This is a genomic window from Spirosoma spitsbergense DSM 19989 (genome assembly GCF_000374085.1).
Lineage (GTDB): Bacteria > Bacteroidota > Bacteroidia > Cytophagales > Spirosomataceae > Spirosoma > Spirosoma spitsbergense.
Map to the genome: position 1 here is coordinate 85,167 of NZ_KB893548.1, position 57,671 is coordinate 142,837.

Consider the following 57,671-nt stretch of genomic DNA (forward strand, 5'->3'; position numbering starts at 1 on the left):
TTTCCGTGGGTAGTGTACTAACGGGAGGCTGACGAATCACTGCCGCTGGCTCCGGCGTGTTAGGTGCCAACGGCAGTGTATTCGTTTTAACATATACTTTGGCCTGTACCTCCTCATTCAGGGGATAGCCGTTGGCCATGGCATCCCAGACAATACGCCGGTCGGGCCCTGCTGTAAGGTGAGTGCCTATATCACCCCGAACAAACTGGGGGGCTATCAATAGTGCCCCCCGCAGTCGGCTACGAATGTCAAAGTAAACGGAATCGCCCGGTAAGACATTGACCAGGTCGTATCGGATTTCAAGTTGTGCTGAATCAACAGCTCGTATCCGGACGTTGCGTATACGCTCCTGCGCCTGACTCGGCAACGTCAGTAGCAGACCAATAGAAAACAGGAGTAGAAGCCGCATAAGTAATTAATTGCTAACAGTAATGGGTCGGGTGGTGATAAACTTATCATCACACGCATTGGCGATGGTCATCGTAATGGTATAAGTTCCAGGTTTGTCGTAGGTATAGGTTACGCGCGTTCCTACCCGACCCACGCCCTTATTATCGCCGGGGTCCCAGCCTACAACCCCAATATCTCCCTGCGGATTATCCAGGAAAAACGTTACATCCAGCCGGCCGATGGAATAGCCAATGCCAGCGGCTGGTTTGGCACAAACGGGAAAATCTTTCTTTTTGAGATCGAATGGTTCGCAGGCCACCATAGCCAGTACGATCAGGAAATATAGGCAACGTTTTACCATAATAATCAGGCGATAGAAAGCAAAGTAAACAATACTTATGCAATCAAACGCAGTCGACGAATGAAAACCATTTTCCAATTCTACCCCCTTATGGTTAGCGGAAACCAGGATTTTTGTAAATTTAGACAACTCACTGCTATACGCCATGCGCTTGTCTGCCAAAACTAAACCTGAATTAGTAGCCGAAATTCAGCGATTACACCACGAACGCGACGATCAGTCTTCTGCCGAAACCCGCCCCTTGTTCGACGTTCGCCAAACGGTCGACCAGCTTAATCTGGTTGGCCTCACCATCGAGCACGATGGAACGCTTAGTTATGCCAATCCGTATACGTACCGGGTTACAGCCTGGCAAGCCGATGACATTATCGGGCATAATTTTTTCGATGTACTCATTCCCCCCGTCGACCGTGCCCGGCTCGAGCTGGAGTTTGATGAAGCTTTGGTGAAAGGGGGCTTTCCGGAGCAGAAGGAGATTTCGTTGCTGGCTCGTAGTGGTGCCCTCCGAAATGTACAACTCAACTCCGTTATCATCAACGGCACCGACGGGCACGTGGCTTCATTCACCGTTATTGGGGAGGATGTAACGAACAAACGGCGGGTAGCATCGGCGCTCTCGAACACCAATGCTCAATTGCAGGATTTGGTGGATAACACCTCCGACCTGATCCAGTTGCTAACGCTGGATGGCAAATTCATTTTCGTAAACCGCGCCTGGCGGGAGGCACTGGGCTACAGTTCGGAAGAGATTTCGGCGCTTAACCTGCGCAATGTACTCCATCCCGATTACGCCAGTAGCACGCTCGATTTGCTCAAACGCATTCAGAATGGGGACCAACTCCCGTACATCGAAACCGTTTTTCGGAGCAAGGCGGGTAAAACACTCTTCCTGTCGGGGAGTATCAACTGTCGGTTCGATAATGGTCGCCCCACCGCTTTTCGCTGTATCCTGCACGATACTACCGGTAAAATCAGGGCCGAAAAATCGCAGAAGTTATATTACAGCATTGCGAACTGGACCATTAATTCGCCTAATCTCGGCGAGTTATACCGTAAAATTCATGAAGAGCTGGGCAATATTATCGATGCCCGCAATTTTTTCATTGCATTGTACGATTCTACCAAAACTTACCTGTCATTCCCCTATTACGTTGATGAGTATTTTGGCAGTAATATGCGGTTCACCAAGAGAAAACTGGGCAATGGCATCATCGAATATACCATTCTGGCCAACAAACCTTTGTTCCTGTATGAAAAAGACATTCGTTACCTGGCCGACCAGCACAATATAGACCTGTATGGTCAGCGTCAGCCGCAAGTGATGCTGACCGCTCCGCTCCGTATTGGTGACGAAATTACAGGGATTATTGGCGTAAAGTCATACGATGATTCCCGAACGTACGGCCCGCGCGACCTGGAATTGCTGGAGTTTATTTCGGGACAGGTAGCCCTGGCCATTGCCCGCAAACAATCGGAGGCACGACTGGATAAGCAAAATGCCCGACTGAACGCCATTTTCGATAGTAGTACGTACCTGATTTGGTCGGTAAATAAAGCCCTGCAATTAACGTCCTTCAATAAAAACTACGCCCGGCTGATTGGGCATCAGGCACCCGACGGTCCGGTCGTTCAGGCTAGCACCGCTGAACCCGGCTGGCGGATGATTGGTGATGAAAACCGGGAGACACTGGAGGAACGATACCGGCAGGCTTTCCGGGGGTATGCTCAGAATTTCGAACTGCATTTTACGATGCCCAGTGGTGAAACCTTTTATGAGTTTCATCTCAACCCTATTTTGCTGGCCGGAGGGGTTATTGACGAGGTCTCGGGTATTGCCCGAAACATCACTAACCGCCGGCGGGCTGAAATTGCCACGTTGCAGAGTGAAGAAAAATTCCGGGGTATCTTCGAGAATCTACAGGACATTTATGCCCGCGTAGACCGCAAAGGGCGGGTTACAATGATTAGTCCATCCATCTTCAAGCGGCTGGGCTACACGCCCGACGAAGTGCTGGGGCAGGATATAACGCAGTACTTTTTTGATAAAAGCAGCATCCATCGGGCCATGATTAAACTAGGCCGCAACCGAAGCCTTCGCAACTTCGAAGCCAGCCTGCGCCGGAAAGATGGCAGCGAACGTCAGTACATGTTTAACATGTTGATGCTGAACGATGAAGATTCGCAGGAGTTTGCATCGGGTAAAAACTCGGTGGTAGCCGTACTGGCTCGTGACATTACCGAACTCCGCCGACAATCGGCGGAGCTGGTGAAAGCGAAAGACGAAGCCGAACGGTCATTGAAGGTGAAGGAGCAATTTCTGGCCAATATGAGCCACGAAATTCGTACCCCGATGAACGGTGTAATTGGCATGATTGATTTGCTGAATGATACGCCACTGGATGAGGAACAGCGCGATTACGTAAAAATCGTTAAACGCTCATCGGAAACGCTGTTAAACATTCTGAACGATATTCTGGACCTGTCCAAGATTGAGGCCGGAAAGATGATGCTGCACGAATCACCGATAGCATTCAAAGAGATTTTTGAGAAACTGATTGCTCTATTCGGTCAGCAGGCCAACTCGAAAAATAATGATCTTACGTACTATCTTGACCCCGCCCTGCCCACGTTCGTTATTGCCGACCAAACCCGACTCCTGCAAGTGCTGTCGAACCTGACCAGTAATGCCATCAAGTTTACGGAGCAGGGATCGATACGGGTTGAGGCAACCCTACTAAGCAAGCGGGGGAAGTTCAACCGGATTCGGGTAGCGGTAAAAGACTCCGGCATTGGTATTTCGCCCGAGAATATCAGCCTGCTCTTTAACTCCTTCAGCCAGGTAGATACGTCATCGCGAAAATCATTTGGTGGTACAGGCTTAGGGCTGGCCATCTCAAAAGAACTGGCAAGTCTGATGAAGGGGGAAGTAGGCGTGGAATCGACTGTTGGCCAGGGCAGTACGTTCTGGTTTACCATAGAGTTGAAGGAAACGGCTATCAGTCCAACCCAACAAGCCACGGAGGTAGCTGAAATTGCGCTGGCCAATTTCTTTAGTACGTATCATCCATTTGTATTGCTGGTGGACGATAATGCCGTGAACCGGAAGGTGGCCAGCGAAATTCTGCGTAAGGCAGGCTGTGTCATCACCACCGCCGACAGTGGTCCGGCCGCAATACAGGAGGTAACAATCGCCGAAGCGCGCAGAGAAAAAGGTGAGTTTGAGGGATTCGATGTCATTTTTATGGATATCCAGATGCCGGATATGGATGGCGTGGAAACTACCCGGCACCTGCGCGAACAGTTTGGCGATACGTTGCCTACTATTGTGGCTATGACCGCGTACTCCATGAAAGAAGACCGCGAACGCTTCATTAGTCAGGGTCTCGATGATTATATTGCCAAACCCATTCGTGCCCAGAGTCTGGTAGCTAAAGTAAAAGAACTAACGGATGCCAACCGGGCCAAACGTCAGCCACAGCCAGTCACGACGTTATTGCCAACGCCTAAAACGCAGCCGAAAACTCCCGAAACACGGCTACCTATTATCGACGCCGAAATTGTTGGGCAACTCCGCGACATTGGCGGTCAGGAACTGGTAGATAGTATTATGGAAGAATTTGTGACGGAAGCAGATTCTTTAGTTAGCGGAGCACTATCGGCCTATGCCCTGGGCGATATTCCAACCGTAAAAAGTAACCTGCATACCCTAAAAGGCAGTGCTGGTACGATTGGTGTAACCCGCATGGCCGATATTGCCCGGACGGCAGAGGGTAAATTAAAAGTAAATGATACGAGTGGGCTGACAGACGCTTTAGAGGCATTGAAGCACGCTTTTGCCGAATTTACGATTGAATTGAAAAGATGAACTTTCGTATGGGCTGAAAGTCTGCTCGCTTCCATATAACGCAGACAAAGCAACGTCTTCACCAAACCTTCGAAAGGTTAGTGAAGACGTTGCTTTATGATTTTATACGTTCAGTTGGGATTCAGCCCGGCTGGAAATGCAGCCGTACGGTATAGAGTTCCAGTCCAATACCACCATAACCTGGTAGTTTTTTGCCCGTTAGCTGGCGGAGTAATGTATGATTGAGCTTGTCATTCTGACTGAAAACTTCCAGTTGACAAAGTTCGCTTGCACTATTTACCCGGAACTGAATTACAACGATACCGGCCTGTTGTTTTGATTTGAGCACATCGGGGTAAGAAACGTACTTTGCCAACTGCTGCTCAAGCGTCAGTGTGGCCTTTGGCGTTTTAGGTTCGTTCGTTGTAATGGGCGCAGCGTAGGCTTGCGTTGCCAGGAAGCCTACCAGCATGATAAGAAGAATGGTCTTTTTCATGACTTCAATGTGTTTGTGAAAAGTAAAAAACACATCCGTGCCCGGCTTTCACCGTCATTAACAGCATCGAATGTTATCCTAATATTACGTCAATATTATCTAAATGTTATCAAATTGTTATTGTTAGGTATAAAATTCTTTTCGCTAATTATTATACTTATTCAGTTAAACCTTATATTATGCATGTTTTTTCTGAAAAATATGCATAATAATCTGTATAGCTTTGTTGAAATGTATTATTCTTATTAAATATTCTGTGTGGTAATATTATGCTAATGTTAAGGACTAGTCAAATTTTTTCATCCGCTGCCTAATTGGCCCTATACTAACGGGAGGTACTGTTGAAGAACAGATAAAACACTGCCGTTTTGAGTGGGGCAGGGGTAGGGTAGCTACATACATATATAGCCGGGAAATGATTTGGGCACTTCCTATAGTTGGTAGGGGAATATACAATGACAGGATTGCTGGCTGAGGGGCTACTGATACTCACTGTTTACACACGACTATTGCAGGAGTTCACAATCCGTATACGCTCGTTGCATCTGGTGAAAGAGGCACTTCATCCCTCCTTTTTTTCAGATCATTCCCGGTGAATTCCATTTAATTGCCGAATGGGCAACGTAGCTTTTTTGATTTTCTTCTGAGCCTGATATGGAATTCACGGGCTTTTTTCATCTACGTAGAAATAAATAGTGAGGCTCCGCTTAATGGCTCACTTCACATTCTTAACAATTATTTTATGCGCTACACACCCCCCTAATTACCCCGAAAAAAGCCTCTGAATGACGGAAAAGTTTGTGTGTTACAGTTGAGGAACAATGATTTAGCTTACTGAACAAACGGGTCAATGTTTTAAGTAAGAGTGATTTAAGTCCAAGTATTTATTGTTGGACTACAATAAGAGTGAAATATTTGATAAATAGATTTGTGTGGTTTTTGTCGGAAAACACATATTTTTGTGGAGGTTTGACAGTATTTCTATTAAATATTCAGCTGATCAAACCGAAAGAGTCTAAATTTTTCACTTTTTTTACCGGGTAAACCAACTTTTAATTTTAACCCTACAGTCCAGTTCCAATGAAAACACAAACTCCTTCTCCAGCACCCGCCAAAGCACCGGCACCAAAAAAGAAGTCAGGCGGTCTTAACCCCGCGCTTGTAATACCGATTTTGTTAGTTATCGGTATCCTGACGTACATGTTCGTTTTCGGTGATGGCAGCCACTTCCAAGAAGGCGACAACTCGAAAGAACCTCTCCCCGGCGATTACTTCGGTACCGTTTATAAAGGAGGATTCATCGTACCAATTCTGTTTACCTGTTTTCTGACGGTACTGGTCTTCTCTATTGAGCGGTTCATCACCATTGGTCGCGCAAACGGTTCGGGATCTATTGACGATTTCGTTCGGAAAGTCAAAAGCCAGCTTGATCGTAATGAGGTTGCCGAAGCAATCAAAGAGTGCGATCGTCAGAAAGGTTCGATTGGTAATGTTGTCAAGATGGCTCTTGTGAAGTACCAGCAGCTAGCTACCGACACCCAGTTAGACAAAGAGCAGAAGTTAGTAGCGCTGCAAAAAGAAGTAGAAGAAGCTACTACGCTTGAACTGCCAATGTTGGAAAAAAACCTGACAATCATTGCAACGCTGGCTTCAGTATCTACCCTGATTGCCCTGCTTGGTACAGTACTTGGTATGATTCGTGCCTTCGCAGCTATGGGTGCAACGGGTCAGCCAGATACAGGTGCTCTGTCGACGGGTATATCTGAGGCTCTTGTAAACACAGCCCTTGGAATCGGTACTGCCGCTATTGCAACGATCATGTATAGCTACTTCACCAGCCGGATTGATACCCTAACGTACAACATCGACGAGATTGGCCTGAGCATTCAGCAAAACTTTGCTGCTCACTATTAGTCGAGACAGCACCGTTGATGTAATTTAACCTACCCGCCTTCGGGCAGGATGAACCAAGAAAACTTATGCCAGCAGTTAAAATTAAACGCGCCAGTTCCTCCGTGGACATGACAGCGATGACTGATGTGGCGTTTCTATTGCTGACGTTCTTTATCCTGACGGCCCAGTTCCGGTCGCAGGATGCCGCATCGATTGAAACGCCCTCGTCTATCTCTGGAATTAAAGTTCCGGACAACGATATCATGACTATTGGTCTTGGTCGAGATGGCAAAGTCTATTTTGGCACCGATAACCAGAATACGCGTATTGCTACACTGGAGAACGTTGCGGCCGAAAAAGGCATTTCGTTCACGCCCGCCGAGAAAAAAGAGTTTGCCTTGATGTCGAACTTTGGGCTACCTATCAATCAGTTAAAGTCGTACCTGAGTCTGTCCAAAGAACAACAGGCTAAAGTGAAACAGCCTGGTATTCCAACGGACTCGACTGGTGCGGGGGCCAACAATGAACTAAAGTCCTGGGTGTACAACGCCCGTAAGGCTAACAACAATCTCCGAATTGCGTTGAAAGGCGATAACCTCGCCAAATTTCCCGAATTCAAGAATGTGTTAACTACACTACAAGCGCAGAATATCAACAAATTCAATCTGATTACGGGGACAGAAGCGCCCCCTGCCGGTTGGACAGCGGATAAATAGTGCTTAGTGACTAAACTAAATTTGATTTTCACCTCGTGAATCTGTTAAGAAACTATGGCAGAAATTAACACTGGCGGTGGGGGTGGTAAACATGATGGTGGTAAGGTAAGATCGAAGAAAGCGTCGACTCGGGTGGATATGACACCCATGGTTGACTTAGGATTCCTCTTGATTACCTTCTTCATTCTGGCCACTACCCTGAGCAAGCCATCTTCGATGACGCTCAACGTGCCGGATAAAACCAAGCAGGAAGAAACGGAGCCTATTAAGGCATCCAACGTAATGACAGTCTTTCTGGGTAAAGACAACAAGGCCTACTACATTTTTGGCAAGGCGGCCAATGAAGACCCAGAAGTGAAAACTGTAGGCTACGGCTATGAATTTCGTCAGGCACTTATGGAAAATGTCAAGAAAGTGGGTAGCGATAAGTTCGTAGTGGTTATCAAGCCAACAAAGGAGTCGACTTACAAAAACATGGTTGATGTGCTGGATGAAATGGCAATTACAAAGCTGAAGCGCTATGCACTCGTTGATGAATTGACCGACTCGGAGAAGACACTGCTCAAAGACAAAGTAAAATTAAACATCTAACACCATGGCAGAAGTAGACTCCCAGGCAACACTCGATGATATCGTGTTTGCCCACCGGAACAAAGCGTATGGTGCGTATGATCTGCGAAAATCGTATCCCAAAGCGGTGACTCGTGCCTTAATTATTGGAGGCATACTGTTTACGCTTGGTGTACTGACGCCGACCATTTTAACTGCTTTGGCTCCCGAAGAAAAGCAGGTGTCGATGGTAGAAGTGGATTTGATGAAGATTCCACCACCACCCATTGATCCGAACGAACCACCGCCACCGCCACCGCCACCAGTAGAGGTGCCTAAGGTGAACACGGTAAAGTTCCTGCCACCGGAAGTGAAACCGGATGAGGAAGTGCCGGAAGAAACACCTCCACCAGCTGTGGAAGAACTGAAGGAAGCTGTTGCCGCCGAAAAAACGGTGATTGGCGACCCAAACGCGGATGAAGTGATTGCCGCTCCTGAAGCCACTGCCGCTCCAACCAAAGTGGAAAAGGCAGTAGAAGCCGCTCCGAAAGAAGACCAGATTTTTACGGTCGTTGAACAGCAACCCGAATTTAGTGGTGGTATGGCCGCGCTTGGTCAGTATCTGCAAAAGAACCTTCGCTATCCGGCAGCAGCTCAGCGGGCCAACATTTCCGGACGCGTATTCGTAAGCTTTGTGGTAAATACCGATGGTAGTATTCAGGACGTACAAGTACTGAAAGGGCTTGGTTTTGGTACCGACGAAGAAGCAAAACGCGTTGTACAGGCTATGCCAAGGTGGCGGCCGGGTAAACAGTCGGGCCGTCCGGTTCGGGTGAAGTTTAACCTGCCTATCAATTTCACGCTGGAATAATTCGTATGCGCGGACAAAATGATGGTTCAACGCGGCTAACGTTGATTATTGCAACGTTAGCCGCGTTGGCATACCTGGGAGGAGGCATCGCACTGATTGCCTCCTCTCAGTCTTTTGGGATGTTACCTGCAACAGGCCCTTTTCGCTATGGATTGGGAGTACTACTAATCGTATACGGAGCTTTCCGGGCGTATAGAGCTTATCAACGTTTTCAGCAAAATGACTAATCGTATCTGGTTTCTTATTGGATTGGCCGCTTTGGTAATGGGATGTTCGGGTAAACCATCGCTTGATAATCCATCGCAGGGTTCTATTACTATTGCGGCTGATGAATCTTTTCAACCATTGGTCATGCAGCTTACATCTGCCTACGAGGGCATTTATCCTAACACTCATTTCAATGTCGTTTATAAACCGGAGCAGCAGGCAATTAATATGATGCTTAGGGATAGCGCACGAATGGTAATCGTAACCCGCACCTTAAATCCGAATGAGCGCGCTATCCTGAATCAGAAAAAAATAAAAGGGGCAACGGAAAAAATTGCGACAGACGGAGTAGCCCTTATTATAAACAAAGCGAATACCGATAGCCTGATCACAATGAATGAACTGCGCAGTGTTTTCAGTGGTAAGACGAAAACATGGGATCAACTAAAAGGAGGGAATCAAACAGTACCTATAACGCTGGTATTTGACAACAACAATTCCAGTAATCTGGAGTTTATGCTGAAAACTTTAGCGGTGAAAGATATTAGCAAACTGCGCATTTTTACAACGCGGTCGAATAAAGAAGTGATTGATTACGTGCGCGAAAACCCCTCGGCTCTTGGCTTTATTGGGGTCAACTGGATTAGCGATAGCGATGAACCCCTTTCTGTCGAACTAGCGCGTGATTTACGCGTAATGGGGGTATCGGACAAAGAAAAGCCAACCAAACGGGACGATTACTTTCAGCCGTTTCAGGAAGACCTGGGTATGCAACGTTACCCATTACGACGACCCGTATACATATTGAGCCGGGAAACGCATCCAGGCTTGGGTGGTGGGCTTATAAACTATATCACCAGAGATGCAGGCTCCCTAATTATTCGTAAATTGGGACTTTGGCCCAGAATGCCATACGATAGGATCATAAACTTAACAAAATGAGTAAGTTTTTTTGGTTTAACTACAATTTTTTAGTTTTGTCAACTGTTTAATCAGCACTAACCTTATTTTAATTTCCAACTTGAAGTACATGAAGAACAACCGGAAGCAAACGCTATTGACCATTCTGTTCGTCGGGGCAACCATGACGGCTCCTTTGGTAGCGCAGGACCTTTCAACGGCCCTGAAAGATGTGGAGGCTGAACGATATACAAAGGCAGAGCAAACACTGACGCAATTAGCCACTAGTTCACCATCCGCAGAAAACCAGTTTTATCTCGGCTATTACTACTTGAAAAGCGGTCAGCCAGATAAAGCAAAGGCAGCTTTTGATAAAGGAGCGGCAGCCGATCCTAAAGACCAACTTAACAACGTTGGCCTAGCAGGAGTGGCCTTGATGAAAAAAGACCGTAGTACAGCCAAAACACTTATTGATGAAGCTGTTGCCAAAACGAAAGGTAAAAATCAGGACGTACTAATTCGGGCGGCTGAAATGTACACGCTGTCAGAACAGACAAATGACCCGGCAGAAGCGCTCCGACTATTGACGATAGCCGACGAAAAGGATAAGAAAAACGAAAACCCAGAAATCGAGATGACTATGGGAGATGCCTATTTTCTGAAAAACGATGGCGGTAATGCGATCACTAAGTACGAAAACGCCATGGCTATCAAACCCAATCTGGCGGAAGCAAATTACAAGATTGGCCGGTTGTACCTACGCGGTAAAAACTACACGGAAGCGCAGAAGTACTTCAATAAGGCTATTGAAACCGACCCGCAGTTTTCACCCACTTACCTGGCTTTAGCCGATGCGCTGGCTAACTCGCGCGCTTACAAAGGAGCTTCTACGAACTACGAAAAGTACGTGCAAACGAGCGGTACAACAGACCCAGAGCAATTGCTGGATATTGCCCGGTACAAATTTCTGGCCCAGGATTATGAAGGAGCTATCAGCTATCTGGATCAATTGAAAGGAAAAATAAACAATCCGATTATTGATCGTATGTATGGCTGGGCCAATACCGCTCTAGGGAAAACTCAGGAAGCGATCCAGTCGCTGAATAAGTTTATTGCTGAGGCACCCCAGAAGGTTATTTACGACGATTATAAATATCTGGGTCGTGCTTACGGAAAGTTAGGCACACCTGAAGGGGATTCCCTGAGCATCGTAAACCTGGAAAAGGCGGCTCCTCTGGATACGACTGATAATCTGTATCGTGAAATTGCCAAAACATACTACGATAGCAAAAAGTATGACAAGGCGGCTGATTACTACGCCAAGACAATCAAAAACGATAAAAAACCCCTGAACAATGATTACCTTTTCAAGGGTCTTTCTAATTATCAGTACGGTTTCCGGGTTGGTCGCGATACTACGGCAGCTCCAATGGACACGGCCCAGATTCGTAAGGGACGGGAATTATATTTCCTGCGGGCTGATTCGGCTTTTGCCGAGATGGCTCAGCAGGTCGAGAAAACGGCTGGCGAAACGTATCCATTGGCTTACTATTACCGGGCTCAGTCAAATTATTATGCTTATCCATCGACCATATCGCTGGCGTATGGAACAGCCGTTCCACTATATGAAAAATTCATAGACATGGCTAATGCCGAAACTGACGCGGCTAAAAAACAGAGTTATTTAAAGAATCTGATAACATCGTATAAATTCTTAGCTTCGTATAACCTGGCCAAGAAAGATGATGAAAAGGCGAAGGAATATTTCAACAAAATTTTGGAATTAGATCCAAATGACGTGGATGTTAAAAAGGCTCTGGAAGGACCGGCACCCACCTCTTCGAAGCCAGCGGCTAAAGCCCCGGTGAAAAAGAAAACCACCGGTAAATAACAGAAATTTTTGACTGTCAACATAGAAGCGTAGGTTTGATACCTACGCTTTTATGTTGTTGAGGTTGGTAAGACATAGGACGATCTTCTTTAGTAGCTATTATTTTCCTGAGGGTATCGTACCTTTGCAGGCGCAATTTTTGAATAAAACGACCTCTCTTCTGAAAGCCGTATGCTGAATCTTGTACTGTTTGGCCCGCCGGGTGCGGGAAAAGGCACCCAAAGTGAAAAACTAATTCAACAATATAAGCTGGTTCATTTGTCGACCGGCGACTTATTACGATCACAAATTGCAGCGGGTACCGAACTGGGTTTGAGAGCGAAACAGTTAATGGATCATGGCTTACTGGTACCGGATGAGGTAGTGATTGGCATGATTGAGAGTAAATTAGAGGAGAATCAGGCAGCTAATAAAACGGCATCAACCGATAACTCGACGGTGGGAGGCTTTATTTTTGACGGTTTCCCTCGTACTGTGCCTCAGGCAGAAGCACTTGATAACTTGTTAAAACAGCATCAAACAAAAATAAAGGTAATGATCGCGCTTGTGGTGGATAGTGAAGAACTAACCCGGCGATTATTGATACGCGGACAAACATCGGGTCGGCCCGATGATCAAAATGAAAACCTTATCCGTCGACGGGTTAAGGAATACAATGACAAAACAGCCCCTGTTGCCGATTATTATAACCAGCAGGGTAAGTACGTCGCCATTGATGGTATTGGAAGTATTGAAACTATTTTTCAGCTAATATGCCAGAAAATTGACGAGTCGGAAGGGAGATAGAAAAACATATGGCTTCATCGAATTTTATTGATTACGTAAAAATAAATTGTCGGTCGGGAGCAGGAGGGGCTGGCTCGGTTCACTTTCGTCGGGAAAAACACACCCCCAAAGGTGGTCCCGATGGGGGCGACGGTGGTCGCGGAGGTCATATTATTCTTCGTGGTAACGCTCAACTCTGGACTCTTCTACACTTAAAATACCGCAAGCATGTGAAGGCGGGTAATGGAGTAGCAGGGGAAGGAGGACGACGAAGTGGGGCGCAGGGAGAGGATGTTGTGCTGGAAGTACCACTTGGTACCCTTGCCCGGGATCCGGAATCGAGTGAGCAACTAGCGGAAATTACAGAAGACGGTCAGGAGATCATACTGTTTGCTGGCGGACGGGGCGGAATGGGTAATGACCATTTTAAATCGGCAACCCAGCAGGCACCCTATCATGCACAACCCGGAGAAGCGGGAAAAGAAGAGTGGGTAGTTCTGGAGCTTAAATTACTGGCCGATGTTGGTTTGGTTGGTTTTCCAAATGCGGGAAAATCCACGCTGCTGTCGGTCTTATCGGCGGCACGACCTGAAATTGCCGATTACCCTTTTACAACCCTTGTCCCTAATTTGGGGGTCGTAGCATACAGAGACTATAAGTCATTCGTTATAGCAGATATTCCGGGTATAATTGAAGGGGCTTCTCAGGGCAAGGGTTTAGGGATACGGTTCTTACGCCACATAGAACGAAATTCGATACTCCTCTTTCTCATTCCGGCTACATCGGAGGATATACGACAGGAGTACAATACATTACTGAACGAATTACGCGAATTCAACCCAGAACTGATGGATAAAACCCGCCTGTTGGGAATAACCAAAATGGATCTGATTGATGCCGCCAGAATGAAGGAAATCAAAGCAGTTATACCAAACAAAGTGCCTGTCGTTTTCCTCTCGGCGGTTAGTCAACAGGGTTTAAGTGAGTTAAAAGATGTTATCTGGCAAAATTTGACGGCAATTGAGTCAGTAGAATAATACGTTATGTTGGTCTATCGGCAGTTCCGCTGGTTGAGTATTGAATTATTATGAACTATTATTTACGGGTTTATAGTACGGCTTTCCTTGTACTTATCTCTTTCTGGGCAAAAGCACAAATCCAGGTCACTTTCCCAACTAGCAGAGCCGTTATTCAACGAAATAATGCTAATCAGGCTACGCTTCGAATTACCGGCTACTACACCACTGCGATTACCCGTGTAGAAGCTCGTTTGGTGGTTCGCGACGGCATCGGGACCGCTACGGATTGGCTACCTGTTCAGACTAATCCGACAGGTGGGGTGTATGCGGGTGATTTAACAGGCACGGGAGGATGGTATAATCTCGAAGTCAGAGCTATGAATGGAAGCCAGCAGGTTGGTAGTACAACTACCGTTGAGCGTGTTGGTATCGGCGAAGTTTTCGTTATTGCCGGGCAATCAAATGCCCAGGGAGTTCATCAGAATGCCCCCAATCCTCTCAATGATCTGGTTAACTGCGTAAATAGTAGTTATGGTAATAGTTTTCCCACTGACCCAACAAAGCCTGTTTTTACTCAACTGGATAACTCCGATGGATTTACGATTGCGCCACGGGGAGTAGGAAGCTGGTGCTGGGGGCAGCTGGGTGATATCCTGGTTAAACGACTAAGGGTACCTATCATGTTTTTCAATGCTGGTTTTGCCGGCACAGCTGTCAGGAACTGGCGTGAAAGTGCCCCGGAAGGTGGCACCGCTTATAGCGTGTATATCGGAGAACCGTATGGCCCACGGCAACCGTACATTAATTTGAAGTTGTCGCTCCAGTTCTATGCTAATATGCTGGGAGTTAGGGCTGTACTCTGGCATCAGGGAGAAGCTGATAATTTGATAAATACGCCAACGCAGGATTATGTAAACGATCTGAATTTTGTCATCAACCAGGCCCGGCAGGATTATAATCAAACACTGTCATGGGTGGTATCAAGGGCCAGTTATGGCGATAATATTGGCGGCACTGATGCCGCAGTAATCGCTGCACAAAACCAGGTTATCAACTCTACTCCTAATGTCTTTGCTGGCCCAAATACGGATGTAATTCAAGTGCCCCGAAAGCGTCCTCCTCTCAACGAATTAGAAGCCTTACACTTTGACTTTAATGGATTAATCGATGTTGCTAATGCCTGGAATGCCAGCATGACGGATACGTTCTTTCAGAATTCAACACCTGTTGCCCCGGCACCAACGCCGACAGTTTCCATTGAATGTGCTGGCAGTAACAATATAAAAGTGAGCGTAGCCGGTAATTACTCCACTGTGCTGTGGGACTCGGGAGAATCTGGCAATTCGATTACGAAAGGAACCGGAATTTATCAGGCAAAGATTAAGGACGCACGGGGCAATACGTTCTATTCCAGTAAAATCAGCGTTAATGCGCTACCAACAATTACTGTAGTTAATAATCGTCCGGCATCAATCTGCGTAGGAAGTAGTTTGGCACTTACAACAAACTATGATAATAACGTAACCTGGGTAAATCAGCAGGCTAATGCCAACGTAGCCAACACCCAACAGCTGGCCGCTACCACAGCAGGAACTTACTTTGTCCGTTACAGGGATGTGAGTGGGTGTGATTTTACCTCAAACTCAATCACACTCGCCGTTAATCCACTCCCTCAAACGCCGGTTGTTACGAACACTAAGCCAACTACATTCTGCCAGGGTGATAATACAACATTGCAGGTTAGTAATGATAACGTACAGTATAACTGGACTGGTGGTCAGGCAGGCAAAGTGATAACTGCCACAACGTCGGGCGCTTACTTCCTTACCGTTACGGACCAGAATGGCTGTACATCGGCTCAGTCGAATACCGTGATAGTAACGGCTAATCCAGTGCCGGTAAAACCTGTTATTGCAACCAGTGGATCTACCGTGTTTTGTGCTGATCGTACCATAACATTAACGGCTCCACAAAATGTAGCTTATCAGTGGACCAGTGGTCAGACCAGTCAAGCCATTACGCTGAATCAATCGGGCAATTTTTCCGTGCGTACCACCAATCAATTTGGATGCACATCGGTTCAGTCAGATGCGGTTACCGTGCAGGTAAATCCATTACCACAAATACCCACCGTATCGGCCACGGGAGCAACTACTTTTTGCGAAGGAAATAGTGTCACGTTGAATGCCAATAGCCCTGTGGGGGTAGTTTGGTCCAGCGGTCAGACCGAGAAGTCGATCAGCGTTAACAGGTCAGGTAACTACAGTGTACAGGCCCGCGACCAAAACGGCTGTATATCGACCTATTCACCCGTTGTTGCGGTTAAAGTCAATGAGCTGCCGGCAACACCCACCATCCTAGCCAACCCCTCAACAGTTATCTGTGACGGTGATAAGGTGACGCTGCGGGTAGAAGGACCTTACTCTGTATCCTGGAGCACGGGTGAATCAACCCCGCAAATCACGACAGATAAAGCAGGAACGTATTCTGCCAGGGTGCAGGATGCAAATGGCTGTATATCGGCACAGGCTGGGTCTGCATCAGTGGAGCTAAAGCCGCTGCCACCACCACCAACGATAAATGTTGTTGGTACTTATACGTTGCAGGCTGTTGCGTCAACGAATGGCACTCAGTTCCGGTGGTCTATTGACAATGCGTTGTTAGGGTTTGATACAAGTACTATTAAAGCCAACAAGACGGGGTCTTATACATCTCGCTCTTCCATTGTTTACTCCCCTACGCTGACCTGCTTTTCACTGCCATCTACACCCCTGTTGTTCACCGTAGATCCCAATAACAAAGGATTGAGCGTATATCCTAACCCAAATCCGGACAAGATTTTAACGCTGGAGACGGAACAAAACCTGACAAATGCATCCATAACGATATACAGCTTAACTGGTCAAGTGCTGCTGACTACAACTGTCCCCTTATTTAACGACCGCAAGGTTCTCTCACTAACGGGTATGCCACCGGGGCAATACATAATACGGGTACAGGCGACTAATTTTGACGTTGCCAAACGAATTAGTCTCGGTTTGTAATATTAACCGTAGATAGACCGTTTAATCATATATATCAGCTCAAAATTTGCATTTTACCGGGACACTTGATCGTATTGAAATACTTCGATTACAGATCGATAGCGGCTCGGTTTTTGCAATTACTATCATTTGACGGTAACCAGGCGGTATATAGATATTGATAAATAAAAAATGCGCAACCGCTATATTTTATTACACCTGTGCCTGCTAAGTCCAATCCTCTTTAAAAAGAGTGGATTTGCTCAGAGTAACGAACCTGTAATTAAAATTACTTATCCTGAAAGCCGGGCTATCTTTCAGCGTGAAAATGATAATACAAGTACAATTTATTTGTCAGGAAGTGTTTATCAGCCGGTAGATAGTGTTCAGGCACGCGTACAGGCTGAAGAAACGGGCCAGGGATTGAATACAAACTGGGTTACCGTTCAACGGAATCCACAGGGAGGAATATTTCAGGGATCAATACGCGCAAAAGGAGGCTGGTACCGACTGGAGGTACAGGCATTTGCCGGTGGAAAAGTCGTTAGTGCCGATGTGGTTCGAAAGGTTGGAATCGGCGAAGTCTTTATCATAACGGGGCAGTCCAATGCGCAGGGCTTCCAAAATTACGGGGCCGTAGGGGCAGTTGATGACCGGGTTAACTGTGTGTCGTATGATAATAGTACGGCCAACTCACTCGCCGACCCGCCTGCACCAACATTTCAGCAACTCACCGCTACATCGCTCATTGGCCCCCGTGGACAGAGTGCCTGGTGTTGGGGAGCATTGGGTGATTTGCTCGTAAAACAGTATGGAGTTCCTGTATTGTTTATCAATACGGCCTGGGCAGGAACTACCATCAAGAACTGGCATGATAGTGCTGACGGAATCGTAGCAAAGAACATTTTTGCCATAGGGACTCCCTACGAAAATTTTCCGACCGGAATGCCTTATGCTAATCTGGTCATTGCCCTTCGATACTATTGCTCATTGCAGGGACTGAGGGCCGTACTCTGGCAGCAGGGGGAAACGGATAACATTCCGCTGCATTCTACCCGGCAGGCCTATGCGAATGACATGCAGTATATCGTCAACAAAACGCGATCTGATACGGAGCGTTACCCAGCCTGGGTATTGGCAAGATCTTCTTATAACCTTGGGGAAGTAAGTCAGGACATTATTCAGGCACAAAATGACGTAATCAATACGTATAACAACAACGTTTTTGCCGGCCCTTTTACAGATAATATTCAAATTCCGCGTTTTGATGAGGTTCATTTTGGCAACAGAGCGACAAATAATCCGGGAGACAAGGGACTAAATGATCTGGCTCAGGCCTGGCTGACAAGTTTAAATGCTGTGTTCTTTGCCAGTTCACGCCCATTGCCGCCCCTTCCGCAGCCAGTTGTTACCGTAGCTTGTGGTACTGCCAATAACAGTTTAACACTCAGTCTGCCTAATTTGTACAATTCGTATAGCTGGAACTCCGGTCAGGCAACCAGAAGTATTGTTGTTAACAAACCTGGCGTGTACAGGGCCGTTCTGAAGGATAGAATAGGAAATACCTATCTCTCACCCGCACTTGATGTGCAGGGCCCAATTCAGCCCGTAACCCCAACTATTTCGCTGGCCAGTAATCCCGGCAAAGTAGTCGATAATCAGCAGCAAGTTTGTGCCGACTCCAGCCTGTCGATCATTGCCAATACATCCATGAATAGTACCGGGGTTTGGAGCGTAAGTGCAGCAAACGTCATCAGCAAGACAATTACGTTAAATAAGACCGGTACTTATTCCCTACAGGCAGTTAATGTATATGGGTGTAAGTCTCCCCAGCCAGCCAGCATAAGCCTTACGGTTCGTCCTAAAATAGCTACTCCGAGTATTGCCCAGATTGGTGCTTATACCCTACAGGCTGTCTTACCTACGCCAACCGGTGGCCAACCCGATTTATTCGATTGGCAACGGGCAGGGGGGGAGGTTATTCCAAATAATAGTGCAGTAATAAAAGTAGTTGTTTCGGCCAATTATTCGGTACGGGCAAAAACTACGTTTTCGTTTGCGAACAGTAACAATCTGACTTGTTATTCAGATTATAGCACCCCTCAGGCATTCATATTTGATCGCTCTAACGGGGGATTGAGTATCTACCCTAATCCGTCAGTAGATGGAGTCGTTACAATAGAAACACTAGAGGATTTGGCGAATGCAGATGTGGAAGTATTCTCGCTGAGTGGACAGCCTTTGTTCTCAAGCATCGTCCCGCTAATGAATGAACGCAAATCAATTGATTTATCTGGATTGGCGCAGGGCGTTTATCTGGTTCGCGTACGTTCGGCAGGATTTGATGTCTCGAAACGCATTATTATCAATCGGTAGAATTTTATCGCTGTTTTGTTGTCAGAAGCCTTTTCGGAGAAAAGGCTTCTGACTTTTTAGACTGTCTAAACTAGCACGGATCAGTTGATAAAACGCGGTGCTTATCGTACTTTTGACCTGTTTTATACGCTGTATAAGCAGATTGCCTTCCCTGCGTATAAAACCTACTTTGTGCGTACCTTTGCGCTTTATTGTCAGCTAAACTATGAACGCGACTTATCTCCCGGCAGATTATATTCCTGTATTGATTCAACTTGGTCTGGCACTTGGTTTTATCATTACGACTATGGTCGTTACCCATTCTATCGGCCCTAAGCGGCATAGCCAGAAAAAAGACGATCCATTCGAATGCGGTATTCCGGTTCAGGGCGATGCCCGAACCCCTATCTCCATCAAGTACTTTCTGATTGCTATCCTGTTCGTACTATTCGACGTCGAGGTGATCTTCCTATACCCTTGGGCTGTTAATTTCAAAGGGTTGGGTATGACCGGTTTTATCGAGATGGTCCTGTTTATGGGACTTCTTCTGGCAGGATTTTATTACATCATTCGTAAGGGGGTTTTGAACTGGGAATAAGCCGGTCTAATGAATTTTAGGCCCTGTTTATTCGTTAAAGTTATAGTAACCCATTACAACGTTTCTTATGCAAACAGATATCAAGCTGGCCGAAGCTCCTGCAAGCTATGATGGTCCAGGTTTCTCGGCTACATCATTCGATAAAATAATAGGTCTGGCCCGGGCTAACTCGCTTTGGCCACTACCGTTCGCGACATCCTGCTGTGGCATCGAATTCATGTCGACAATGGCTTCGCATTACGATTTAGCTCGTTTTGGGTCTGAGCGGCCCAGTTTTTCGCCCCGTCAGGCGGATATGCTGCTCGTAGCGGGTACAATAGCTAAAAAAATGGGGCCTATCGTAAAACAGGTTTATTTGCAAATGGCTGAGCCTCGCTGGGTTATAGCCATTGGTGCCTGTGCGTCGAGTGGTGGAATTTTTGATACGTACAGCGTATTGCAGGGTATTGACCGGATTATTCCCGTCGATGTGTATGTACCCGGTTGCCCACCTCGTCCCGAACAAATTCTGGACGGAGTGATGCAGGTCCAGGAATTAGCGAAGAACGAATCACTACGTCGGCGGAATACGGAAGAATATACAAAGCTATTGAACTCGTATAATATTCAGTAGTCGAATTGTTTATCAGCGGATAGTGGGCAGCCGTTTTCTTTGCCAATTGCTATTCATCCATTTATTCATTGAAGATGCTAACCAACGAAGAGGTTGCAAAGGCTATAATTACCCAGTTTGGCGAAAACGTCAGCGATTTTGATGACCCGTATGATTTGCTGACGTTCTCTACGGGCAGGGAGCAAATCATACGGATTTTTACTTATTTGAAAAGTCATTCAACTTTTCAGTTTGGTTTTCTGACGGACATAACGGCAGTTCACTATCCTGATTCTGTGGGTAGAGAGTTTTGTGTTGTGTATCATGTGCATAGCCTGACAAATAATTTCAGGCTGCGTATCAAGGTGTATTTGACGGCCGACGATGTTCACATCCCAACCTTAACGCCCCTGTTTGCCAGTGCGAACTGGATGGAGCGTGAAACCTTCGACCTGTTCGGTATTATCTTCGACGGGCACCCTGACCTGCGCCGGATTCTGAACATGGAAGAAATGGATTACTACCCCATGCGAAAAGAATACCCGCTGGAGGATAGTACCCGTGAAGATAAAATAGATGCGTTGTTTGGACGGTAAACAATGATGAAAGAGCGAAAGAGAGCCAGAGCGATTAGGATACGATTTGCCACTCATTCACTCATTCACGCTTTCGCTCGTTAACTATGGTTTCTGAAGAACTAGATATTACAAAGAATAACCTTCCTGCCGAACAGGGGCCGGTTCAGTATGTCAATGAACTGACAACGCTCAACCTCGGGCCTACGCACCCCGCTACGCACGGTATTTTTCAGAACATCCTGCAGATGGATGGTGAGAAAATCGTGTCGGGCGAACAAACAATTGGCTATATCCATCGGGCGTTCGAGAAAATTGCGGAGCGTCGTCCTTTTTACCAGATCACGACACTTACCGACCGGATGAACTACTGTTCGTCACCCATCAACAACATGGGCTGGCACATGACGGTCGAGAAGTTATTGGGTATCGACATTCCCAAACGGGCGCAGTACATCCGGGTTATTATGATGGAACTGGCCCGTCTCTCCGACCACCTTATCTGTAATGGTATTCTGGGCGTTGACACGGGAGCCTTTACGGGGTTCCTGTACATTTACCAGGAGAGGGAGCATATTTACGAAATTTACGAAGAGGTCTGTGGGGCTCGATTAACCACTAATATGGGCCGCATTGGCGGGATGGAGCGCGATTTGTCGCCCACTGCCATTCGGAAAATTAAAGAACTGCTGCTTCGCTTCCCCAAAGTGCTTCGTGAATTTGAAAACCTCTTCAACCGCAACCGGATCTTTATGGACCGGGTTGTTAACGTAGGCGCTATTTCTGCCGAACGGGCTCTGAGTTACGGTTTTACCGGCCCCAACCTCCGGGCAGCGGGCGTTGATTACGACGTGCGGGTAATGAATCCTTATTCGTCCTACCAGGACTTTGAGTTCGATATTCCGGTTGGGCAAAGTGGTGATACATACGACCGGTTTATGGTCAGAAACGAAGAGATGTGGCAGAGTCTGCGCATCATACAGCAGGCAATGGATAATCTCCCGGAGGGCCCTTACTACGCCGATGCTCCTCAGTATTATCTGCCTCCAAAACAGGAAGTGTATAAAAACATGGAAGCCCTTATTTATCACTTCAAGATAGTGATGGGTGAAATAGATGCACCGGTTGGTGAAGTATATCACGCCGTTGAGGGTGGAAATGGCGAATTAGGATTTTACCTGATTAGTGACGGTGGCCGTGCGCCTTACCGACTGCACTTCCGCCGGCCTTGCTTCATTTATTATCAGGCTTATCCCGAAATGTGTAAAGGGCTGACCTTGTCCGACGCTATCGTAATTATGAGTAGCATGAACGTCATCGCCGGGGAGTTGGACGCTTAAACTGATTTAAAAGACAAAGAAGATGAGGACGGTAGACTGGCAGGAGATGGTGGCTACGTCTCATTTAGATACAATAGTAGCCGTAAGAAGACTCCTCGAAGAGAAGGAGTATGAAGAGGCTCAGGAAGCGTTAGACGAACTGTATCAGGCAATGGCTAACGCAGAACGAAGAGCACTGAATAGCCAGCTGATTAGGTTAATGGTGCATATTCTAAAATGGCGTTATCAGCCAGACAGACGATCAACGAGCTGGGTACGAACGATTGTGAATGCCCGCCAGGAAATAAAATCGTTACAAGAGTATATGCCCTCCCTCAATCGGAAACATATCGAAACGATTTGGCAGAAAAATTTCGAGTTGGCTATTGATGCCGCCAAAGCAGAGATGAATTTGTCTCGAAAAGATAAATTTGAGCCAGCCGAATTAGATTGGGAAGAAGTGTTTGACGATGAATATCTGCTGTAACTAATGACAACCGAATTAAACAACCCCGCCGTACAATTCACACCTGACCGGCTGACCAGAGCCAAAGAAATTATTGACTGGTATCCAGAAGGCAGACAGAAATCGGCTTTATTGCCACTCCTGCACCTCTTGCAGGAACAGGAAGGCTGGACAAGCCCGGAGGGAATGGATTACGTAGCCCGGATGCTCGATATCCAGCCGATTGAAGTATATGAGGTGGCCTCATTCTATACAATGTACCACCTCAATCCGGTGGGCAAACACGTAATCGAGTATTGTCGAACCGGCCCTTGTTGTCTGATGGGTGGAGAGGAAGTATACACTCATCTAAAACAACGGCTAGGTGTCGATACGGGCCAAACAACCGTAGATGGCCAGTTTACGCTTAAAGAAGTAGAATGTCTGGCAGCCTGTGGTATGGGACCCGTGTTTCAGATCCGGGAGAAATACTATATGCACCTGACCAATGAAAAGGTAGACGAAATCATTGACGAACTGTCGAAATAATTTCCATACATGGCTACTAAGATTTTAACCCAATATATTGACGTTCCGGGTATTGAAACCTTCGACGTTTACCGCAAACAGGGAGGTTACACGGCTGTAGAGAAAGCTATAAAGACAATGACTCCCGAAGCCATTGTTGAGGAGGTCAAAAAAGCGGGCGTTCGGGGTCGGGGTGGTGCTGGCTTCCCGATGGGGATGAAGTGGAGCTTTTTGGCCAAGCCGGAGGGCGTTCCCCGTTACCTCGTCTGCAACGCTGATGAATCAGAACCAGGCACGTTCAAAGATCATTACCTGATGAAAAATCTCCCCCACCTGCTCATTGAGGGAATGATTATTTCATCGTTTGCACTGGGTGCCAACAAGTCATTTATTTATGTTCGGGGAGAGTTAATGTACGTCATTCGTATCCTCGAAAAAGCCATTGCCGAAGCGAAAGCAAAAGGGTTTTTAGGTAAGAACATTCTGGGCTCGGGCTATGATCTCGAGTTAATCGTTCAACCTGGTGGTGGTGCCTACATCTGTGGAGAAGAAACCGCACTGCTCGAATCACTGGAGGGTAAACGGGGTAACCCACGGAATAAACCGCCGTTTCCGGCTGTAAAAGGACTGTATCAGTGTCCAACCGTTGTCAATAATGTGGAGTCCCTGGCCACAACTTCCTGGATTGTCAATAATGGGGGCGATGCCTATGCCGCTATCGGTATCGGACGCAGCACGGGTACCAAACTTATTTCGGCGTCCGGCCACATTAACAAACCGGGTGTGTATGAAATTGACCTCGGTGTTCCGGTCGAAGATTTCATTTATGCCGATGAATGGTGTGGGGGTATCCGGCCTGGTCATAAATTCAAGGCATTGGTAGCCGGTGGTTCATCGGTGCCTATTCTGCCCGCCAACCTGGCCCTTACCTTGGAGAACGGTGACAAGCGCCTGATGACCTACGAATCTTTGTCGGAGGGGGGCTTCAAAACCGGTACCATGCTGGGGTCAGGTGGGTTCATTGTATTTGACGAAACTTCCTGCATTGTTCGCAATACCTGGAATTTCTCCCGGTTCTATCATCACGAATCATGCGGTCAGTGTAGCCCGTGCCGTGAGGGAACGGGTTGGATGGAGAAAGTACTGCACCGGATTGAATACGGACATGGCCATCAGCAGGATATTGACTTGCTGGTCGATGTAGCCTCCAAAATTGAGGGAAATACTATTTGCCCCCTGGGCGATGCGGCTGCCTGGCCAGTGGCTAGTGCCATCCGGCATTTCCGGGATGAATTCCAGTGGCATATCGATAACCCAATCGAAGCAACGCAACCGGGTGCCGTGTATCGGGGTGAAATGGCGTTGGTGTAATTCTAAATGAAGTAAAGCGATGGACGAATTGACAATGCTGCGAAAAATGGTCGAAGAACACGACTACGAAGGAGCACTCGCCATCATTAGTGATTTAGATGAGATGGCTAAGGATGATAAAATTAATAAGATTGAATCATTTTTACTTGTCTTACTTATTCATCTGATTAAGCAACATGCCGAACAGCGCACCACTAAATCGTGGAACCGCTTTATTGACAACGCACTGGGCGGTATTGCTAAATCGAATAAGCGTCGGAGTGCCGGAGGGCATTATTTACGCGCCGAAGAATTCAAAGACCTAATCAGTGAAACGTTTCCTCTTGCCGTTCGGAATGCGGCATACGAAGCTTTTGAAGGCATTTATTCGGCAGAGCAATTGTCTGCTATGATTGATGCCAATCAAATTGAGCAGGAAGCGTTTAACCAGATTTTAACGTATAAACTTGAGTAGTAGCGACGAATGGAAGATACAAAGCCGCAATTATTGAAAGTCACTATTGACGGAATTGACGTTGAGGTAGAGCCCGGAACGACTATTTTGCAGGCAGCCCGTAAGATTGGTCCCGCCGTTTCCCCTCCGGCTATGTGTTATTATGAGCCGTTGAAAGGTAGTGGTGGAAAATGCCGGGCCTGTCTGGTTCGGGTAGCTGCCGGATCAGCTAAAGATCCGCGCCCAATGCCTAAACTGGTGGCTTCCTGCCTGACAGCCGTACAGGATGGCATGGTTGTCGAGAATGAAACGAATCCGCAGGTGATTGAAGCCCGTAATGGGGTTGTTGAGTTCCTGCTGTTGAATCATCCGCTCGACTGCCCCGTTTGCGATCAGGCGGGGGAGTGTGATCTGCAGAACTTCGCCTTCGACCATGGAAAAGTAACGACCCGATACGAAGAAGATCGCCGTACGTTCGAAAAACAGGACATTGGCCCGTACATTCAATTACATATGACCCGCTGTATTCTGTGCTACCGTTGTGTATATACGGCGGATCAGATTACCAATAAACGGGTACACGGTGTATTGGGACGGGGCGATGCCTCCGAAATAGGAACGTACATCGAGAAGGCGATTGATAATGATTTCTCCGGTAATGTGATTGATGTATGCCCGGTAGGAGCCTTGACAGATAAAACGTATCGCTTCAAAAACCGGGTGTGGTTTTCCAAACCTGTCGATGCACATCGCAACTGCCCAACCTGTTCCGGTAAGGTGACGCTCTGGTATCGTGGTGAGGAGGTTATTCGTGTAACGGCCCGGAAAAATGAATGGAGTGAGGTAACTGAGTTCATTTGCAACACCTGCCGGTTTGATACTAAGAAAACCAGCGACTGGACCATTGAAGGGCCAACGAAGATCTCGCGTAGTTCAGTCATTTCTGCCAATAAGTATCGGGCTGATGCCATCAAGCCAAGTTTTGGCCAACGCCTGGCGGCTGCCGAATATAAAGAAATCCCTGACGAGCGGGACACATCACAACTGGGAATTGAGCCTTTGCCACCCGAACGTTTTGCAAAAACGCTGCCGTCTGCTATGGCACCCGAACCGTGAGTAGTTTGAGAGAACAGTAGTTGATTAGGCTTTAATGTAGTCGACCAAAGAACGGCGACTAGTCTTGACAGGCCAACAGGAAAACTGAAAACGTTTAAAAATGGATTTAACCACATTGCTCGTAAAGGGGCTGATTATCCTGATTATTTTTGTGATAACGCTCACTATTGCTGCCTATTCTACCTATGGTGAGCGGAAGGTAGCTGCTTTTTTACAGGATCGTATTGGTCCCAACCGGGCTGGCCCCTGGGGTTTATTACAACCGCTGGCCGATGGCGGCAAAATGTTTTTCAAGGAAGACTTTATTCCGGCACAGGCCAGCAAATGGCTGTTTATTCTTGGACCCTGTCTGGCCATGCTGACAGCACTCATGTCGAGTGCTGTCATTCCCTTTGGAGACACCATACGATTTGGTAATTACGCTATTCCGGTTCAGGCTATCGAAATCAATATCGGTGTGCTATACATTTTTGGGGTAGTGTCACTGGGTGTGTATGGGGTAATGGTAGGAGGGTGGGCATCGAACAATAAGTTCTCGTTGTTAGGGGCTATTCGGGCCGCTTCGCAGAATATAAGCTACGAAATTGCGCTTGGCCTCTCGCTCATCGCGATTCTGATGATGACAGGGTCGCTATCGCTACGGGCTATCATTGATGAACAAGCAACGTTTTTCGAGTGGAACATCTTCACCCAGCCACTAGGCTTCGTAATCTTCCTGACCTGCGCTTTCGCGGAATGTAACCGTACACCTTTCGATTTGCCGGAGTGCGAAACGGAACTTATTGGTGGATATCATACTGAATATAGTTCGATGAAACTTGGCTTCTACCTTTTCGCGGAGTACATCAACATGTTTGTTTCATCGGCCTTTATATCCGCCCTGTATTTTGGAGGGTTTCATTACCCGTTCATGAGTGAAATAAGCGGAGCGTTAGAAAACTCAATGGGTGCTATTGCGGGTCATAACGTAGCTACGGCGATTGGTATCGTTATGTTCTTTGCCAAAATTTTCTTCTTCATTTTCTTTTTCATGTGGGTTCGCTGGACGTTACCCCGCTTCCGCTACGACCAGTTGATGAACCTGGGATGGAAAACATTCATACCGCTGGCTATCCTGAATGTAGTAATAACCGGAGCAGGTCTGCTGTATGATTTCAAGTATGCAACCTGGATTATTGCCATCACCATGATTGGTATGGTAGTCGTATCAAACGCCCGTGCACCGAAGCGGGAAGTGGTTAGGCCGGGAGTCGTTTAAAGTCAACACGTTTGCCGTTCATGCCGGTTATCCGGTAAAAACTGAAAAAAATGCAGTTAACTAATCGTTCTAAACAGGTCAGTAATAAAGAAATGACGCTGGCCGAAAAGATGTACCTGCCTGCTGTTATTAGCGGACTGGCTATCACTATCGGTCACTTCTTTCGAAAAAAGCCCACTATCCAATATCCGGAAGTTAAAAAGTATCTTGGCCCTATTTATCGGGGACATCATATTCTGAAACGGGATGAGCAGGGTCGGGAGCGGTGTACAGCCTGCGGCCTATGCGCTGTTGCCTGTCCGGCAGAAGCCATTTCTATGGTAGCTGCCGAGCGCGAAAAAGGAGAGGAAACGTTATATCGGGAGGAGAAATACGCTGCGGTTTACGAAATCAATATGCTGCGTTGCATCTTCTGTGGATTATGTGAGGAGGCTTGCCCAAAGCAGGCCGTCTACCTTCGCCATGACCGTATGGTGCCGGTTTTTCAGGAGCGCGACGAAGTGATTTACGGCAAAGACCGGCTGGTCGAGAAAATGGATGACCGCTATATCCGGGCCAATAACTCTGAAGTAAACACTACGCCAACCGAACCCAGCCTGACACGGGCGGCCACTTAATCTATTGTCATTTGTTATCATTTTTAGTCATTAAGTAGTGGTTTATTAACTCTGTGCTACAAATGGCGATAAATGTCTACTCATGACTACCAATGACCAAAAACATGACTGAAACAATCGACTTCTTTAAAAATCTTACCCCCACCGGATACCTGTTTCTGGTCCTGACCGCTATCACGCTTTTTAGTGCTATTGGTGTGGTCACAGCGCGTAATCCAGTATACAGCGTTTTGGCCCTTATCGCTACATTCTTTTGTCTATCGGGTCATTACATTCTATTGAATGCTCAGTTTTTAGCGGCTGTTAATATCATTGTCTACGCCGGGGCTATCATGGTGCTATTCCTCTTCACCATCATGTTTTTAAATCTTCGGAGAGAAGATGAGGAGTCAAAAACGAATGTCACCAAGATGATTTCGGTCGTGATGGGTGGCATACTGATGGTTATGCTGATTACGATATTCCGGGCAAAAAGCGCTCAGGTACCCACCTTCAGCAACACTGCGTTCAACGCAAGAACAGGACTGGTTGAGAATCTGGGGCAATTGCTATATAATGACTATATCCTGCCCTTCGAGTTGGCATCGGTACTTTTCCTGGTCGCTATGGTAGGGGCTGTCATGCTTGGTAAGCGCGAAGCAGGCGACCGGCACTTCTGATTGCAAAAAAAGTTTATCAATATTAGTTTATAGCCGCTCTATGGAGCGGCTATTTTTATGATGAGGCTCAGGATTAATTTATTGGTTACCGGGAAATGGGCGGGGTGATAGTATGCTTGCATAACAATTTTGCATAAGTTTGTAATTATTCCCGTTTATGATAGGTTTATAGGGTATAGTTTCCTGCCAAATCAGTAATCAAGAAAAATATGGACGCATACATTGTAGCTGGATATCGAACCGCCGTAGGTAAAGCCCCGCGCGGAGGTCTCCGTTTCACCCGCCCTGATGATATGGCGGCTGACGTTATCAAACATTTGCTGACCCAGGTTCCCAATCTTGACCCGGCCCGTGTAGAAGATTTAATTGTGGGTAATGCTGTGCCCGAAGCCGAACAGGGTATGCAGATTGCCCGGTATATCGCGCTGTTGTCCCTACCGAACAGCGTGCCAGGCATGACCATTAACCGATATTGCGGTTCTGGTCTGGAAGCCATCGCCATTGCCTCTGCTAAAATTCATGCTGGTCTGGCCGATTGCATTATTGCAGGAGGTACCGAGTCAATGTCTATGGTGCCGGTTATGGGCTGGAAAACAGCGCTTAACTATGAAATTGCTAAAGCACACCCCGATTATTATATTGGTATGGGCCTAACGGCCGAACAGGTGGCTCAGCAGTTTAAAATCAGCCGCGATGCGCAGGACGAGTTCGCCCTGGAATCACATCAGAAAGCGTTGGCCGCTCAGAAAGAAGGGAAATTTACCGACGAGATTGTACCAATCAACGTGAGTGAAACCTATTTCGATGCGGAAAGTAATAAAAAGAAAACCCGTGAGTGGACTGTTGCCCAGGACGAAGGTCCGCGTAAAGACACTAGTGCCGAAGGACTGGCCAGATTACGTCCCGTGTTTGCGGCTGGTGGGTCCGTAACCGCCGGTAACTCCTCACAAACATCCGACGGAGCCGCTTTTGTGGTAGTGATGTCGGAGAAACTGGTTAATGAACTGAATCTACAGCCTATTGCCCGGATGGTATCGTATGCCACAGCGGGTGTAGAACCCAAAATTATGGGTATAGGGCCGGTGGCCGCTATTCCAATTGCCCTTAAAAAGGCTGGGATGAAACAGGACGACATCGAACTCATTGAGCTAAATGAAGCCTTTGCTGCCCAATCGCTGGCCGTTATTCAGGAATTGGGTCTGGACCGCAGTAGGATAAACCCGAACGGTGGGGCTATCGCGCTGGGACACGCACTGGGTTCTACCGGTGCCCGGTTATCGGTACAGCTATTGAACGAGATGCGCCGTCGCAACCAGAAATACGGCATGGTGTCGGCCTGCGTTGGTGGTGGACAGGGTGTCGCCGGGATTTTCGAGCGATTGAATTAATCGAAGGAAACGGCGTAAAAAAGGGTGATGAATAATTTCATCAGCCTTTTTTTAATTACCCTGTTCCAATCTGACAACTAGCTACATCTCACACGGTACTATCCACTTTCTAAAAAATAATTAGTATGCTTGCATACTAATTATTTAGTGATTTTCTTTGTTATATAAATAGTATGCAAGCATAATAAACATTCCTGAACAATGATAGCAACTGAACCAAAGGCCTCAATTACAGGGGGGGAATTTTTAATAAAAGAAACGCCGGCCTCTCAGGTATTTATTCCTGAAGAGTTTTCTGAAGAGCAAATGATGATTGCGGCTACCTGCCGCGAGTTCCTGGAGCGCGAAATATGGCCGCGTCTGGATGAGATTGATAAAGCAAAATCGCCGGAATTGATTTCGTCACTGATGGATAAAGCGGGTGAGTTGGGCCTGCTCGGAACATCGGTACCGGAGCAGTACGGTGGGTTTGGTACTAATTTCAATACCTCGATGCTCGTGGCCGAAGTGACGGGTGCCGGACACTCATTTTCGGTAGCCTTGTCGGCCCATACCGGTATTGGTACGTTGCCTATTGTGTATTATGGTAACGATGAGCAGAAATCAAAATACCTGCCTCAGTTGGCCAGTGGCGAATGGAAAGCGGCCTACTGCCTGACTGAGCCTGATTCTGGGTCGGATGCAAACTCAGGCAAAACGAAAGCGGTACTGACGGAAGATGGGAAACACTATGTTCTGAATGGACAGAAGATGTGGATTACCAATGGTGGCTTTGCTGACATATACATCGTTTTCGCTAAAATTGAAGAAGCCCGCGACGGCGGACCGAGCCAAACCGACAAAAACCTATCGGCTTTTATTGTCGAGCGCGGATACGAAGGCATTACCATGAACGAGCCGGAGCATAAGATGGGTATTAAAGGGTCCGACACGCGTCAGATTTTCTTTAATGACTGCAAAGTGCCGGTTGAAAACCTGCTGTCTGAGCGGGGCAACGGCTTCAAAATCGCCGTGAATATCCTGAACATAGGCCGTATCAAACTCGGTATTGCTGCCATTGGTGGCTCTAAAGAGGTGATTAACCACGCCGTCAATTATGCCAATGAGCGGATGCAGTTCAAGACACCCATCGCTCAGTTTGGTGCCATCAAGCACAAACTAGCCGAAATGGCCCTGAAAGTGTACGCGTCAGAAACCGCTTCGTACCGCGCTGGTCAGAATATCGACGACCTGATTGAAGATCTGAAAGAGCAGGGTATGGAAGATAGCGAGGCAAAATTGAAAGCCCTGGAACAGTTTGCCATTGAGTGCGCCATCATGAAAGTTCACGGTTCCGAAGTACTCGATTATGTGGTTGATGAAGGCGTTCAGGTGTATGGCGGTATGGGCTATTCGGCCGATGCGCCAATGGACCGGGCGTATCGCGATGCCCGCATCAACCGGATTTTCGAAGGTACGAACGAGATAAACCGGATGCTTGTAGTCGATATGTTATTGAAACGGGCGATGAAGGGCGAACTCGATTTGATGGGGCCAGCTATGGCCGTTTCGAAAGAAATCATGTCCATTCCTGACTTCAGTTCGGATGAAGAAGAAGGCTTGTTTGTTGCCGAAAAGAAAGTAGTTCGGAACTTGAAGAAGGCTGCCCTGATGGTATCGGGTGCCGCCGTGCAAAAGTTCATGATGAACCTTTCGAATGAGCAGGAAATTCTGATGAACGTGGCCGATATGGCCATCGAGATTTATGTGGCCGAATCCGTCCTGCTGCGCGTCGAAAAGTTGATTGGTATCAAAGGCGAAGAAGCCGTTGCGTTGCAGAAGCAGATGGCTTTAGTTTATCTGCACGAAGCCGTCGAGAAGGTAAACAGTGCAGGCCGTTCGGCCATCACGTCGTTTGCTGAAGGAGATGAACTGCGGGGCATGTTGATGGGACTAAAGCGGTTCACGAAAATTGAGCCGATGAACCTCAAAGATGCCCGTCGTCAAATTGCTGATGCTATGATTGCCGAAGGTAAATACATTTTTTAGCGCAGCACAATAGCGTTGCTTTACCAATCAAAAGCCAGCCTTCGTTGAGGACTGGCTTTTGATTTAGTGCATTTCCAGAAATTTATCGTACCCCTGCAACGGTCCATCCTGCACACGAACACCTTTTACGGTAGTGCCGTCGGGACCCGCTTTGCACCACTTTATAAATATTTCAAGGGCTTCTTCGTCGCCTTCCGTCTCAATCCGAAGTTCGCCATCCGACTGTATCCGGGCGATACCCGTTAGCCCTAAACGCTCGGCTTCCTGCCGGGCTTCCTGCCGAAACAGCGTTCCACCTAACTGGCCGGTTATATAAATAATCTGGTTCTTTTTCATCGCTTATAAATTTTATAACGTAACCCGTTCGACGGGGCAGAAGTTTTCCAAACCCTGCTGACACCGGGCTGTCGATGCCTCATAATACCTTTTTTTGTAGTGTCACTGAGATACAGGTTGCTAGTATATAGGTGCGTTTTCTAATCAGGATATACTACCGAAGGTGGTAGAAAAGCCGCCCTCGGTACTTTTTCATGAACTCCAGCGCGTGATGTGTTTTACGTGGCTCTATAACTGACTATCATGAAAAATCAGCAGTCCAATTCCCGAAGAACTTTTTTGCGTAATCTTGGCACAGGTGCATCGGCATTGTCGTTACCCTTACTCGGCTATGCCGACAATCAATTTGTTCAGAATGAAACCAGTGGGCTGTACTCTTTATTAACCAACCCGAATGGCGAGCCTTTAGGCCAGCCCGGTCGAAAACTGGGTATTGCCTTGGTAGGGCTGGGATACTACAGCAAAAACCTGCTGGCCCCAGCCTTGCAGGAGACGAAGAACTGCCGCTTGGCTGGTATTGTAACCGGGACACCCGCCAAGGCCGAGGAATGGATGAAGAAATACAACATTCCTAAGGAGAACGTGTACGACTATAAAACCTTCGACCGGATTGCCGATAACAAGGATATCGATGTTATCTATGTTGTTTTGCCTAATTCGATGCACGAAGAATATGTTGTTCGGGCGGCTCAGGCGGGTAAGCATGTCATATGCGAGAAGCCCATGGCGATCACACCGAAGGCTTGTCAGAATATGATTGATGCTTGTAAAAAGGCCAATAAACAACTGGCCATCGGCTACCGGCTTCATTATGAGCCATTCACCAAAGAAGTAATGAGACTGGGTCAGGAAAAAGTATTCGGCCCTATAAAATTCGTTGAAGCCAGCGATGGTTTTCGTATTGGCGACCCGACGCAATGGCGTATGAAAAAGGCAATGGCTGGTGGTGGTCCACTGATGGACGTTGGTATCTACGCCGTACAGGGCGCGCGCTACGTTACGGGCGAAGAACCTATTTCGGTAACTGCGCAGTTTTCGCCTAAAACAGAGCCGGAAAAGTTCAAAGAAGTGGAGGAGACGATGTTTTGGCAGTTTCAGTTTCCGAGCGGAGCGGTTTCTAACTCAACGACCAGCTATACAGCGGGTGTTGAGCGACTATATGCGTCCTGTGAGAAAGGCTGGTTTGAACTGTCACCAGCTTTTGGTTACGGTCCCTTGAAAGGAAGAACAAGCAAAGGTCCTATTGAGCAGCCAGTCGTTAATCACCAGGCCATGCACATGGATGGCGTTTGTAACGATTTATTAGCGGGAAAGAAACTGCCTGACCATGTAACGGGCGGGGAAGGTAAGCGCGATGTTACGCTATTACAGGCCATTTACCAGGCTGCCGAAACAGGGAAGAAGATAAATCTGAGGGCTTAGGTCAATTCACCTGAACTCTGTGGAGAACACATATTCATTCGTGACCGTTTTTCTAAATAGTCAGGAATGGACGTGCGTTCTCCACAAATAAACGCCCTGCTTAGTGCTGAAGCTCTTTTTTCTCATCGGCCGGGGCTGGGATCTGGTTTCGCAAGCCGTTAGCCCAGTCGGCTATTAGTTTGGCTTCTTCGGAACTTAGATTAGCGTCATGATGAATCCACAGATACGAATCCAGCGGCATCCAGCCTTCCGTTACGGCCTTACCCACTTCTTCCAGTTTATGACGGGCTTTTTTGGGAGGATAAGAAGCAAACTCATTAAAATTAAGCTCACCTTTGCCTTCCTGGACATGGTGATTGAGAAACCAGGCAACCGGTTGAATATTGTTGTACCAGGGGTATTCAGTGTTATTGGAATGGCAGTCGAAGCAGGAGCGTTTTAATACGGCATGAATAGTAGCCGGAACCGCATATTTCGTTGTAATATCGTTGGTTGCCATGCCGACTGCCTGATTTTTTTCTGGTCGGATAAACTGAATGGCAACCAGAATGACGAGTAGTGTCAGCAGAACTTTTCGGAGCATAGCAGTTAGTACAAAGAATGCGTGAAAAACGCTCGAATGTATCTGATTTTATCGTAAAAAACGCCCTCCCGCATCAGTCGAGCGACTGAATGAGTGCCTTTGCTTTCCGAATATTCGGATTTAGTAAATCGGTTTCAACCAGGCCATCGCGAAGCCGAACAATCCGGTGTGCATATTCGGCAATATCTTCTTCGTGGGTTACCATAATAACCGTGTTTCCCTTGCTATGAATCTGGTCGAAAAGGTCCATGATTTCGTAGGACGTTTTAGAGTCAAGATTACCGGTCGGTTCATCAGCCAGTAGTATACTGGGATCATTCACTAAGGCGCGGGCCACTGCTACCCGTTGCCGTTGCCCGCCCGAAAGTTCATTGGGACGGTGGCCCGCCCGGTTTTCCAACCCTACATTTTTAAGGGCCATCATGGCTTTTTCGGTCCGGTCGGCTTTGCTAAAACCAGCGTATATAAGGGGTAACGCTACATTTTCAAGCGATGTCTGTCGGGGTAGCAGGTTGAACGTTTGAAATACGAATCCAATCTCTTTATTTCTCGTTTCGGCCAGTTCATTCTCGCCCATACCGCTAACATCCTGATTGTTGAGGATATACTGCCCGGAAGTCGGCGAATCCAGACAACCAACGATGTTCATCAACGTAGATTTTCCCGAGCCTGATGGACCCATGAATGCGACATATTCGCCTTTCTTAATAGAAATGGTAATAGATTTCAGAGCCTCTACCACTTCGGTACCCATCACGTAGCGTTTGGCAATGTCGCGGGTTTCAATAATGTTCATAGTGAATTGACTTATGAGGCAATTGCAACAAGTCGGCGACGACGTTGGAAATAATTTCGGATGAATAAACCCGTTAAAATGACGACTTCTATAATGGGCGATTTTTCCTCTTTATCTACCACGATGTCTCCGGCATCTTCAAAGAATTTTCGGGTGATATCATAGTTTACAATCTCTTTTTCGGGCAAGCCATTTGGTGATTCCCGAATCATATCCCATTCTCGCATCAACATGTTATGGCGTTTCCATAGATAGGTTTGGCCTGATGACAGTTTGAGTTCTGCTTGTTTACCAAACCGCAATTCTATATGGCCAATTGGGGTATCATTAACTTTTGAATCGTACACCGTTACTGAATGATTAAGGAAACCCTCCACATCAAAACGCAGGTGAACACCGTTTAGCGAAGCCTCTACATCATGGCTAAACAGATTCCGGCGCATATCGCCAATAAGCTGACCATCCTGCATGATATGGACATCGAGGCTAAACGCTTCTTTGACCCAGTTCAGTTTTCTATTCATGATGCGTTCAGGGATAATGAACAAAGCTAACCTATTGCAGAAACTTCTTTTTACTCTTTTCGATTGACGCTAGTTTTTCCTGATAAGTTGCCAGAAACCCCTGATAATCGGCGGGCGTAGTAGCAGTCCGTAACGCTGCCAGACTACTTTCGGCGTAATCGGGAAGACCCAGGGCCAAACATAACGTAATGTATGTCTTAAGTAAAATAGCTTTGTCTTCGTTGAAAGGCAGGGCCGTTAGTAACATATCATAGGCTTCCTTTGGCTGTCCCTGTTGCTGGCTAAGTTGCGCGGCATCCGTAACAATTCGGGCATTCAGCGGGGCAAGCTGTACCGCTCGGTTGTAGTACTGCCGGGCCTGAGAAAAATGACGGGCGCGTTCATACGCCTGCCCAAGCCAGTAATTCCGTTCGGCCTCGTATGCAGGCAGAACGGCTGTTTTTGCCATTAATTCTGCCGAACCAAGACTCCGCCGAAAGGCCGACAGCCGGATAGCGGCTATCGTACGCTGCGACAGGGCTATTGCATTAATTCGGGTTGAATCGGGGAGTCCCGCTAATACTAACTGTGCGTTTCGCCATTGTAACTGATCAAGAAAATCATTCGTCAAGGCAGTACCCGCCAGCGTTTTTAGACTAGGGTCAAGGATGGTTTCCCAATAGGCACCCCGGTTCGGGTCGTCGGTGCGATAGGTTACGTAAAAGGCCTTCTCTACGTCCGTTTCCGGTTTACGTTCCTGATAATAGATCTGCCGGAGGGCATCTACGGCCGCATCATTTTTGGCGGCTGTTTCCCACAGTGACTGAGCAAAAATCGGGTCATTTGTTTTGGTTAGGGCAATAGCCCGGTAATAAATAGCGGTTGTGTCTGTGTTGTTGCTGAACATGTCGGCTGCTGGTCGATACAGGCCTTGTTCCAGCATCCATAAACCCGCAATTGACCGATAAGCGGCCCCCGCTTCCTGATTATTTTCGGCTAGTTGACTCATCAACCCGAATGCATTTACCGGGTTGTGGCGTTTGTATTCAACCACGGCCCGCGCCAGTAATAAATCGTCGGTTACGTCCTGATTGGCCGGATTCGCCGATATTTTTCGGATGAGTGTCAACTCCGTACTATCGGGTTGTTGCTTTACCAGTGCATAGTTGTACAGGCTGGCAAACTGCCCAACGCTCAATCCCGTTTGAGTCGATTTGTCTGATAGCCAGTCGAGTTTCCGGGGCTGAGTAGTATCGGTTTGGGTTACCAGCCGAAGGGCGAGGGCGTTGGCCTGATAGGCTTCGTAATCTGATTGAGATACGTTGCTGGCCAAGGTTGAATCGGCCTCCAGAACGGTTGGATTACGGGCATAAAAGGCCAGCAGATTTGATTCCGGTACGTCGGTTTGGTCGACAAATCGGGTCGCGGCTTTGTAATAATAATACGCTGAATCAGCCACACTGGTGCGGCCGTACAAATAACCAAGGTTGTTCTGGAGTTCGCCACTTTTCGGGAATTCCCTGATTCCCTTTTGCAGGGTTTTGATCGCTTCGAAAAATGAGTTTGTTTGTAAGTAAGCCTGGCTCAATCCGGCATAATCCTGTGGGTTTGGTTGCTTCAACAGGGCCTGCTGGAAGTAAAAAGCAGCAGCGGACAGGTTATTCTGAGAGCGGGCCAGGGATGCCAGCGCATAATTTGATTTGTGATTTTGAAATTCCCGCTCCAGGGCCAGGTTGTAGTAGGCGGTGGCCGAAACCGCTTCGCCACTAGCCGTATAATAATCGCCCAAACCGTTGTAATAACCAGCCATACCCTGCCGAATCGGGAAGAAACTATTTATGGATAACATAGCCACTACGAAAATGATACCGACTACCCGAAACAGGCTTAACTCCAGACGTTTGGGTTTGTATAGAACTCGGTGAACGGGCAGGTTTTTCTGGTAAACAGGCCAGAAATTGATCAGGGTATAAGCAATGAAAACCAGCCCCATCCCCAGGTGCGTGTAGACAATTATATCCTCAAATAGCTCAACCAGCGGGTCATTGGCCGTAGCGAATGCATACCCAATGGTTAGCGTAGTAAGCAACGAAAACCCGGTATACAGGTACGCACCCGAATCGCGGAAGGAGAAAACGTCCTGCTGCTGAATTAACCGGCGGAAGCCCCATACACCGATGCTCACGGAAAGTAAATAGAGGATGAAAGGGCTGACTACCAATACATTCCACTCAATGGATCGGGTGTTTTTGAGCCAGATAAGTACCAGGTTGAGTAAATACAGAGAGCTGATAAACAGAAAGTTATTGATGCCCAGCGGCTTCCGGTCGTTACCCGAGGATGTGTTTTCGTTCAACCGGCCAACCGAGGTGAGCCAGACCAGACCGGCAATGATTTCGGCCGCAATAAAAAATATGAACCCGGCGCTGAATACCAGCAAAACCGGCATTCCATAACTCACCAAAGCTAGGGCTGGAAAGGTTACCGGTGAGAGTACGCTCAGTATACCTGCTACCCCAGCCGTTAGCAGACCAAAAGCACCCAGACGAACGATAATGGGGTAGTCGGACCGGAAGGCATGGAAGTAGTAACTGAGCGACCCATAAACAAACGTAAGGAGCAGGAAAAGGTAGTTGCCGCCCAGACCCGGCACTTCAAGCATGTCCCATCGGAAAAAGGCAAGGCTAAGAATCAGCATGGCCATACTAATCAGATAGCGTAGCCGATCGAATCGCGTAACGGCACTCATGATGAGGGTAAACGCCAGACCAATGCCTGCCAGAATACCCGTCGCCAGTTCCGGCCTGACCTGCATCGTTCCCGCTACAAACTGCTCCGAAACGGCGAAGGCCTTACCATTCACCGAGTAATTGAGCAGTCCGTCTGAGAAGGAATGAAAGACCACCGGTAGTTCATTGAGTTCGCTCAGGACGTCCCAGTTAACTACGTTTCCCAATCCTCCCGACCAGGCAATAACCAACAAAATAAGGCTAACAAAAAATAAAACGAGGCTGATTACATACGTGAATCGGTATGTTCGGTCCCAGTCTTTCCAGAAAGATAACATGAAAGAGAAACGTAGTTCACGGTCCGTTAGTGCCTACCCTCGTCCCGTCATTCTGGTCAGCTTTAAAAGTTTCGTTACAACTTCATCCGTCAGTTGATTCGGGTCCAGCCGCCACTGCCAGCTACGGCCACCCGCGCCCGGTGTATTCATCCGGTGCGTTTCGTCCAGGTTAAGTACATCCTGAATGGGCAGAATAGCTAATCGCGCTACGGATTGCATGGTTAACCGGCAAATCTGATCGACTATATTCTTCTCCGTTATGTCGATACCCAGATAATCGTTGAGGTGCCGACGGTGCATATCGTCCAGTTCTCGGAACCAACCCAGGGTCGTGTTATTGTCGTGAGTACCCGAATAAACCGCAACGTTTTCGGAGTGATTATGGACCGCATGGGTAGAGGTTGGCATATCCTGACCAAAACCAAACTGTGCTACCCGCATGCCCGGTAGTCCATAATGGCGTAGATAAGGTTGTATGTCAGCCGCTTTTTCGCCTAAATCTTCGGCAATGACTGGGAGCTGTACAAACTGCCGGTGCATAGCGTGCATGAATGCTTCAATAGGGGCTTTAACCCACGTGCCCACTTTAGCCGTTGGCTCATTAACGGGAATTTCCCAGTAGACTACAAACCCCAGAAAATGGTCCAAACGGGTCAGGCTATATAGCGACATCTGGTGCCGAAGCCGACTCATCCACCAGGCAAAGCCAGTACGTTCGTGCTCAAACCAGTCGTAAATCGGGTTCCCCCACCGCTGCCCATACTCACTGAAATAATCCGGGGGCGCACCGGCCACAAAGAGAGGCTGAAATTCTTCGTCCAGTTTAAACAGTGTTGGATTAGCCCACACGTCGGCACTGTTAAACTGAACATAGATGGGAATATCGCCAATCAGGTGAATTTTCTTACCGAAGCAATAAGCCATAAGCGCGTTCCATTGCCGAAAAAAGAAGTACTGTTCTGCTTTCAGTGTCTCAATACGGTCATGAAGTCGTTCCGTGTGCCGGGCGAGCGCGTCCGGGTTGCGCCGACGTAGGTCTTCCGGCCAATGAACCCAGTTTGGCTCGCCCGTTTCTTCCTGAAAAGCCGTAAAAAGGGAATAATCATTGAGCCAGTTAGCCTGCCAGCCACAAAATCGGTCATAATCACTGCGTTGGGCAGAGTCCGCATTACTCAAAAATGCTTTGGCTGCTTTTTGTAAAAGTGGCCGTTTCTTTGTCCAGGCCACCTGCATTATGTTGGGTGCCTGAGGAAGTGGCCCGGCCGTTATTTCCTGCGCTGTACCGCCGGATATGGCGGCCATTTCAGATACGGCCACGTTTTGGACAGGCTGCTCGTTAAATACCGCCAAGTCATCGACACTCAGCCAGTTTTCATCTGCCAGAACTTCCAGGCTGATCATCAGTATGTTTCCGGCAAAGGCTGATGGACTGCTGTAGGGGGAGAAACCAGCACCGGGGTCGACCGGGGTAAGCGGCAGGATTTGCCAGTACGTTTGTCCCGATGTTTCCAGGAAGTCCGCAAACCGGTAGGCTTCAGGACCTAGGTCACCCACGCCATGAGCGGATGGTAATGACGTAATGTGAAGCAATAAGCCACTCGAACGTTGTTGTAGCATGAAAGATCAGTAAGACATTTGTCGGTCTATACCAGTGAATAGCGTGAATTTCTTCACGAAACGGCCGACTTGTTTTTGTACAAATCCGGTCAGGGTTGCTTTTGTTCAGTTTTTTATCTAAAAACCTTACTGCTAAACCCATTCGGTTCTGAATCAGGTAGAAAATGAGTAGGAAGTACCTTGTCCTTACGCTGTTTTTCTCCTACTTTTGCAGTCCCAAACAACGGGCAAATTTTCCATAAAGCAATACCACATACAAATGATTACGGCAAAAACAGTCAATACGGGTAAGATTACGCAAATAATCGGGCCGGTTGTAGACGTTAGTTTCGAGGGCGAAGGCACGCGGATTCCAGCCATTCTGGACGCTCTTAAAGTGACCAAATCTACTGGTCAGGATGTTATTCTGGAAGTCCAGCAGCATCTGGGTGAAGACCGTGTTCGCGCCATCGCGATGGATTCTACCGACGGGCTGTATCGTGGCCTGGATGTTATTGATTTGGGTCACCAGATCACCATGCCCGCAGGCGAAGAAATCCGGGGTCGTTTATTTAACGTGGTGGGCGAAGCCATTGATGGTATTCCTCAACCAAAATCGACGGGTGTCGGCCTGCCTATTCACCGGGCTGCTCCCCGATTCGAAGATCTTGCTACCTCCACAGAGGTTCTCTTTACAGGTATCAAAGTGATTGACCTGCTGGAGCCTTACGCCAAAGGTGGTAAAATTGGTCTTTTCGGTGGTGCCGGTGTGGGCAAAACTGTATTGATTCAGGAGTTGATTAACAACATTGCCAAAGCATACGCTGGTCTATCGGTTTTTGCCGGGGTTGGTGAGCGTACCCGTGAAGGAAATGACCTGCTGCGCGAAATGATCGAAGCGGGCATTATCAAATACGGGGATGCGTTCAAGCACTCCATGGAAGAGGGTGGCTGGGATTTGTCCAAAGTAGATATGGAGGAAATGAAAAAAAGCCAGGCTACGTTCGTATTTGGTCAGATGAACGAACCGCCGGGAGCACGTGCCCGCGTAGCCCTGTCGGGTCTAACCATTGCCGAGCACTTCCGCGATGGCGATGATGAAGGTGCTGGTCGCGACATTCTTTTCTTCGTCGATAATATTTTCCGTTTCACGCAGGCCGGTTCTGAAGTATCTGCTCTGTTGGGCCGGATGCCATCGGCGGTAGGATACCAGCCTACGCTGGCTACCGAAATGGGTATCATGCAGGAGCGGATTACCTCGACCAAACGGGGTTCTATCACGTCGGTACAGGCCGTTTACGTGCCTGCCGATGACTTGACTGACCCGGCTCCGGCTACAACCTTTGCTCACCTGGATGCTACGACCGTATTGAGTCGTAAAATTGCTGAGTTAGGTATCTATCCTGCTGTTGACCCGCTCGATTCGACTTCGCGGATTCTAAGCGCCGAAGTACTGGGTGACGAACACTACAACACGGCTCAACGCGTAAAGGAGATTCTCCAGCGCTATAAAGAACTTCAGGATATCATCGCTATTCTGGGTCTGGAAGAACTTTCGGAAGAAGATAAACTGGTGGTAAGCCGTGCCCGTCGGGTGCAGCGTTTCCTGTCGCAACCCTTCTTTGTGGCTGAACAGTTTACGGGTCTGAAAGGCGTTCTGGTTCCCATCGAAGATACCATCAAAGGATTCAATCAAATCATTGACGGAAAATATGACCACCTGCCCGAAGCGGCTTTTAACCTGGTTGGCACCATTGAAGATGCCATTGCCAAAGGTGAAAGACTGATGAAAGAAGCTGGTCAGTAAATCCGGGTTCCTGATTCGATGTTTATGGCTTGTAGAGCATTTTTACAACCATAAACATCGAATCAAGTCAACTTCTCCTTCATCGACTCTCATCAGTTCACATATAAACCAGTTGCGCTTATGAATACGACTCGATGTAGGTTAGGAGTAGCTAGTTTGTTCGTCTGTTTGATGACTACCAGCGTTTTTGCGCAGTTTACAACGCCGACAATTCCGTCGGTTCCGGAAAAAACTACGGTGGCTGGAGCCGCTACTGATTCAGCCAGTAGTACTTCGGCTATGACAACTGCGGATACGACGAACAGCCACCTCGATCAGGCCGTTTCGGCGCTCGATAAAGGGGATAAAGTAGCGTCGGCCCAGGAACTTAAAACGGGTATTGCCGCTCTGGAAACACAGGCAACTCAGCAACCAACCTCCTTTAAGGATAAACTGCTGGCACAGGCTGGAAAGTTAAAGGCACTGTTACCGCTTATTATGGGCGGTGGAATGAGCAGTGGCGTTTTAGGGAAAGCCGTTGGTTTAGCCAAACTCGCGTCGGGAGGTAATAAAATCGCCGGGCTGATGTCGGCAGGGTCACTGATTGGTAAAGGTAGCCAGTTAACGAGTAGCCTGTCGGGCCTGAGCGGGGCCATGTCTGTATTGGGTGGTGGTGCTTCAACAGGGCAGTCACTGATATCGACGGCAATGAGTAGTGTTGGTAAACTCGATCAAGGTGGTATGGTTGCCAAAGCCGCTGAACCGGCCGTAAAAAATCAGCTCGGCAGCGTCCTCAATTTTGTTAAGGGAGCTTTGTAGAAATTATAAATGATGACTAATAAATGAGCTGACACGCAGAAACAGATGTGTAATCTAATTTATCAGTCATAATCCATCATTAAATAGCATGACAGTAGATATTATAACGCCTGATCGTAAGGTTTTTTCTGGAGAAGCCAGTGCCGTTACATTTCCGGGAATCGATGGGCAATTTCAGGTCTTGAATGACCATGCCCCTCTGGTAAGTACACTGGCAAAAGGGCAAATGATTGTACAATCGTCTGCCGGTCAGCAGACATTTACTGTTGATGGTGGCGTAGTGGAAGTACTTCAGAACCGGGTACTGGTGCTTGCCGAATCGGTTGTAATGTAGGCGTAACAGTTGTTCCAGAAAAAAGCGATTCACTTAGAAATAAGTGAACCGCTTTTTTGTTGCCCTTACCAGTTGATTTACTATTTATTCTTGCTTCATCCAGTACGATACATATGACTCCCAAACCGTTCATAGTGGGCATTACCGGCGGCAGTGCCTCGGGCAAAACGTCATTTTTGAAAGGCGTACTAAGCGCGTTCTCCGAAGACCAGATTTGTCTGATTTCACAGGATAATTATTACCTCAGTCGTGACATAATTCCGGTTGATGATCAGGGAATTCACAACTTCGACTTACCTGAAACCATTGACCACCATCTGTATGCTCAACATATTGGTCAGTTGCGCGATGGGCAGATAATTACGCAGAAAGAGTACACATTCAACAATCCGGCTATCATTCCCCGGATTCTGACGTTTAATCCGGCACCAATCATTGTGGTGGAGGGCATATTCGTTTTTCACTTCCGCGAACTGGCCGACCAGATGGATTTAAAAATCTTCATCGATGCCAAAAACAGTATCAAGCTGGAACGGCGCGTTAAACGGGATGCCGAAGAGCGGGGCTACGACCTCGACGATGTGATGTATCGCTGGAAATACCACGTAAAGCCGACGTACAGGCAGTTTATCAAGCCTTATCGAGCTGAGGCCGATATTGTTATCCCCAACAATAATCATTACCAGAAAGGACTGGATGTGGTGATTGCCTTTTTGAAAACGAAGGTGTAATAATCAGATTGAACAACTTACACAGGTCTGCTAGTAACTAAAACCGTGACTAGAGACAGCATTTGCCCATTGATTTGTTGTGGAGGCTCATCTTTTGTGGATGTACTCATTACCTCAAAGTGATTGGCTTCCAATAGCTTGTGTACGTCTTCTGATTCGAAAGTTTGAAAGCCATACGCTACATGTGGAATGTTCACCATGATTGATCTAGGGCGAAAAACGAGTTCTAAAATACCTGATGAATCCAGTACACGGTGTAGTTCCGCCAGTTCAGTAATCGGATTCTCCCAGAAATAAATTACGTTGACGGCAAACGCCCTGGAAAATGAATTGTCGGCGAAAGGCATTGTTGGGCCATCCCGTAGAACAAACCGCGCCTGACCAGTTTCCACCAATAGCGAATTCAAGTGTCTAGCCTGATTGACCATTAGTTCGGCATGGTCGTATCCTGTATACGTAACGGATGTTGCCGAGTTAATAATACTGGGCACAAAGAGACCATTACCCGGGCCTATTTCAAGAATCCGATCATTAGGCTGGATGGTAAGTTCTTCAATGGCCCAGCGATTCATTAACTCATTACTTACATTCATTCGCTCTGCCACTTCAATGCCGTGTTCGCCATGTGGCTGGCGATGTTGCTGCGCTATTTTGCGTAATGTGTTATTGTCCATTTTGTTAGGCAATCATCTGTGGTTGGAATTTAGCTACTATTGGCCGTGTAGCGATTTTAGATCTATTCAAAGCTCAATAACAACGTCGTGACTTTCTGGGTATCCCGTACAGGTGAGCACCCAGCCATCGGCCAGGTCATGCTCGGTCAGGACATCGTTTATGGTCATGTAAACGCTACCCGACAGGCATCGGGCAATGCAGGTAGAGCAACGCCCGCCCCGGCAGCTATACGGTAAGTGGATACCCTCATCCAGCGCAGCCTGTAAAATTGATTTGTAGGCCGGAACCTGTATCTCAACCTCCTGACCCCGAAAGTGAATTAAAACCGTCCGGTCTTGTGCTAAAATAGGTGGGGGTGTCGCTGTTACCGGGTTTATCACGAAATTTTCCTGCCGAATTTGTTCCCGCCGGAAACCACTGAATACCAGTGAAAACTGAACCATTCGCATATAATCGGACGGGCCGCAGATATAGAAACGCAGCGTTTCGGGTGTCGATGCACCAACTAGTTCGGGTAGTAATTGCTCAAGCAGTACGTTGTTCAAGCGGCCCCGTAGTCCGGTCCAATAATCGGGTGGGTTACTCAGTAAATATAAGAGTTTGAAACGGTTGGAGAACTGGCGTTGGAGGTCATCTAATTCCGATTGGAAAATAATACTTTCCTGCGTTGAGTTACTGTACAGAAGCGTTACGTGCTGATTTGTATTCGTCCATAAAATCTGCTTCAACAAAGAGAATAGGGGCGTTATACCACTACCTGCCCCCAGCAATATAATGTTTCCTGATTGTTTATCATCCAGCGTAAATCGCCCGGCAGGATGCAAAGTCGTCAGTACATCACCTACTTGCAGGGTATCCACTAAAAACCGCGAAATCTCTCCGTTTTGAACGCGCTTGATGGTCAGGCGCAGCGGTTCTCCGGGAGCCGAACTAAGGGAGTATGACCGGCGAACCTCGTGCCCATTATGCCTAAGAATCAAGGTCAGAAATTGCCCGGCCTGATACGAAACAGGCTGACCGTTTATCGGTTCGAGAAAATAGCTTTTTACCGCAGACTGGCCTGGCGATTTAGTTTCGGGACTAATACGAACGATGCGTAGTTGAAGAAATTCATCGGTCATGCAAAAAACGTTTGGCTCCAGAACTAACTAATTACGGAGCATTTTTTGAAAGCACAAACCATTTCCTGAAATTAGCCCGGCGTGGATATGCCCGGCCCGTCGTTACAGTGGATACGCCCAGCGTGGCCCGTCGCTAAGTATGAACGCCGTTCTTACGAATTCGATGAACTTCCACAGATAGGTAGAATCATCATTAGACGTGACGTTTTTCGTTTTCCCGTGTTATACACTTATACAGACCACCTGATATACAACCAATGGAAGCACTCCTGGAAGAAGTTCAACGCGTGGGCTACGTTAATAAAGCCGTAGCCGAGGATATTGATTTGATAGCCGAGATTAATCGGCTCAGAAAAGAGAAGAATGCCGTGATTCTGGCGCACTACTATGTGGATGAAGCCATTCAGGATTTAGCTGATTACGTTGGCGACAGTCTCGGGCTTAGTCAGCAGGCTGCTGCTACACCCGCTGATATGATTGTGTTCTGTGGAGTACATTTCATGGGCGAAACCGCTAAAGTGTTGTCGCCGAATAAGAAAGTCGTCATTCCCGATCTCAATGCAGGTTGCTCCCTGGCTGACTCCGCCCCGGCCGATAAATTTGCCGAATTCAAAGCGCAGTACCCCGACCATATCGTATTGTCATACATCAATTGCTCGGCCGATATAAAAGCACTGTCCGACATTATTGTCACGTCGTCCAATGCGCTGAAGATTGTCGAAAGCTTACCGAAAGACCAGAAGATTATCTTCGCACCGGATGCTAATCTGGGTCGTTTCGTGGCCAAAAAAACGGGCCGTGATATGGTATTATGGGAAGGTGCCTGCATTGTGCATATCGACATTTCATCAGAAAAATTAGCCAAACTCCGGGCTGAATACCCCGAAGCTAAATTCATTGCTCACCCCGAATGTCAGGAACATATTTTGAGTCAGGCCGATTTTGTAGGGTCAACCACGGCACTACTCAAATATGTGGTAGACAGCCCCGAACAAACGCTGATTATCGGCACGGAAGCGGGTATTTTGCACAAGATGAAGCTGGCTGCTCCGCACAAGAAACTCATTCCGGCCCCGGCTACGGCAAACAATACCTGCGCCTGTTCGGAATGCCCTTACATGAAAATGAATACGCTCGAAAAGTTGTACAATTGTATGCTGTACGAGCAACCCGAAATTCTGGTGCCGGAGGCTGTGCGTGTGAAAGCGTATGAATCCGTAGCGCGAATGCTGGAATTGAGCAAGTAAACGGAATAGACATGAACTGGAGGGACTATATTTCATCTGACCCAAGCATACTGTTTGGAAAACCAGTGATAAAAGGAACGCGTGTTCCCGTAGACTTAATTCTGGAAAAGCTGGGAAATGGGGAAACGATGGAACAGGTGCTGGAAGCATATCCCAGAGTTACTGAAATGGCCATTCATGCCTGCTTCCTTTTTGCATCGGACACGGTAAGAAACGAAGTTGTGTATGCCCAGGCCGGATAAATTCGGCTTTGTTGCTGACGAGAATTTCGATTTCGCTGTCGTCAAGCGTTTGCGTGAGGAGGGTCACCTCGTTCTCGCGATAGCAGAGTCATTTTCCAGTATCTCGGACCCTCAGGTTTTACAAATAGCAGTTGACCGAGAAGCGGTGTTATTAACTGAAGATAAAGATTTTGGTGAACTTGTCCATCGGCTTCGAATGCCACATTGCGGTAATCTTCTGGTCAGATTGTTCAATGTAGACAGTCTCGAAAAGGCAAAGCGAATTTCTTCTGTTATTGGAAACAGGCATGAGGAACTTATCAATAATTTCTCCGTCCTGACTAATGAACAGTTACGCATTAGACTTGCTAAATAAAAACATCAATGCCCCATCAATTCGATTTTTTAGTTATTGGCTCCGGCATCGCGGGCCTGAGTTACGCCACCAAACTGGCTATACACTTTGAGGAATTACAGCAGGATATAAAAATCGGTGTCATTACTAAAGTGCAGGCCGATGAAACAAACACCAAATACGCGCAGGGAGGCATTGCCGCCGTGTGGTCGGAGGATGATTCGTTTGAAAAACACATCGACGATACCATGGTGGCTGGCGATTTCTTGAGCGACCGGCACATCGTAGAAATTGTGGTCAATGAAGGCCCGGAACGCATCCAGGAATTGATTGATTACGGTACCCGGTTTGATAAGGAGCACGATAGTACCGACTATGACCTGGCAAAGGAAGGGGGACACTCCGACTTCCGAATCCTGCACTTCAAAGATATTACAGGGGCGGAGATAGAACGCGCCCTGCTCGACAAAGCTCGGTCTATGGGGAGTATCGAGATTTTCACCCACTTCTATGCCGTCGAACTCATAACCCGTCACCAACTGGGCGAAACGGTACATCGCTATGACAATGACAACGACTGTTTTGGAGCCTACGTGTTGAATACCCAAACGGGACAAGTCGAGAAGTTCCTCGCTAAAACGACATTGCTGGCCACCGGGGGGATTGGCAACGTGTATCAGAACACAACGAACCCCAGCATAGCTACCGGCGATGGCATTGCAATGGCCTACCGCGCCAAAGGTATTTGTAAGGACATGGAGTTCATTCAGTTTCACCCTACCGCACTGTACGAACCCGACAAAAAGCCAAACTTCCTGATTTCTGAAGCGGTACGCGGCTTTGGCGGTATTTTGCGCAACATGAAGGGGGAAACATTCATGGAGAACTATGATGACCGACTGTCTTTGGCCCCCCGCGACATTGTGGCCCGCGCTATCGACTCAGAAATGAAGAAGTCCGGCGACCCGCACGTATTCATCGACGTAACGCACGTCGATTACGAACGCTTCGTGGAGCATTTTCCGAATATCACCGCTTACTGCGCCGACCATTACGGGCTGGATTTGAGAAAAGATTTTATCCCTGTTGTACCGGCTCAGCATTACATGTGCGGAGGCATTCGGGTCAACGAGTTTGGGCAAACGAACATCAACTTTTTATATGCCGTCGGCGAATGCGCCTGTACGGGTTTGCACGGTGCAAACCGATTAGCCAGTAACTCCTTGCTCGAAGCAGTGGTATTTGGCCACCGTGCTTACCTGAAAACCGCTGAGAACTACGATAAAGCAATCATGCCCGCCGACATTCCGGCCTGGAATGATGCCGGTACAACTCATCCCGAAGAGTTGATTCTCGTGACCGAAATTCAGCGGGAACTCGAAGCGATCATGTCCAACTACGTGGGTATCGTCCGCTCGAACCGACGCCTGAAACGGGCTATGGACCGGCTCGAACTGCTGTATATCGAACACGAAGAACTCTATAAGCAATCGAAAGTATCCGTACGGATTTGTGAACTGCGTAATATGATTGAGGTGGCTTATCTGGTCATTAAGGCAGCTATGGCCCGACGCGACAACCGAGGGCTGCACTTCAATCTGGATAATGTAGTTCCAGCTATAAAGGTGCCGAGCCAGCCGACTGTCATTATTTGATCCGCTCCGGCAGGTCGTTACGGTAGCTGCTGCTAATCGGGATTTGAGCGTTACCAACGGTAAGTTGGTGACGCTTATTTTTTTTCAATACGGTCGACCGAAGTGACGTAGGACTTGTGTACCAGCATGAATCGGTCGACAGGGAGCATATCAAAGGCTTCGCTAATCGTCATGCAGATGAGGGTTTTCCTGCCCGTTTCCTGAAACGTCAGGTAATTACCCTCCTACTCTACGTACTGTACTTCGATATTAATCCGAACCTAATCGTGACCATATTTTACGAAAACGTAGGGAGATTTCCTGGAATCGCCGGAGAGTCGTTCGCAGGCTTTATTAACGGCCTGCATAAACCGCTCAAAGGCGATAGGTTTCAGTAAACAATCCAGCGCGGTAATATCGGGCCCATCAATATCCAGAAAAACCAGGTCAATAGGTTCGGTTTTCAGGTAGGTAAGGGCGTCGATAGCGTTGACTAACGCACGCTTTAGCTCCAGAAATGGCACCTTACCGGTATGGGCCTTGATCACATCGAGCGCAATGAGTTCGTCGTCAATGGCGATGCCGCGAAGGGTAGGAGGCAGGAATTAGTTTTTGGGTGATTTGATTTTTCGCCATAGTAACAGCGCAATCGCAACGAGCATTACGGCGAAGAAAATACCAATGACGATGAGCGTGTTTCCTGATGCGCCCGTACCACCGAAGAAAACCAGCAGAAAAGCGTAGCCAGCCGTAATGCCAAGCAGTAAGCTGAGGGCGGTAGTGAAAATTTTGCGTCGGTTGGGGTTCATGATTTATCTGCTACAATATGTTCGTGCTGAATTTTGTCTTTTATACGCCGGATGCGTTTCGGGAGAATGAACATGAGTGGAACAAACAGTGAAAACGATAACGTGCTCTTCCCATCTTCGTCAAGCGCAATACCAACGTAGATACCGGTAAAGAAGATAAGCCGGAAGAGGTTTCTTAACGCCTGCTGATTGAAAGTTGTGTTACCAATTTTGAGTTCCATTGAATTTTTAGGTTCTCGGTCTTTATCAGGGTGAATACTACCCACGTTTGCACCGGCAATTGCCGTAATCAGGGCATCAGTAGAGGTCTTGTTAAATGCATTTCCCGTCGATAGAGCAATTTCGTATCTGATGGCACAGAGTATGGTTGGTGCAATAGCTGTAATCAGGATGGCCCTTTTCCAGTCAATAATCATGCGTATCAGCGTTTGATGGTCAAATATATGGATTAGATGGTCATGATGCCAGCCCTGCGTTTTTGGTAAAATTCGACTCAGCATGCACAGGCGAACGCTATAAACGTTGGGAGTAAATGGGCAAACTGTGGAATTTAGCCGAAAGACAATGTTCGTCGTTTGGTTTCTGCCAACAGACGTAACATATTGCGGCTGTTATGTGTCAGCCAAAACTGTTATGAACCAGCAAGACATCATTGACTTCATCAACCAGTGCGATAGTCCTAAAATTAAATATGCCTTTACCGACATTGATGGAGTACTGCGTGGTAAAATAATTCATCGTCAGAAGTTCCTGGATGGCCTGACGGATGGTTTTGGTTTTTGCGATGTTGTCTGGGGCTGGGACTCATCGGATACACCTTACGATAATGGGCAGACGACGGGCTGGCATTCGGGTTACCCCGATGCGGCTGTACGCATTGATATTGCCACGTTTCGGCAACTGCCCTGGGAAGATAACATGCCTTTTTTTCTGGCCGACTTTAGTGCTCCCAAAGGGAAAACGACCGTAGCTGCCTGCCCTCGTTCGCTGCTCAAACGCATAGCGGCACAAAGCCAGGATATGGGCTTTCATGCCGAATTTGCTCAGGAGTTCGAGTGGTTCAACTTTCGGGAAACGCCGAATAGTCTGCAACAGAAAAATTTTCAGCATCTGGAACCCCTGACACCCGGTATGTTCGGGTATTCCATTCTACGCCCCTCCCTCGAAAGTGCTTTCTATCACGACCTGTTTGATTTATTAGCTCAGTTTGATGTGCCGCTGGAAGGATTGCACACGGAAACCGGGCCCGGCGTTTACGAAGCCGCTATCATGCATGACGAGGTTATCCGGGCCGCCGATAAAGCAGCTTTATTTAAAACCGGGGTGAAAGAAATTGCTTATCGGCATGGCGTAGTAGCTACATTCATGGCCAAGTGGAACGCTGCTTTGCCCGGCTGTAGTGGCCATATTCACCAGAGCCTCTGGAATAAGGAGCAGACGAAAAACCTGTTTTTCGATGCATCCAAAGCCGACAGGATGAGCGAATTGATGCGGCAGTATATTGCCGGGCAGTTGTACTGCCTGCCACACATCACCCCCATGTTTGCCCCAACCATCAACAGCTACAAACGCCTGGTAGAAGGGGCGTGGGCACCTACAACCATTACCTGGTCGGTAGATAACCGCACCACCGCTCTGCGGATATTGAATCATAACGAGGCATATACCCGCGTTGAACACCGGGTGTCGGGAGCTGACACGAATCCTTATCTGGCTATAGCTGCTTCACTGGCATCGGGATTGTACGGTATTCGGCATCAACTGTCGCTCGATATTCCGGCTTCCGAAGGAAATGGTTATGCCGACAAGCGGAATGGTATTTTGCCCACAAACCTGGACGAAGCTACCCGGGCCATGGCCAATTCGCCCGTAGCGGCTGAACTCTTCGGCACCGAATTTGTTGACCATTTCACCCGTACCCGCGATTGGGAATGGCGGCAGTACCTCCGGCAAGTGAGTGACTGGGAATTGAAACGATATTTTGAGATAATATAAAAAGTCATTTGTGGTCATTGGTAGTTATCGTGGTCATTCGTTGTTTTAGAATGAGTGACCACGATGACGATAAATGACTAAAAATTATGCGTCTTGTCGACTACGCAACGATTATAAAAAAAGCCTGGGCTGAGTTTGATGGTTCAGTACCAGTCACATCTATCGAAGACATCAGTGCCCGTGTTTCAACAAACCATGTCTTCAAAGTACGATTTGATGATGGGGAGCACATTATTGCCAAGCTTTCTTACTTCGGAAATTATGAGCATTTCCAGGAAGACCATCGCATCATTCATGCCCTGGCCAATAATCTGCTCTATCCGTTTGAAAATGTGCTGGCGAAGTCCTTCATGCGCGATGGCCAGGTGTTTACGTACCGGCATCGGGATGCATTTATTGATGCATGGGTTGTGTTTTATAACCCTATCCGGATTCTGCTGAAATTGCCCCGCCGGTTGGAGGAGCACCATATTCAGATGCTGGGTGGGCAAGTTGCCCGGTTTCATAAAGCCTGCTCGCGGGTGAGCCCTGTGTTGCCGAAATCCAGCAAAACGTTACGCTCCGACATCTGGGATTTAGTGGACTTGCTGGATACGGAAGTGGGGCAGTTTGAGCACCGGATGCACATCAATGAATTGAAACGTCAGTGTGATCTGTTCCTGACCAATCGTCAGAAACTCGTGGCAAAAACGGTAGAAACGATGCCGGTTTTTGTGGACTGGAACATCGGTAACTTTTCCGTGACCGATAATCTGGAATTATACTCCCGCTGGGATTATGACTGGTTCAGGATTAGTTACCGGGTCATGGATTTCTACTTTTTCAGTCGCGTTGTTTCCAATGCAGGTGACCGAACGGTGTTCAGCTACGTGATCGGTCCCATGATGGAAGACCGGTTTCTGCTTTTTCTGAAAGAGTACCACAAGGTTTTTCCGCTTACCGAAAATGAGATTCGTTTTCTGCCCGAAGCCTACCGATTTTTCATCCTCAATTACGTGATCAAATACGGGCGGTATTTTTTTCATCGTACTTACGCCACTAAACTCCAGCGACAGGCTTATCAGACGTACTTTCCGTCTATCGAAACATTCGATGTGGAGAAGATCTTAAGGGCTTTGGACCTGTAGCCCTGAGCTGAACGCGCAGGTGGACTGGTCAACATAATTCAGACGGAAACAGACAAAAAAGAAAAAGGAAGTAAGCTATTGATTAATAATAGTTTACCTCCTTTTCGCTTATACCTTCTTAAACTTACACCGCTATTGTTTTGCCCGGAACGGCAATTGGATAGAATCCATCTTTATCGGGCAGGCTTTTGGGCATTGCATCCCATGCCAGCGTAGTGGGAAACAGATCAATTTGTGAGTTCAGTGCTTCTTCCCATTTCACGGGTTTGCCGGAATAAGTAGCCATACGGCCCATGAGGGCAGTCAGGGTACTTTTGGCAGTCCGTTCGGCATCGGCAAATTTATACTCTCCTTTGGCAATAGCCTCAAATAGTTCATCGTGCTCAATCTGGTACGGGTTGCCATCTTTCTTGGCATCGTACGTGTGAATCGGCTGGCCATTATAGCCCATCAGGGCACTGCTTTTCTTTTCAATACCTTCCACTTTACCCTTGGTGCCCAGAAATAATTCATCCACCCGGCTGTAGGTTCCCTCGTAGTGGCGGCATTGGCTGTTAATGGTTGTTCCGTCTGCATAGAGGTAATCGACAATGTGGTGATCGAAAATTTCGCCGTAGTCTTTCCCGGTCCGAACCTGACGCCCACCGGTTCCCTGGCAGGATACTGGATAGCCATTTTTCACCCAGTTCGCTACGTCAATGTTATGAACGTGCTGCTCGTTGATATGATCGCCACAGAGCCAGTTGAAGTAGTACCAGTTGCGCATCTGGTAGTCCATTTCAGTTTGATTTGGCTGGCGGGGCTTTTGCCAGACACCGCCACTGATCCAGTAAACCTGACCACCCACAATATCGCCCAGCGCGCCATCCTGAATGCGGCTGATCATATCGCGATAGCTGGACTGATACCGTCGCTGGAGGCCCGTTACGACGTTTAGTTTCTTCTTTTTTGCTTCTTCGGCTGCGGCCAGTACCCGTCGAATGCCGGGCGCGTCAGTGGCAACGGGTTTCTCCATGAATATGTGCTTACCCTGCCGCACCGCTTCTTCGAAATGGCTGGGACGAAAGCCCGGAGGGGTGGCCAGAATGACAACATCCGCTAAAGCCATAGCCTGTTTGTAGGCATCGAAACCGACAAATTTATGATCTTCCGGCACCATTACTTTCGGTGTGCCATCAGCCGCTTTTGCCCCACGTTCCGTCAGTGCTTTGTAGGCATTGTCCAGACGATCGCGAAAGGCATCGGCCATAGCCACGATTTTGACATTCTGCTTGGTACTGAGAGCCTGCTGAGCGGCTCCTGTACCACGACCTCCACAGCCAATGAGGGCCACTTTAATCGTATCATTGGCCGAAAAATGATAACCGGCGGCTTTTGTGCTAAAGGGTAGGGTGCTTAGTAGAGCTCCGCCTGCAAGCAGGCCGGACGTTTTCAAAAACTCCCGGCGTTCCTGATTTGAATCGTTTGCCATGTCGAATAAAGATTTTTGTTATGGAAATTGTCTGATATAGAAGCGTATATGCGCCAAAATTTACTAGTGGACTAAGAGAAATATGAAAATTGAGTATTTATTTCTGTAAGACTATGGGCAAGCTCTCCCTGAACACCTGATTACTATACAGTTTTCATGCTGGTGGTAAATACGTACCAACACCAGAATAACCCCTGGGAAACCTGATTAAGGTCGAAAAAAAATTTATTAATGGAAAGATTTTTTTGCACAAAACTCAGACTTATCCGTATTTTTATCGTCAAAGTAACCAAGAGTTACATCACTTATCTTTTTCTCACTTTTTATGAAAAAATTAATTACCTGTTCGATGCTCTTCCTGGGAATTTCTATCCTGTTCAGTACTGCTGTACTGGCTCAGACAGAGATAGCCGGCAAAGTCACCGACGAGGCTAAACGCGACGAACTTGCCGGGATTAGCATTGCAGTGAAAGGGAAAGTTATCGGTACCATTACGGACCAGAAGGGTAACTTTTCGCTGTCTACCAGTACGCCAACGCCTTTTACCATTGCCGTTTCTGGAGTTGGGTTTCAAACCCAGGAATTTGTTATCAATGGTGACCGGAGAGACTTGAATGTAAGCCTGAAAGAGCAGGTATTGATGGGGCAGGAAGTGGTAGTATCGGCCTCGCGGGTGGAGGAAAGTGTGCTGAAATCGCCGGTATCGGTAGAAAGGCTGGATATTCGTTCGTTCCAATCTACCCCATCGGCCACGTTTTATGATGCGCTGCAGAACATAAAAGGGGTAGATATGAGTACCCAGAGCCTAACCTTTAAATCGGTTAACGTGCGGGGGTTTGGTGCCAATGGGAATACCCGGGTGGTACAACTACTGGATGGGATGGATAACCAGGCGCCGGGGCTTAATTTTTCGGTCGGCAACATTGCAGGGGTATCCGAATTGGATCTGGAAAGTGTGGAGCTATTGCCCGGTGCGGCTTCTGCGTTATACGGACCTAATGCCATCAACGGTTTGCTGCTGATGACCTCAAAAAGCCCGTTTCTATACCAGGGTGTCAGCGCCTACGCCAAAGCAGGCGTAATGAGCGCCAGTAACCGCACTACCGCAACGACACCTTTCTATGATGCGGCATTCCGCTATGCCAAAGCGTTCAATAATAAACTGGCCTTTAAGGTGGGCGTTTCATACCTGACCGCCAAGGACTGGCAGGCTACCGACTACCGCGACCAGAGTTTTTCGAACGGTAAAACGCTCGAAAACGGTACGTTCGCTAACAATCCTGGCTATGATGGGGTCAATATTTATGGGGATGCCAGTGCAAACTTGTACTCGAATTTATACGGGAATGGAGCCCCCGGAACGGGCGCCAATGGAACCTCAGCTCTGTTGGGGGCTATTGCCACTACCCAGATTCCGCAGGCTGGAAATGCCACGCTGCCGCAGTTGACGGGCCTGACACCGCAGCAAATCTTCAACAACATTATCCCGAACCTGAACATTTCACGGACGGGCTACGCCGAGAATGAACTGGTCAACTACAATGCTACAAACCTGAAACTGAACGGGGCAGTGCATTACCGGCTAAATGATAATGTAGAGGCCATTGTGCAGGCCAACTGGGGTACCGGAACAACCGTTTATACCGGCGCTGACCGCTATTATATCAAAGGCTTCAAACTGGGGCAGTACAAACTCGAATTGCGCGGGTCGAATTTCTTTGTACGTGCCTACACGACCCAGGAGCGCTCAGGTGATGCCTACGCAACGGCCACGCTGGGGCAGGGTATAAACGAAGCCTGGAGCGGTAGTGCGGCTAAATGGTTTCCGACTTACTTCGGGGCATACGGACTAAACGCCTTCCAGGGCTATGCCGGGGCCTACCTCACGGCTTTGGGTTCCGGTCAGGCACCGGCTGCTGCACTGGCTGCCGCTAATGCGTATGCCAGTAGCCAGCAGAATGCCCTGCTGGATGCGTCCCGGCAGGCCGCCGACCAGGGCCGGCTTGTGCCAGGGACACCTGGTTTCCAGCAGGCCTTCGATGCCGTAACGGGTAGACCTATTCCGGGGAACGCGCAGGGAGTAGGGGCTAAGTTCCTGGATAAAACGAACCTGTATCACGGTGAATTTATGTACAACTTCAGCAAAGAAATCAACCCCAAAATGGTTGAGGTGATTGTCGGGGGGAATATCCGTCGGTATGCGCTCAACTCAGAAGGTACGTTGTTTGCCCGTGATGACAGTGGTAAGGAGTTTACCATTGATGAGTATGGCGCATATGTTCAGGCCTCAAAAACGATAGCTGACATATTGAAACTAACGGGATCGGTTCGGTACGATAAAAACCAGAATTTCAAGGCGCAGATCAGTCCGCGTTTTTCGGCGGTACTGACGCTGGCGAAAGTGCATAATTTCCGGGCATCTTTCCAGCGCGGTTTCCGCATCCCAACGACGCAGGACCAATACATCGATTTGAATACCCCATCTTACCACCTGATTGGCGGATTGCCCTTCCTGAAACAGCGGTATAATTTTAGCGGTAGCCCGGTTTACACGTTGCAGTCGGTACAGGCTTTCGGAGCGGCACTACAGCAGGGCGGGGCGGCCGCCTTGCCGCAGGCACTTGGATTGCTGAAATCATCGGGAAACTCCGGTTATGATCCGGAGCGGGTAGAAACGTATGAGGTGGGCTACAAGGGCTTACTGGGTAACAAATTATTCATCGATGCCTATTACTACTACAACCGGTTCCTGAACTTCCTGGGTAGCGAAATAGTGGTTCAGGGTAAGAATCCCGTTTCGCTGACGGACCCCGTTTCTACGCTTCAACTCCTTAGT

Annotated in this window: 54 protein-coding genes (2 of these 54 cut by a window edge); 38 read left to right on the plus strand and 16 right to left on the minus strand. The window is 47.8% G+C overall.

The features are described 5' to 3' along the window. Both B157_RS0116520 and B157_RS0116525 read right to left on the minus strand, forming a co-directional pair. Positions 1–409: the start of a hypothetical protein gene (locus B157_RS0116520; RefSeq protein ID WP_020604416.1), read on the minus strand. Its footprint begins 698 nt before the window's first position; 409 of the gene's 1,107 nt are visible here — the first part of the coding sequence; the start codon lies at positions 407–409; its stop codon lies off the left edge, out of view. Between the two features lie 6 nt (positions 410–415). Beyond that, a complete protein-coding gene (locus B157_RS0116525) occupies positions 416–751 on the minus strand; it encodes a PKD domain-containing protein (protein WP_026308750.1) in 336 nt (111 codons plus the stop codon). A 145-nt stretch (positions 752–896) separates the two neighbouring features. Between B157_RS0116525 and B157_RS0116530 the strand changes: the two genes are divergently transcribed. Then, complete coding sequence (locus B157_RS0116530) at positions 897–4,616, plus strand: PAS domain S-box protein (protein WP_020604418.1); 3,720 nt, start codon at positions 897–899, stop codon at positions 4,614–4,616. A 121-nt stretch (positions 4,617–4,737) separates the two neighbouring features. Here B157_RS0116530 and B157_RS0116535 read toward each other — a convergent pair whose 3' ends face one another. Next, on the minus strand, positions 4,738–5,091 hold the full coding sequence (locus B157_RS0116535; RefSeq protein WP_020604419.1) for a hypothetical protein: 354 nt from the start codon (positions 5,089–5,091) through the stop codon (positions 4,738–4,740). Between the two features lie 1,080 nt (positions 5,092–6,171). On the opposite strand from B157_RS0116535, the gene B157_RS0116540 reads away from it, so the two are divergent. The 24 genes from B157_RS0116540 to B157_RS0116655 all read left to right on the plus strand — a co-directional run bounded on the left by B157_RS0116540 (position 6,172) and on the right by B157_RS0116655 (position 32,207). Further along, complete coding sequence (locus B157_RS0116540) at positions 6,172–7,005, plus strand: MotA/TolQ/ExbB proton channel family protein (RefSeq protein WP_020604420.1); 834 nt, start codon at positions 6,172–6,174, stop codon at positions 7,003–7,005. A gap of 65 nt (positions 7,006–7,070) precedes the next feature. Next, complete coding sequence (locus B157_RS0116545; protein ID WP_026308751.1) at positions 7,071–7,700, plus strand: ExbD/TolR family protein; 630 nt, start codon at positions 7,071–7,073, stop codon at positions 7,698–7,700. A 54-nt stretch (positions 7,701–7,754) separates the two neighbouring features. After that, positions 7,755–8,291 (plus strand): ExbD/TolR family protein, encoded by a 537-nt coding sequence (locus B157_RS0116550; protein ID WP_020604422.1) that lies wholly within the window; start codon positions 7,755–7,757, stop codon positions 8,289–8,291. A 4-nt stretch (positions 8,292–8,295) separates the two neighbouring features. Further along, complete coding sequence (locus B157_RS0116555) at positions 8,296–9,120, plus strand: energy transducer TonB (RefSeq protein ID WP_020604423.1); 825 nt, start codon at positions 8,296–8,298, stop codon at positions 9,118–9,120. Between the two features lie 219 nt (positions 9,121–9,339). Beyond that, on the plus strand, positions 9,340–10,269 hold the full coding sequence (locus B157_RS0116560; protein ID WP_020604424.1) for a PstS family phosphate ABC transporter substrate-binding protein: 930 nt from the start codon (positions 9,340–9,342) through the stop codon (positions 10,267–10,269). 88 nt (positions 10,270–10,357) lie between these two features. After that, a complete protein-coding gene (locus tag B157_RS0116565; protein WP_041952150.1) occupies positions 10,358–12,118 on the plus strand; it encodes a tetratricopeptide repeat protein in 1,761 nt (586 codons plus the stop codon). A gap of 171 nt (positions 12,119–12,289) precedes the next feature. Continuing rightward, on the plus strand, positions 12,290–12,904 hold the full coding sequence (locus tag B157_RS0116570) for an adenylate kinase (protein WP_020604426.1): 615 nt from the start codon (positions 12,290–12,292) through the stop codon (positions 12,902–12,904). 8 nt (positions 12,905–12,912) lie between these two features. Then, complete coding sequence (gene obgE, locus B157_RS0116575) at positions 12,913–13,920, plus strand: GTPase ObgE (RefSeq protein WP_020604427.1); 1,008 nt, start codon at positions 12,913–12,915, stop codon at positions 13,918–13,920. Between the two features lie 50 nt (positions 13,921–13,970). After that, the gene (locus B157_RS0116580; RefSeq protein WP_020604428.1) at positions 13,971–16,946 is read left to right on the plus strand and encodes a T9SS type A sorting domain-containing protein; all 2,976 of its coding nucleotides are present in this window, start codon (positions 13,971–13,973) and stop codon (positions 16,944–16,946) included. Between the two features lie 171 nt (positions 16,947–17,117). Beyond that, positions 17,118–19,301 (plus strand): T9SS type A sorting domain-containing protein, encoded by a 2,184-nt coding sequence (locus B157_RS0116585; RefSeq protein WP_020604429.1) that lies wholly within the window; start codon positions 17,118–17,120, stop codon positions 19,299–19,301. 205 nt (positions 19,302–19,506) lie between these two features. Beyond that, positions 19,507–19,878 carry an NADH-quinone oxidoreductase subunit A gene (locus B157_RS0116590; protein ID WP_020604430.1) on the plus strand — a complete coding sequence of 124 codons (372 nt, stop codon included), beginning with the start codon at positions 19,507–19,509 and terminating at the stop codon, positions 19,876–19,878. Positions 19,879–19,945: 67 nt separating this feature from the next. After that, positions 19,946–20,491 carry an NADH-quinone oxidoreductase subunit B gene (locus tag B157_RS0116595; RefSeq protein ID WP_020604431.1) on the plus strand — a complete coding sequence of 182 codons (546 nt, stop codon included), beginning with the start codon at positions 19,946–19,948 and terminating at the stop codon, positions 20,489–20,491. A gap of 74 nt (positions 20,492–20,565) precedes the next feature. After that, positions 20,566–21,066 carry an NADH-quinone oxidoreductase subunit C gene (locus B157_RS0116600; RefSeq protein WP_020604432.1) on the plus strand — a complete coding sequence of 167 codons (501 nt, stop codon included), beginning with the start codon at positions 20,566–20,568 and terminating at the stop codon, positions 21,064–21,066. A gap of 86 nt (positions 21,067–21,152) precedes the next feature. Continuing rightward, entirely contained in the window at positions 21,153–22,385 is a 1,233-nt protein-coding gene (gene nuoD, locus B157_RS0116605; RefSeq protein ID WP_020604433.1) for an NADH dehydrogenase (quinone) subunit D, read from the plus strand. Between the two features lie 22 nt (positions 22,386–22,407). Then, positions 22,408–22,851 (plus strand): DUF29 domain-containing protein, encoded by a 444-nt coding sequence (locus tag B157_RS0116610; RefSeq protein ID WP_020604434.1) that lies wholly within the window; start codon positions 22,408–22,410, stop codon positions 22,849–22,851. Positions 22,852–22,854: 3 nt separating this feature from the next. Beyond that, on the plus strand, positions 22,855–23,358 hold the full coding sequence (locus B157_RS0116615; protein WP_020604435.1) for an NADH-quinone oxidoreductase subunit NuoE family protein: 504 nt from the start codon (positions 22,855–22,857) through the stop codon (positions 23,356–23,358). A 9-nt stretch (positions 23,359–23,367) separates the two neighbouring features. After that, positions 23,368–24,708 carry an NADH-quinone oxidoreductase subunit NuoF gene (nuoF, locus tag B157_RS0116620; protein ID WP_020604436.1) on the plus strand — a complete coding sequence of 447 codons (1,341 nt, stop codon included), beginning with the start codon at positions 23,368–23,370 and terminating at the stop codon, positions 24,706–24,708. 19 nt (positions 24,709–24,727) lie between these two features. Further along, positions 24,728–25,162, plus strand: a complete 435-nt coding sequence (locus B157_RS0116625; RefSeq protein ID WP_020604437.1) for a DUF29 family protein — start codon at positions 24,728–24,730, stop codon at positions 25,160–25,162. A gap of 9 nt (positions 25,163–25,171) precedes the next feature. Further along, on the plus strand, positions 25,172–26,257 hold the full coding sequence (locus tag B157_RS0116630) for an NADH-quinone oxidoreductase subunit G (protein WP_020604438.1): 1,086 nt from the start codon (positions 25,172–25,174) through the stop codon (positions 26,255–26,257). A gap of 100 nt (positions 26,258–26,357) precedes the next feature. Beyond that, the gene (gene nuoH / locus B157_RS0116635; protein WP_020604439.1) at positions 26,358–27,515 is read left to right on the plus strand and encodes an NADH-quinone oxidoreductase subunit NuoH; all 1,158 of its coding nucleotides are present in this window, start codon (positions 26,358–26,360) and stop codon (positions 27,513–27,515) included. A 50-nt stretch (positions 27,516–27,565) separates the two neighbouring features. Continuing rightward, entirely contained in the window at positions 27,566–28,132 is a 567-nt protein-coding gene (locus B157_RS0116640) for a NuoI/complex I 23 kDa subunit family protein (RefSeq protein ID WP_020604440.1), read from the plus strand. A gap of 104 nt (positions 28,133–28,236) precedes the next feature. Continuing rightward, the gene (locus B157_RS0116645; protein WP_026308752.1) at positions 28,237–28,791 is read left to right on the plus strand and encodes an NADH-quinone oxidoreductase subunit J family protein; all 555 of its coding nucleotides are present in this window, start codon (positions 28,237–28,239) and stop codon (positions 28,789–28,791) included. Positions 28,792–29,000: 209 nt separating this feature from the next. Beyond that, the gene (locus B157_RS0116650) at positions 29,001–30,179 is read left to right on the plus strand and encodes an acetyl-CoA C-acyltransferase (RefSeq protein WP_020604442.1); all 1,179 of its coding nucleotides are present in this window, start codon (positions 29,001–29,003) and stop codon (positions 30,177–30,179) included. A gap of 201 nt (positions 30,180–30,380) precedes the next feature. Then, on the plus strand, positions 30,381–32,207 hold the full coding sequence (locus tag B157_RS0116655; protein ID WP_020604443.1) for an acyl-CoA dehydrogenase family protein: 1,827 nt from the start codon (positions 30,381–30,383) through the stop codon (positions 32,205–32,207). Between the two features lie 63 nt (positions 32,208–32,270). Here B157_RS0116655 and B157_RS0116660 read toward each other — a convergent pair whose 3' ends face one another. Continuing rightward, the gene (locus B157_RS0116660; protein WP_020604444.1) at positions 32,271–32,543 is read right to left on the minus strand and encodes an acylphosphatase; all 273 of its coding nucleotides are present in this window, start codon (positions 32,541–32,543) and stop codon (positions 32,271–32,273) included. Between the two features lie 243 nt (positions 32,544–32,786). Here B157_RS0116660 and B157_RS0116665 point away from each other — a divergent pair, with 243 nt between their 5' ends. Beyond that, positions 32,787–33,965, plus strand: a complete 1,179-nt coding sequence (locus B157_RS0116665; RefSeq protein ID WP_020604445.1) for a Gfo/Idh/MocA family protein — start codon at positions 32,787–32,789, stop codon at positions 33,963–33,965. Between the two features lie 100 nt (positions 33,966–34,065). Here the strand turns inward: B157_RS0116665 and B157_RS0116670 are convergent, their stop codons facing one another. The 5 genes from B157_RS0116670 to malQ all read right to left on the minus strand — a co-directional run bounded on the left by B157_RS0116670 (position 34,066) and on the right by malQ (position 40,531). After that, entirely contained in the window at positions 34,066–34,548 is a 483-nt protein-coding gene (locus B157_RS0116670; protein WP_020604446.1) for a heme-binding domain-containing protein, read from the minus strand. A 73-nt stretch (positions 34,549–34,621) separates the two neighbouring features. Then, positions 34,622–35,344, minus strand: coding sequence for an ABC transporter ATP-binding protein (locus B157_RS0116675; protein WP_020604447.1), 723 nt, complete (start codon positions 35,342–35,344; stop codon positions 34,622–34,624). An 11-nt stretch (positions 35,345–35,355) separates the two neighbouring features. Beyond that, a complete protein-coding gene (locus B157_RS0116680; protein ID WP_020604448.1) occupies positions 35,356–35,868 on the minus strand; it encodes a hypothetical protein in 513 nt (170 codons plus the stop codon). A gap of 31 nt (positions 35,869–35,899) precedes the next feature. Then, on the minus strand, positions 35,900–38,914 hold the full coding sequence (locus tag B157_RS0116685; protein WP_020604449.1) for a tetratricopeptide repeat protein: 3,015 nt from the start codon (positions 38,912–38,914) through the stop codon (positions 35,900–35,902). Positions 38,915–38,947: 33 nt separating this feature from the next. After that, positions 38,948–40,531: a 4-alpha-glucanotransferase gene (gene malQ, locus B157_RS0116690; protein ID WP_026308753.1), complete on the minus strand. Its 1,584-nt coding sequence runs from the start codon at positions 40,529–40,531 to the stop codon at positions 38,948–38,950. 259 nt (positions 40,532–40,790) lie between these two features. Between malQ and atpD the strand changes: the two genes are divergently transcribed. From atpD to udk, 4 genes are all read left to right on the plus strand, one after another. Then, positions 40,791–42,317, plus strand: a complete 1,527-nt coding sequence (gene atpD, locus B157_RS0116695; protein WP_020604451.1) for a F0F1 ATP synthase subunit beta — start codon at positions 40,791–40,793, stop codon at positions 42,315–42,317. 120 nt (positions 42,318–42,437) lie between these two features. Then, entirely contained in the window at positions 42,438–43,115 is a 678-nt protein-coding gene (locus B157_RS0116700; RefSeq protein ID WP_157618467.1) for a hypothetical protein, read from the plus strand. A gap of 88 nt (positions 43,116–43,203) precedes the next feature. After that, complete coding sequence (atpC, locus tag B157_RS0116705) at positions 43,204–43,449, plus strand: ATP synthase F1 subunit epsilon (protein ID WP_020604453.1); 246 nt, start codon at positions 43,204–43,206, stop codon at positions 43,447–43,449. 113 nt (positions 43,450–43,562) lie between these two features. Further along, entirely contained in the window at positions 43,563–44,180 is a 618-nt protein-coding gene (gene udk / locus B157_RS0116710) for a uridine kinase (protein ID WP_020604454.1), read from the plus strand. Between the two features lie 17 nt (positions 44,181–44,197). Here udk and B157_RS0116715 read toward each other — a convergent pair whose 3' ends face one another. After that, positions 44,198–44,854: a class I SAM-dependent methyltransferase gene (locus tag B157_RS0116715; RefSeq protein WP_020604455.1), complete on the minus strand. Its 657-nt coding sequence runs from the start codon at positions 44,852–44,854 to the stop codon at positions 44,198–44,200. Positions 44,855–44,920: 66 nt separating this feature from the next. Continuing rightward, positions 44,921–45,976: a ferredoxin--NADP reductase gene (locus B157_RS0116720; RefSeq protein ID WP_020604456.1), complete on the minus strand. Its 1,056-nt coding sequence runs from the start codon at positions 45,974–45,976 to the stop codon at positions 44,921–44,923. A gap of 11 nt (positions 45,977–45,987) precedes the next feature. Here B157_RS0116720 and B157_RS40100 point away from each other — a divergent pair, with 11 nt between their 5' ends. The 5 genes from B157_RS40100 to nadB all read left to right on the plus strand — a co-directional run bounded on the left by B157_RS40100 (position 45,988) and on the right by nadB (position 49,454). Further along, positions 45,988–46,113, plus strand: a complete 126-nt coding sequence (locus B157_RS40100; RefSeq protein ID WP_281168475.1) for a hypothetical protein — start codon at positions 45,988–45,990, stop codon at positions 46,111–46,113. Between the two features lie 120 nt (positions 46,114–46,233). Then, positions 46,234–47,223 carry a quinolinate synthase NadA gene (gene nadA / locus B157_RS0116725; RefSeq protein WP_020604457.1) on the plus strand — a complete coding sequence of 330 codons (990 nt, stop codon included), beginning with the start codon at positions 46,234–46,236 and terminating at the stop codon, positions 47,221–47,223. 11 nt (positions 47,224–47,234) lie between these two features. After that, positions 47,235–47,465 (plus strand): DUF433 domain-containing protein, encoded by a 231-nt coding sequence (locus B157_RS0116730; RefSeq protein WP_020604458.1) that lies wholly within the window; start codon positions 47,235–47,237, stop codon positions 47,463–47,465. Next, positions 47,449–47,820 (plus strand): DUF5615 family PIN-like protein, encoded by a 372-nt coding sequence (locus B157_RS0116735; protein WP_020604459.1) that lies wholly within the window; start codon positions 47,449–47,451, stop codon positions 47,818–47,820. Before B157_RS0116730 ends, B157_RS0116735 begins: the two co-directional genes overlap by 17 nt. Before the next feature lie 8 nt (positions 47,821–47,828). After that, on the plus strand, positions 47,829–49,454 hold the full coding sequence (nadB, locus tag B157_RS0116740; RefSeq protein WP_020604460.1) for an L-aspartate oxidase: 1,626 nt from the start codon (positions 47,829–47,831) through the stop codon (positions 49,452–49,454). Between the two features lie 74 nt (positions 49,455–49,528). On the opposite strand, the gene B157_RS40275 is transcribed toward nadB, so the two are convergent. The 4 genes from B157_RS40275 to B157_RS0116755 all read right to left on the minus strand — a co-directional run bounded on the left by B157_RS40275 (position 49,529) and on the right by B157_RS0116755 (position 50,658). Further along, entirely contained in the window at positions 49,529–49,627 is a 99-nt protein-coding gene (locus tag B157_RS40275) for a hypothetical protein (protein WP_020604461.1), read from the minus strand. Between the two features lie 87 nt (positions 49,628–49,714). Next, positions 49,715–49,981 (minus strand): response regulator, encoded by a 267-nt coding sequence (locus B157_RS39775; RefSeq protein WP_020604462.1) that lies wholly within the window; start codon positions 49,979–49,981, stop codon positions 49,715–49,717. 57 nt (positions 49,982–50,038) lie between these two features. Next, a complete protein-coding gene (locus tag B157_RS0116750; RefSeq protein WP_020604463.1) occupies positions 50,039–50,242 on the minus strand; it encodes an LPXTG cell wall anchor domain-containing protein in 204 nt (67 codons plus the stop codon). Further along, a complete protein-coding gene (locus B157_RS0116755) occupies positions 50,239–50,658 on the minus strand; it encodes a hypothetical protein (RefSeq protein WP_020604464.1) in 420 nt (139 codons plus the stop codon). Before B157_RS0116755 ends, B157_RS0116750 begins: the two co-directional genes overlap by 4 nt. 217 nt (positions 50,659–50,875) lie before the next feature. Between B157_RS0116755 and B157_RS0116760 the strand changes: the two genes are divergently transcribed. Further along, the gene (locus B157_RS0116760; RefSeq protein WP_020604465.1) at positions 50,876–52,237 is read left to right on the plus strand and encodes a glutamine synthetase family protein; all 1,362 of its coding nucleotides are present in this window, start codon (positions 50,876–50,878) and stop codon (positions 52,235–52,237) included. 86 nt (positions 52,238–52,323) lie between these two features. Next, positions 52,324–53,364, plus strand: a complete 1,041-nt coding sequence (locus tag B157_RS0116765) for an aminoglycoside phosphotransferase/kinase family protein (RefSeq protein ID WP_020604466.1) — start codon at positions 52,324–52,326, stop codon at positions 53,362–53,364. A gap of 124 nt (positions 53,365–53,488) precedes the next feature. Here B157_RS0116765 and B157_RS0116770 read toward each other — a convergent pair whose 3' ends face one another. Further along, a complete protein-coding gene (locus B157_RS0116770) occupies positions 53,489–54,835 on the minus strand; it encodes a Gfo/Idh/MocA family protein (RefSeq protein WP_020604467.1) in 1,347 nt (448 codons plus the stop codon). Between the two features lie 325 nt (positions 54,836–55,160). Here B157_RS0116770 and B157_RS0116775 point away from each other — a divergent pair, with 325 nt between their 5' ends. Beyond that, positions 55,161–57,671 carry the 5' portion of a TonB-dependent receptor gene (locus B157_RS0116775; RefSeq protein WP_020604468.1) on the plus strand. The gene runs 507 nt beyond the window's last position, so 2,511 of the gene's 3,018 nt are visible here — the first part of the coding sequence; the start codon lies at positions 55,161–55,163; its stop codon lies beyond the right edge, outside the window.

Excerpts from the sequence above, each read along its gene's own strand:
- B157_RS0116680 (WP_020604448.1), bottom strand. The coding sequence starts at position 35,868 with ATGAATAGAAAACTGAACTGGGTCAAAGAAGCGTTTAGCCTCGATGTC.
- B157_RS0116645 (WP_026308752.1), top strand. The coding sequence starts at position 28,237 with ATGACTGAAACAATCGACTTCTTTAAAAATCTTACCCCCACCGGATAC.
- B157_RS0116530 (WP_020604418.1), top strand. The coding sequence starts at position 897 with ATGCGCTTGTCTGCCAAAACTAAACCTGAATTAGTAGCCGAAATTCAG.
- B157_RS0116615 (WP_020604435.1), top strand. The coding sequence starts at position 22,855 with ATGACAACCGAATTAAACAACCCCGCCGTACAATTCACACCTGACCGG.
- B157_RS40275 (WP_020604461.1), bottom strand. The coding sequence starts at position 49,627 with ATGACGATTAGCGAAGCCTTTGATATGCTCCCTGTCGACCGATTCATG.
- B157_RS0116600 (WP_020604432.1), top strand. The coding sequence starts at position 20,566 with ATGCTAACCAACGAAGAGGTTGCAAAGGCTATAATTACCCAGTTTGGC.
- nuoH (WP_020604439.1), top strand. The coding sequence starts at position 26,358 with ATGGATTTAACCACATTGCTCGTAAAGGGGCTGATTATCCTGATTATT.
- B157_RS0116770 (WP_020604467.1), bottom strand. The coding sequence starts at position 54,835 with ATGGCAAACGATTCAAATCAGGAACGCCGGGAGTTTTTGAAAACGTCC.
- malQ (WP_026308753.1), bottom strand. The coding sequence starts at position 40,531 with ATGCTACAACAACGTTCGAGTGGCTTATTGCTTCACATTACGTCATTA.
- B157_RS0116675 (WP_020604447.1), bottom strand. The coding sequence starts at position 35,344 with ATGAACATTATTGAAACCCGCGACATTGCCAAACGCTACGTGATGGGT.
- B157_RS0116610 (WP_020604434.1), top strand. The coding sequence starts at position 22,408 with ATGAGGACGGTAGACTGGCAGGAGATGGTGGCTACGTCTCATTTAGAT.
- B157_RS0116630 (WP_020604438.1), top strand. The coding sequence starts at position 25,172 with ATGGAAGATACAAAGCCGCAATTATTGAAAGTCACTATTGACGGAATT.
- B157_RS0116535 (WP_020604419.1), bottom strand. The coding sequence starts at position 5,091 with ATGAAAAAGACCATTCTTCTTATCATGCTGGTAGGCTTCCTGGCAACG.
- B157_RS0116650 (WP_020604442.1), top strand. The coding sequence starts at position 29,001 with ATGGACGCATACATTGTAGCTGGATATCGAACCGCCGTAGGTAAAGCC.
- B157_RS0116760 (WP_020604465.1), top strand. The coding sequence starts at position 50,876 with ATGAACCAGCAAGACATCATTGACTTCATCAACCAGTGCGATAGTCCT.
- atpC (WP_020604453.1), top strand. The coding sequence starts at position 43,204 with ATGACAGTAGATATTATAACGCCTGATCGTAAGGTTTTTTCTGGAGAA.
- B157_RS0116660 (WP_020604444.1), bottom strand. The coding sequence starts at position 32,543 with ATGAAAAAGAACCAGATTATTTATATAACCGGCCAGTTAGGTGGAACG.
- B157_RS0116555 (WP_020604423.1), top strand. The coding sequence starts at position 8,296 with ATGGCAGAAGTAGACTCCCAGGCAACACTCGATGATATCGTGTTTGCC.
- B157_RS0116735 (WP_020604459.1), top strand. The coding sequence starts at position 47,449 with ATGCCCAGGCCGGATAAATTCGGCTTTGTTGCTGACGAGAATTTCGAT.
- obgE (WP_020604427.1), top strand. The coding sequence starts at position 12,913 with ATGGCTTCATCGAATTTTATTGATTACGTAAAAATAAATTGTCGGTCG.
- B157_RS0116730 (WP_020604458.1), top strand. The coding sequence starts at position 47,235 with ATGAACTGGAGGGACTATATTTCATCTGACCCAAGCATACTGTTTGGA.
- nuoD (WP_020604433.1), top strand. The coding sequence starts at position 21,153 with ATGGTTTCTGAAGAACTAGATATTACAAAGAATAACCTTCCTGCCGAA.
- B157_RS0116545 (WP_026308751.1), top strand. The coding sequence starts at position 7,071 with ATGCCAGCAGTTAAAATTAAACGCGCCAGTTCCTCCGTGGACATGACA.
- B157_RS0116625 (WP_020604437.1), top strand. The coding sequence starts at position 24,728 with ATGGACGAATTGACAATGCTGCGAAAAATGGTCGAAGAACACGACTAC.
- udk (WP_020604454.1), top strand. The coding sequence starts at position 43,563 with ATGACTCCCAAACCGTTCATAGTGGGCATTACCGGCGGCAGTGCCTCG.
- B157_RS0116720 (WP_020604456.1), bottom strand. The coding sequence starts at position 45,976 with ATGACCGATGAATTTCTTCAACTACGCATCGTTCGTATTAGTCCCGAA.
- B157_RS0116580 (WP_020604428.1), top strand. The coding sequence starts at position 13,971 with ATGAACTATTATTTACGGGTTTATAGTACGGCTTTCCTTGTACTTATC.
- B157_RS0116590 (WP_020604430.1), top strand. The coding sequence starts at position 19,507 with ATGAACGCGACTTATCTCCCGGCAGATTATATTCCTGTATTGATTCAA.
- nadB (WP_020604460.1), top strand. The coding sequence starts at position 47,829 with ATGCCCCATCAATTCGATTTTTTAGTTATTGGCTCCGGCATCGCGGGC.
- B157_RS0116560 (WP_020604424.1), top strand. The coding sequence starts at position 9,340 with ATGACTAATCGTATCTGGTTTCTTATTGGATTGGCCGCTTTGGTAATG.
- B157_RS0116715 (WP_020604455.1), bottom strand. The coding sequence starts at position 44,854 with ATGGACAATAACACATTACGCAAAATAGCGCAGCAACATCGCCAGCCA.
- B157_RS0116750 (WP_020604463.1), bottom strand. The coding sequence starts at position 50,242 with ATGAACCCCAACCGACGCAAAATTTTCACTACCGCCCTCAGCTTACTG.
- B157_RS0116550 (WP_020604422.1), top strand. The coding sequence starts at position 7,755 with ATGGCAGAAATTAACACTGGCGGTGGGGGTGGTAAACATGATGGTGGT.
- B157_RS0116685 (WP_020604449.1), bottom strand. The coding sequence starts at position 38,914 with ATGTTATCTTTCTGGAAAGACTGGGACCGAACATACCGATTCACGTAT.
- B157_RS0116525 (WP_026308750.1), bottom strand. The coding sequence starts at position 751 with ATGGTAAAACGTTGCCTATATTTCCTGATCGTACTGGCTATGGTGGCC.
- B157_RS0116655 (WP_020604443.1), top strand. The coding sequence starts at position 30,381 with ATGATAGCAACTGAACCAAAGGCCTCAATTACAGGGGGGGAATTTTTA.
- B157_RS0116670 (WP_020604446.1), bottom strand. The coding sequence starts at position 34,548 with ATGCTCCGAAAAGTTCTGCTGACACTACTCGTCATTCTGGTTGCCATT.
- B157_RS0116570 (WP_020604426.1), top strand. The coding sequence starts at position 12,290 with ATGCTGAATCTTGTACTGTTTGGCCCGCCGGGTGCGGGAAAAGGCACC.
- B157_RS0116565 (WP_041952150.1), top strand. The coding sequence starts at position 10,358 with ATGAAGAACAACCGGAAGCAAACGCTATTGACCATTCTGTTCGTCGGG.
- B157_RS0116540 (WP_020604420.1), top strand. The coding sequence starts at position 6,172 with ATGAAAACACAAACTCCTTCTCCAGCACCCGCCAAAGCACCGGCACCA.
- B157_RS0116665 (WP_020604445.1), top strand. The coding sequence starts at position 32,787 with ATGAAAAATCAGCAGTCCAATTCCCGAAGAACTTTTTTGCGTAATCTT.
- nuoF (WP_020604436.1), top strand. The coding sequence starts at position 23,368 with ATGGCTACTAAGATTTTAACCCAATATATTGACGTTCCGGGTATTGAA.
- B157_RS0116640 (WP_020604440.1), top strand. The coding sequence starts at position 27,566 with ATGCAGTTAACTAATCGTTCTAAACAGGTCAGTAATAAAGAAATGACG.
- nadA (WP_020604457.1), top strand. The coding sequence starts at position 46,234 with ATGGAAGCACTCCTGGAAGAAGTTCAACGCGTGGGCTACGTTAATAAA.
- B157_RS0116585 (WP_020604429.1), top strand. The coding sequence starts at position 17,118 with ATGCGCAACCGCTATATTTTATTACACCTGTGCCTGCTAAGTCCAATC.
- B157_RS0116595 (WP_020604431.1), top strand. The coding sequence starts at position 19,946 with ATGCAAACAGATATCAAGCTGGCCGAAGCTCCTGCAAGCTATGATGGT.
- B157_RS0116765 (WP_020604466.1), top strand. The coding sequence starts at position 52,324 with ATGCGTCTTGTCGACTACGCAACGATTATAAAAAAAGCCTGGGCTGAG.
- B157_RS0116700 (WP_157618467.1), top strand. The coding sequence starts at position 42,438 with ATGAATACGACTCGATGTAGGTTAGGAGTAGCTAGTTTGTTCGTCTGT.
- atpD (WP_020604451.1), top strand. The coding sequence starts at position 40,791 with ATGATTACGGCAAAAACAGTCAATACGGGTAAGATTACGCAAATAATC.
- B157_RS0116755 (WP_020604464.1), bottom strand. The coding sequence starts at position 50,658 with ATGATTATTGACTGGAAAAGGGCCATCCTGATTACAGCTATTGCACCA.